Source organism: Streptomyces sp. Tu6071 (genome assembly GCF_000213055.1).
In the GTDB taxonomy this organism is placed as follows: Bacteria; Actinomycetota; Actinomycetes; order Streptomycetales; family Streptomycetaceae; genus Streptomyces; species Streptomyces evansiae.
In genome coordinates this window covers 5,834,447-5,889,907 of record NZ_CM001165.1, presented here as the reverse complement: position 1 = coordinate 5,889,907, position 55,461 = coordinate 5,834,447, and the positions used below count along the sequence as shown (strand labels likewise).

At 70.8% G+C, this 55,461-nt stretch carries 55 protein-coding genes and 4 pseudogenes (1 of these 59 running past the window's edge); 32 read left to right on the top strand and 27 right to left on the bottom strand.

Annotated elements, in window-relative coordinates; all coding sequences use genetic code 11:
- Positions 1–35: the 3' portion of a hypothetical protein gene (locus tag STTU_RS24900; RefSeq protein ID WP_007827950.1), read on the top strand. Its footprint begins 580 nt before the window's first position; the window shows 35 of its 615 coding nt (coding positions 581–615); its start codon lies off the left edge, out of view; its stop codon occupies positions 33–35.
- Between the two features lie 85 nt (positions 36–120).
- Here the strand turns inward: STTU_RS24900 and STTU_RS24895 are convergent, their stop codons facing one another.
- Positions 121–939 carry a barstar family protein gene (locus tag STTU_RS24895; RefSeq protein WP_007827947.1) on the bottom strand — a complete coding sequence of 273 codons (819 nt, stop codon included), beginning with the start codon at positions 937–939 and terminating at the stop codon, positions 121–123.
- A 107-nt stretch (positions 940–1,046) separates the two neighbouring features.
- On the opposite strand from STTU_RS24895, the gene STTU_RS24890 reads away from it, so the two are divergent.
- The 4 genes and pseudogenes from STTU_RS24890 to STTU_RS24865 all read left to right on the top strand — a co-directional run bounded on the left by STTU_RS24890 (position 1,047) and on the right by STTU_RS24865 (position 3,767).
- On the top strand, positions 1,047–1,709 hold the full coding sequence (locus tag STTU_RS24890; RefSeq protein ID WP_007827945.1) for a hypothetical protein: 663 nt from the start codon (positions 1,047–1,049) through the stop codon (positions 1,707–1,709).
- 247 nt (positions 1,710–1,956) lie between these two features.
- Positions 1,957–2,721 (top strand): annotated as a pseudogene (locus STTU_RS33485) (IS5 family transposase).
- Between the two features lie 469 nt (positions 2,722–3,190).
- The gene (locus tag STTU_RS24870; RefSeq protein WP_007827940.1) at positions 3,191–3,406 is read left to right on the top strand and encodes a hypothetical protein; all 216 of its coding nucleotides are present in this window, start codon (positions 3,191–3,193) and stop codon (positions 3,404–3,406) included.
- Positions 3,407–3,560: 154 nt separating this feature from the next.
- Positions 3,561–3,767 (top strand): hypothetical protein, encoded by a 207-nt coding sequence (locus STTU_RS24865; RefSeq protein ID WP_007827939.1) that lies wholly within the window; start codon positions 3,561–3,563, stop codon positions 3,765–3,767.
- A 91-nt stretch (positions 3,768–3,858) separates the two neighbouring features.
- Here STTU_RS24865 and STTU_RS24860 read toward each other — a convergent pair whose 3' ends face one another.
- The 9 genes from STTU_RS24860 to STTU_RS24820 all read right to left on the bottom strand — a co-directional run bounded on the left by STTU_RS24860 (position 3,859) and on the right by STTU_RS24820 (position 10,682).
- Entirely contained in the window at positions 3,859–4,254 is a 396-nt protein-coding gene (locus STTU_RS24860; RefSeq protein WP_007827938.1) for a hypothetical protein, read from the bottom strand.
- 61 nt (positions 4,255–4,315) lie between these two features.
- The gene (locus STTU_RS24855; RefSeq protein ID WP_007827937.1) at positions 4,316–5,980 is read right to left on the bottom strand and encodes a relaxase/mobilization nuclease domain-containing protein; all 1,665 of its coding nucleotides are present in this window, start codon (positions 5,978–5,980) and stop codon (positions 4,316–4,318) included.
- Positions 5,977–6,597, bottom strand: a complete 621-nt coding sequence (locus tag STTU_RS35675) for a MobC family plasmid mobilization relaxosome protein (protein ID WP_043256255.1) — start codon at positions 6,595–6,597, stop codon at positions 5,977–5,979. Before STTU_RS35675 ends, STTU_RS24855 begins: the two co-directional genes overlap by 4 nt.
- Positions 6,594–6,818, bottom strand: a complete 225-nt coding sequence (locus tag STTU_RS24845; RefSeq protein WP_007827935.1) for a hypothetical protein — start codon at positions 6,816–6,818, stop codon at positions 6,594–6,596. The genes STTU_RS35675 and STTU_RS24845 overlap by 4 nt, the downstream gene beginning before the upstream one ends.
- 185 nt (positions 6,819–7,003) lie before the next feature.
- Positions 7,004–8,101: a DUF2637 domain-containing protein gene (locus tag STTU_RS24840; RefSeq protein ID WP_043256253.1), complete on the bottom strand. Its 1,098-nt coding sequence runs from the start codon at positions 8,099–8,101 to the stop codon at positions 7,004–7,006.
- Entirely contained in the window at positions 8,098–8,622 is a 525-nt protein-coding gene (locus tag STTU_RS24835; protein ID WP_007827933.1) for a WhiB family transcriptional regulator, read from the bottom strand. Before STTU_RS24835 ends, STTU_RS24840 begins: the two co-directional genes overlap by 4 nt.
- 68 nt (positions 8,623–8,690) lie before the next feature.
- Complete coding sequence (locus STTU_RS24830; RefSeq protein WP_043256250.1) at positions 8,691–9,377, bottom strand: ATP-binding protein; 687 nt, start codon at positions 9,375–9,377, stop codon at positions 8,691–8,693.
- Complete coding sequence (locus STTU_RS24825; RefSeq protein ID WP_043256248.1) at positions 9,374–10,357, bottom strand: hypothetical protein; 984 nt, start codon at positions 10,355–10,357, stop codon at positions 9,374–9,376. The genes STTU_RS24830 and STTU_RS24825 overlap by 4 nt, the downstream gene beginning before the upstream one ends.
- A 1-nt stretch (position 10,358) precedes the next feature.
- Positions 10,359–10,682: a hypothetical protein gene (locus STTU_RS24820; protein WP_007827930.1), complete on the bottom strand. Its 324-nt coding sequence runs from the start codon at positions 10,680–10,682 to the stop codon at positions 10,359–10,361.
- A gap of 424 nt (positions 10,683–11,106) precedes the next feature.
- On the opposite strand from STTU_RS24820, the gene STTU_RS24815 reads away from it, so the two are divergent.
- A complete protein-coding gene (locus STTU_RS24815) occupies positions 11,107–11,553 on the top strand; it encodes a helix-turn-helix transcriptional regulator (protein ID WP_007827929.1) in 447 nt (148 codons plus the stop codon).
- Positions 11,554–11,565: 12 nt separating this feature from the next.
- Here STTU_RS24815 and STTU_RS32290 read toward each other — a convergent pair whose 3' ends face one another.
- Complete coding sequence (locus STTU_RS32290) at positions 11,566–12,411, bottom strand: helix-turn-helix transcriptional regulator (RefSeq protein ID WP_007827927.1); 846 nt, start codon at positions 12,409–12,411, stop codon at positions 11,566–11,568.
- A gap of 341 nt (positions 12,412–12,752) precedes the next feature.
- Here STTU_RS32290 and STTU_RS24805 point away from each other — a divergent pair, with 341 nt between their 5' ends.
- From STTU_RS24805 to STTU_RS24795, 3 genes are read left to right on the top strand one after another with little or no spacing between them, the layout of a single operon-like run.
- On the top strand, positions 12,753–13,292 hold the full coding sequence (locus tag STTU_RS24805; protein ID WP_052862420.1) for a hypothetical protein: 540 nt from the start codon (positions 12,753–12,755) through the stop codon (positions 13,290–13,292).
- A complete protein-coding gene (locus STTU_RS24800) occupies positions 13,292–14,512 on the top strand; it encodes an MAB_1171c family putative transporter (protein WP_052862542.1) in 1,221 nt (406 codons plus the stop codon). The genes STTU_RS24805 and STTU_RS24800 overlap by 1 nt, the downstream gene beginning before the upstream one ends.
- Before the next feature lie 4 nt (positions 14,513–14,516).
- Positions 14,517–15,719, top strand: coding sequence for a cytochrome P450 family protein (locus STTU_RS24795; RefSeq protein WP_052862419.1), 1,203 nt, complete (start codon positions 14,517–14,519; stop codon positions 15,717–15,719).
- A gap of 29 nt (positions 15,720–15,748) precedes the next feature.
- Here STTU_RS24795 and STTU_RS24790 read toward each other — a convergent pair whose 3' ends face one another.
- From STTU_RS24790 to STTU_RS24760, 7 genes are all read right to left on the bottom strand, one after another.
- Entirely contained in the window at positions 15,749–16,102 is a 354-nt protein-coding gene (locus tag STTU_RS24790; RefSeq protein WP_007827920.1) for a hypothetical protein, read from the bottom strand.
- A gap of 49 nt (positions 16,103–16,151) precedes the next feature.
- Positions 16,152–17,315 (bottom strand): hypothetical protein, encoded by a 1,164-nt coding sequence (locus tag STTU_RS24785; RefSeq protein WP_007827919.1) that lies wholly within the window; start codon positions 17,313–17,315, stop codon positions 16,152–16,154.
- A 48-nt stretch (positions 17,316–17,363) separates the two neighbouring features.
- Positions 17,364–18,719: a UDP-N-acetylmuramoyl-L-alanine--D-glutamate ligase gene (murD, locus tag STTU_RS24780; protein ID WP_007827917.1), complete on the bottom strand. Its 1,356-nt coding sequence runs from the start codon at positions 18,717–18,719 to the stop codon at positions 17,364–17,366.
- Between the two features lie 66 nt (positions 18,720–18,785).
- Complete coding sequence (locus tag STTU_RS24775) at positions 18,786–20,249, bottom strand: UDP-N-acetylmuramoyl-L-alanyl-D-glutamate--2,6-diaminopimelate ligase (protein WP_007827915.1); 1,464 nt, start codon at positions 20,247–20,249, stop codon at positions 18,786–18,788.
- 31 nt (positions 20,250–20,280) lie between these two features.
- A complete protein-coding gene (locus STTU_RS24770) occupies positions 20,281–21,744 on the bottom strand; it encodes a UDP-N-acetylmuramate--L-alanine ligase (RefSeq protein WP_052862418.1) in 1,464 nt (487 codons plus the stop codon).
- Positions 21,745–21,858: 114 nt separating this feature from the next.
- Positions 21,859–23,094 (bottom strand): M20 family metallopeptidase, encoded by a 1,236-nt coding sequence (locus STTU_RS24765; protein WP_043256244.1) that lies wholly within the window; start codon positions 23,092–23,094, stop codon positions 21,859–21,861.
- Positions 23,091–23,888 carry a helix-turn-helix domain-containing protein gene (locus STTU_RS24760; protein WP_007827909.1) on the bottom strand — a complete coding sequence of 266 codons (798 nt, stop codon included), beginning with the start codon at positions 23,886–23,888 and terminating at the stop codon, positions 23,091–23,093. The genes STTU_RS24765 and STTU_RS24760 overlap by 4 nt, the downstream gene beginning before the upstream one ends.
- 389 nt (positions 23,889–24,277) lie before the next feature.
- On the opposite strand from STTU_RS24760, the gene STTU_RS24755 reads away from it, so the two are divergent.
- Positions 24,278–25,066, top strand: a complete 789-nt coding sequence (locus STTU_RS24755) for a class I SAM-dependent methyltransferase (RefSeq protein WP_043256242.1) — start codon at positions 24,278–24,280, stop codon at positions 25,064–25,066.
- Between the two features lie 11 nt (positions 25,067–25,077).
- Positions 25,078–25,380: pseudogene (locus STTU_RS36240) on the top strand (IS701 family transposase); the annotation flags it as partial.
- Positions 25,381–25,445: 65 nt separating this feature from the next.
- On the opposite strand, the pseudogene STTU_RS33465 reads toward STTU_RS36240, so the two are convergent.
- The 3 genes and pseudogenes from STTU_RS33465 to STTU_RS24730 form a co-directional block, all read right to left on the bottom strand.
- Positions 25,446–26,278: pseudogene (locus tag STTU_RS33465) on the bottom strand (IS5 family transposase).
- A gap of 195 nt (positions 26,279–26,473) precedes the next feature.
- Entirely contained in the window at positions 26,474–26,695 is a 222-nt protein-coding gene (locus STTU_RS24735) for a DUF397 domain-containing protein (RefSeq protein WP_043257730.1), read from the bottom strand.
- The gene (locus STTU_RS24730; protein ID WP_007827901.1) at positions 26,692–27,588 is read right to left on the bottom strand and encodes a helix-turn-helix domain-containing protein; all 897 of its coding nucleotides are present in this window, start codon (positions 27,586–27,588) and stop codon (positions 26,692–26,694) included. The genes STTU_RS24735 and STTU_RS24730 overlap by 4 nt, the downstream gene beginning before the upstream one ends.
- Before the next feature lie 1,189 nt (positions 27,589–28,777).
- On the opposite strand from STTU_RS24730, the gene STTU_RS34745 reads away from it, so the two are divergent.
- The 10 genes from STTU_RS34745 to STTU_RS36235 all read left to right on the top strand — a co-directional run bounded on the left by STTU_RS34745 (position 28,778) and on the right by STTU_RS36235 (position 35,816).
- Positions 28,778–28,954, top strand: coding sequence for a hypothetical protein (locus STTU_RS34745; RefSeq protein ID WP_007827896.1), 177 nt, complete (start codon positions 28,778–28,780; stop codon positions 28,952–28,954).
- A gap of 115 nt (positions 28,955–29,069) precedes the next feature.
- Positions 29,070–29,219: a hypothetical protein gene (locus STTU_RS34740; RefSeq protein WP_158678808.1), complete on the top strand. Its 150-nt coding sequence runs from the start codon at positions 29,070–29,072 to the stop codon at positions 29,217–29,219.
- A 9-nt stretch (positions 29,220–29,228) separates the two neighbouring features.
- Positions 29,229–29,576 (top strand): DUF6082 family protein, encoded by a 348-nt coding sequence (locus STTU_RS24720; RefSeq protein ID WP_324607909.1) that lies wholly within the window; start codon positions 29,229–29,231, stop codon positions 29,574–29,576.
- Positions 29,577–29,715: 139 nt separating this feature from the next.
- Positions 29,716–31,599, top strand: a complete 1,884-nt coding sequence (locus tag STTU_RS24715; RefSeq protein WP_007827893.1) for a glycoside hydrolase family 15 protein — start codon at positions 29,716–29,718, stop codon at positions 31,597–31,599.
- A 2-nt stretch (positions 31,600–31,601) separates the two neighbouring features.
- A complete protein-coding gene (locus STTU_RS24710) occupies positions 31,602–32,720 on the top strand; it encodes an ATP-binding protein (protein ID WP_007827891.1) in 1,119 nt (372 codons plus the stop codon).
- Positions 32,717–33,607: a helix-turn-helix transcriptional regulator gene (locus tag STTU_RS35955; protein ID WP_267881235.1), complete on the top strand. Its 891-nt coding sequence runs from the start codon at positions 32,717–32,719 to the stop codon at positions 33,605–33,607. Before STTU_RS24710 ends, STTU_RS35955 begins: the two co-directional genes overlap by 4 nt.
- 4 nt (positions 33,608–33,611) lie before the next feature.
- Positions 33,612–34,823 carry a hypothetical protein gene (locus tag STTU_RS24700; RefSeq protein ID WP_007827887.1) on the top strand — a complete coding sequence of 404 codons (1,212 nt, stop codon included), beginning with the start codon at positions 33,612–33,614 and terminating at the stop codon, positions 34,821–34,823.
- A complete protein-coding gene (locus STTU_RS34735) occupies positions 34,820–35,143 on the top strand; it encodes a hypothetical protein (protein WP_158678806.1) in 324 nt (107 codons plus the stop codon). Before STTU_RS24700 ends, STTU_RS34735 begins: the two co-directional genes overlap by 4 nt.
- A gap of 62 nt (positions 35,144–35,205) precedes the next feature.
- Positions 35,206–35,358 carry a hypothetical protein gene (locus STTU_RS34730; protein WP_007827885.1) on the top strand — a complete coding sequence of 51 codons (153 nt, stop codon included), beginning with the start codon at positions 35,206–35,208 and terminating at the stop codon, positions 35,356–35,358.
- A gap of 140 nt (positions 35,359–35,498) precedes the next feature.
- Entirely contained in the window at positions 35,499–35,816 is a 318-nt protein-coding gene (locus tag STTU_RS36235) for a helix-turn-helix domain-containing protein (RefSeq protein WP_008746498.1), read from the top strand.
- On the opposite strand, the gene STTU_RS24695 is transcribed toward STTU_RS36235, so the two are convergent.
- Complete coding sequence (locus STTU_RS24695) at positions 35,768–35,971, bottom strand: hypothetical protein (protein WP_037871387.1); 204 nt, start codon at positions 35,969–35,971, stop codon at positions 35,768–35,770. The two genes, STTU_RS36235 and STTU_RS24695, sit on opposite strands and share 49 nt — an antisense overlap.
- A 114-nt stretch (positions 35,972–36,085) precedes the next feature.
- Here STTU_RS24695 and STTU_RS24690 point away from each other — a divergent pair, with 114 nt between their 5' ends.
- Entirely contained in the window at positions 36,086–36,745 is a 660-nt protein-coding gene (locus tag STTU_RS24690; protein WP_043256232.1) for a helix-turn-helix domain-containing protein, read from the top strand.
- A 187-nt stretch (positions 36,746–36,932) separates the two neighbouring features.
- On the opposite strand, the pseudogene STTU_RS24685 reads toward STTU_RS24690, so the two are convergent.
- Positions 36,933–37,362: pseudogene (locus STTU_RS24685) on the bottom strand (acyl-CoA dehydrogenase family protein); the annotation flags it as partial.
- 295 nt (positions 37,363–37,657) lie between these two features.
- Positions 37,658–37,861 (bottom strand): helix-turn-helix transcriptional regulator, encoded by a 204-nt coding sequence (locus STTU_RS33460; protein WP_078519040.1) that lies wholly within the window; start codon positions 37,859–37,861, stop codon positions 37,658–37,660.
- 434 nt (positions 37,862–38,295) lie between these two features.
- Between STTU_RS33460 and STTU_RS24680 the strand changes: the two genes are divergently transcribed.
- The 3 genes from STTU_RS24680 (at position 38,296) to STTU_RS24670 (ending at position 44,231) form a co-directional block, all read left to right on the top strand.
- Positions 38,296–39,573: a tyrosine-type recombinase/integrase gene (locus STTU_RS24680; protein ID WP_007827877.1), complete on the top strand. Its 1,278-nt coding sequence runs from the start codon at positions 38,296–38,298 to the stop codon at positions 39,571–39,573.
- Positions 39,574–39,832: 259 nt separating this feature from the next.
- Complete coding sequence (locus STTU_RS24675) at positions 39,833–43,606, top strand: ATP-binding protein (RefSeq protein WP_234019313.1); 3,774 nt, start codon at positions 39,833–39,835, stop codon at positions 43,604–43,606.
- Between the two features lie 118 nt (positions 43,607–43,724).
- Positions 43,725–44,231 (top strand): ATP-binding protein, encoded by a 507-nt coding sequence (locus STTU_RS24670; RefSeq protein ID WP_234019312.1) that lies wholly within the window; start codon positions 43,725–43,727, stop codon positions 44,229–44,231.
- 7 nt (positions 44,232–44,238) lie between these two features.
- Here the strand turns inward: STTU_RS24670 and STTU_RS24665 are convergent, their stop codons facing one another.
- Complete coding sequence (locus STTU_RS24665; RefSeq protein WP_007827872.1) at positions 44,239–44,616, bottom strand: STAS domain-containing protein; 378 nt, start codon at positions 44,614–44,616, stop codon at positions 44,239–44,241.
- A gap of 87 nt (positions 44,617–44,703) precedes the next feature.
- Positions 44,704–45,027 (bottom strand): hypothetical protein, encoded by a 324-nt coding sequence (locus STTU_RS35665; RefSeq protein ID WP_078519039.1) that lies wholly within the window; start codon positions 45,025–45,027, stop codon positions 44,704–44,706.
- Between the two features lie 493 nt (positions 45,028–45,520).
- Between STTU_RS35665 and STTU_RS24655 the strand changes: the two genes are divergently transcribed.
- Entirely contained in the window at positions 45,521–46,924 is a 1,404-nt protein-coding gene (locus STTU_RS24655) for a DUF1254 domain-containing protein (RefSeq protein WP_007827869.1), read from the top strand.
- Positions 46,925–46,958: 34 nt separating this feature from the next.
- On the opposite strand, the gene STTU_RS24650 is transcribed toward STTU_RS24655, so the two are convergent.
- A complete protein-coding gene (locus tag STTU_RS24650; protein WP_010287811.1) occupies positions 46,959–47,273 on the bottom strand; it encodes a hypothetical protein in 315 nt (104 codons plus the stop codon).
- A 346-nt stretch (positions 47,274–47,619) separates the two neighbouring features.
- Between STTU_RS24650 and glnII the strand changes: the two genes are divergently transcribed.
- The 6 genes from glnII to STTU_RS24620 all read left to right on the top strand — a co-directional run bounded on the left by glnII (position 47,620) and on the right by STTU_RS24620 (position 55,331).
- A complete protein-coding gene (glnII, locus tag STTU_RS24645) occupies positions 47,620–48,639 on the top strand; it encodes a glutamine synthetase (RefSeq protein WP_043256226.1) in 1,020 nt (339 codons plus the stop codon).
- A gap of 421 nt (positions 48,640–49,060) precedes the next feature.
- Positions 49,061–49,648, top strand: a complete 588-nt coding sequence (locus STTU_RS24640) for a winged helix-turn-helix domain-containing protein (RefSeq protein ID WP_043256223.1) — start codon at positions 49,061–49,063, stop codon at positions 49,646–49,648.
- 132 nt (positions 49,649–49,780) lie between these two features.
- Positions 49,781–50,824: an NAD-dependent epimerase/dehydratase family protein gene (locus STTU_RS24635; protein WP_007827857.1), complete on the top strand. Its 1,044-nt coding sequence runs from the start codon at positions 49,781–49,783 to the stop codon at positions 50,822–50,824.
- Positions 50,825–51,235: 411 nt separating this feature from the next.
- On the top strand, positions 51,236–52,609 hold the full coding sequence (locus tag STTU_RS24630) for a sensor histidine kinase (protein WP_043256221.1): 1,374 nt from the start codon (positions 51,236–51,238) through the stop codon (positions 52,607–52,609).
- Complete coding sequence (locus tag STTU_RS24625) at positions 52,594–53,250, top strand: response regulator transcription factor (protein ID WP_009064602.1); 657 nt, start codon at positions 52,594–52,596, stop codon at positions 53,248–53,250. Before STTU_RS24630 ends, STTU_RS24625 begins: the two co-directional genes overlap by 16 nt.
- 83 nt (positions 53,251–53,333) lie before the next feature.
- Complete coding sequence (locus STTU_RS24620; protein ID WP_007827854.1) at positions 53,334–55,331, top strand: hypothetical protein; 1,998 nt, start codon at positions 53,334–53,336, stop codon at positions 55,329–55,331.
- The last annotated feature ends 130 nt before the right edge of the window (positions 55,332–55,461 follow it).

The following is a 55,461-nucleotide window of genomic DNA, read 5'->3' as shown; positions in this document are numbered from 1 at the left end:
TTCATCGTCCTGCCGCCGCCAGGCCCGCGGGATGATGTCGCTGGCTCACCTCCTCCCTGGTGCACATATCTCCGTACTTGGTGGAGCACGCACAGGAGTACGCCGACAAGCAACGAGCTGTCACCGAAGGATGACGCTCACACCCCGTTCCTCGAAGATCTCCAGGAAAAGGTCGAACAGCACAAGCTCGCGATCACCGGCGGGCACGCGTTCCGCCAACCGCGTCCGAGCCTCGGCAGAGAAGTCCCAGCGCAAGGTGAACGGAGTGGTCGCGCCCCAGCCGCCTCTCAGACAGTCGTCCAGAGCGTCCAGGTTCCAGCCGAAGTATCCACCGGGTCCGTTGATGGCCTCACCGATCGCGCAGTAGAAGGTGTCCCGGTCAGCGATGTGTCGACCATCCAAGGTGAACACCTGGCCTGCAGGCGCATCGGGCTTCCCCTGGCGTTGGTACTCCCGGGACCATAGGGCCACCGACAGCCATGCGTGTCGGTCCTCGGGTGCGAGTTCGTGCCACATTCCGGTGTGGTTCAGGCGACCGGTGCGGACCAGCTCCCACGGTCGTTCAGCTCCAGGCAGGGCGTTCTCGCACCAGAGCGTCACCGTGAGGTCGACGAGGCCGGCACCACTGGCGGAGGGCTTGACGTCGATGACGGTGACCTCGTTGACGAAGTAGGACCCCATGGTGGCACCGTCACCATCGAGGAGCTCGAACCAGGCGTTCCCCGCCACGGCACGACGACTGCCGACATGGTCGACGCACCTCAGTAGGCCACCCTGCGGGAGGCAACCCGCCAGGTGCACTCGGCGCGCTCCTTCTTCATCCGCCAGGGGCGTGAACAACCCCTCCGCTTCCTGAGCGAAGCCCCAGAAGTCGCTGTCGTCCTCGCCCGAGGTCAGCGAGTACTTCTGCCCATCGTCGCCCCGCCCAGATGTTTGCATCGCACCCCCATTGAGAGCGCTGATCTTACCGACGCGTGGGGATCTGCCCTGCGGTCGCCGGCGCCGCTCCCACCCCTGACCCCCATCCCATCCATCTCGGAGGCCCTTTGACGAATCACATACCCGCCTTCACCCATGAGGGTGAAGTGCAGAGAAGTACCGGCGAATACAAAATAAAGCCGATCAAGAAGAAGGTGCGGGAACTTCTCGGATATCCGTATCCGCAGCGCATTCCTGCCTCGGTATTCGTGGAGCAGTGGGTGGGGATCTCCACCGATGAATTTCATCGCGCCAAGGATGCCGATGTCCGGTACATGCACAACCGGCATCCCCTGATCGACCTCGACTGGTCGCGCGAGGACTGCCTGCGTTACCTCACGGCGATCGGTTTGGGCGGAACTCCGAAGAGTTCCTGCCTCGGGTGCCCGTTTCACGGCAACCGCCAGTGGCGCCGCATCCGCGCCTCTCCGGCCGAGTGGGACGACGTCGTCGCCTTTGACGCCGAGATCCGCAAGGGAGCCGCGCACGCGACCGCGTCCGGCCACCCCCTGCTCGGCGAAGCCTTCCTCCACCGGTCCCGCATCCCCCTCGCACAGGCACCCATCGACCACGTCACTGGCGCCGAGCGCGCTCAGCTCAACCAGCAGCTGACCCTGGACGGTGCGGACGAGGGGGACCTGGAGACCGGCGCGGAGGAGGGCTGCTCGCCGTGGGCCTGCCGCGGCTCCGCCGACACGCCGGGCCCTGACGAGTTCGGCCTGGCATCCTGATCCGGTAATAAGTCTTGCCCGCCCGCGCCGTCGGCCTTTCAGGCCGACGGCGCGGGCTTTTGATGCCTCCGGCTTTCTGTCCGCTTATTCCGCTCCAGAAGACGCGGGTAGCGGAAATGGACTACGCAAACACCCGGCACGCATGTCAACCTACGAGCTCGTAACACGATCTTGCTGAATCGTCCTGGTAGGACGTTACCGGTGTGATGATTCGGCCGTTCGTGAGGGCGTGGGTACTCGACCGTGGATCGTGGACGATGGGCTGTGGGCGTTGATCGAGCCGTTGCCGCCACCGTGGCCGGAGCGGTCTCCGGGGCCGAGGCCGGTGTCGGACCGGCTCTGCCTCCAGGGCATCCTGTTCGTCCTCTACAACGACATAGCCTAACAACTCCTGCCCCTGGAGCTGGGGTTCGGGTCGGGGCAGACCTGCTGGCGCCGACTGGACCGGTGGCAGCAGGCAGGTGTCTTCGACCAGTTGCACCGGGGCCTGCTCGCGGAGCTGAACGCGGCCGGTGAACTCGACTGGTCCCGTGCTTGTGTGGACGGTCCCCATATCCGCGCGAAAAAGGGGGCGCCGACACCGGTCCGTCGCCGGTCGACCGGCGGAAGACTGGCAGCAACCACCACCTGATCTGCGATGAGCGCGGCACCCCGCTCAAACATCACAACCGCGGCCAACGTCAACGACGTCACCCAGACCCTCGCCCTGGTCGACGGCATCCCACCCGTCGCAGGCCGCCCCGGCCGGCCCCGCAGACGACCCGACGCCCTGCTCGGCGACAAAGGCTACGACTCGAACCCCCACCGCGACGAGCTCCGTCGCGTCGCCGACGAGTCCCGTCCCGTCCCGCCCGTCATCTCCCGCAAAGGATCACCGAACATCGGTGGAGTGGAGCAGGTCGAAGGTCTGTTCGACGACGTAGCGGAGCTTGCCGATGAACTCCACGACGCCTTCGTCTCCCTCGCCTGCAGCCTCATCTGCTACCGGCGCCTCAAGAAGACCCGACCATGATCGTGTTACGAGCTCTACGGACATTCGTCAACCCTCGACTTGAAAGGCGAATCGAAATGCCATCTTCCCTCCCTGTACTCGCCCCCGACTACGAAGCGGGTCCGCTTCTAGACCTCCTCACGGTGCGTCGCGGACGCTCGTGGAAACGCGCCCTGCCGATGTCCACGCGACGTCGCCGGACGGACGGCTCTACATCGGGTGGCTCCCCGAGGACCCCGGCGCCTGGGCGCGAGGCATCCACGTACGCGTCACCGCGCCCTCTGCCGGCCATGAGCCCTGAACGCAGGAGTTCGGCATCGGCACCCCCCTCACCGCCGTCACCGCCGTCACCGCCGTCACCGCCGTCACCGCCGTCACCGCCGTCACCGCCCTTGTGGACTGAACACCCACCGGCCACACCCCGCTCGACGTCCGATCACGCCGAGGACTCCCTGTCCTCCGGCTTCAGCTCCCACACGAGAGGACCTCCATGTGCCCGACGACTACACCGTCGACGACCTCATCGCCGTCGCTCCGACAGGTTCCCGGATACCTCCGGGTCCGCCTGGCTATCCAGCCCGACTTCCCCTTCGCGCACACCCTGTACCCCTCGATAGTCGTCAGCGGGGGCGTCGCGTACATCGCCGAGGCCGGGCAGGACGGCCACCTGCCACCCGCCGCGACGCGGGCCCTCGCGTGGGGCTGACCAGAATGGAGCCCATCCTGTACCTGCACCAGCACGCCACCCGCCGCGTACCGGACGGAAGTGACGGAGCCCTCGTCCTCAGCGCTCCCGCTCCCATGACAGTCCCATCCGTATCGCGTGGCGCTCTCGGGGAGTCCCCCTGCTCCCCGGCCAGATGAGTCTCCTGTGGGAGCCGGGCGCCGACTCCGGATGGGACGTCCAGGCACACCTGGGTCTCGCCAAGGACTCGGTGCTCTTGGCCTCCTGGCCGTCCGTCCCCGATCACTGGCCGGAGGTCGTCCGCCCCACGCTCTGCGAGGTGCGTGGCCTCTTCTCCGCCTTCCGCCTCACGAAGAAGGCACTCACGCTCGCGCTCTCCTGACCGACGACAGGGCCGCTCCGCACATGTGCGGAGCGGCCCTGTCGTTTCTTCCCTGGGCTGCTTGTCCAGCGAGGCAGCGTGGGCGAACCGTCTACGTGAAGTACAGGCCCCGGAAGGTGCCATCACGCCCGAGGGCGTGGAGCGCCTGCTTGACCGTCGGGTAGGTGGTCCCGCCGGAGCGGTAGAGGGCGTCGATGTCGTGGCGGCCCATCTCCGGCTCGTACCAGACCGTGCCGCATCGGCAGGCGATCCACACGTTCCGCCCCTGGCCGATGAAGGCCCAGTCTCGGCGGGCGCCGCACTCGGCGCACCACACGGGCATGCCGCGCAGGTCGTACTGGCCAGCGTGCTCCACGATGCGGACCGCCTCGGGTCCTGTGTCACTTCCCGGCTCGTGGCGCGGTTCCGGGTCCGGCGAAGGGGCGGGGAGGGGCCGGTGGCTGATGGTCTCGGTGGTATCGGCCGTGGGCTCGGTGGCGGTTCTCACGGAGGCTCCGTTCTGCTCGGTTCTCTGGCTTAGCAGGGGTTTTGGCGCGGTGTCGAGGGCTTTACCGCGTCGGGTTGGGGCGGCTGGCCGCCTGCTCCTTTGCTGTGCGCGGGCGGTTCGCGGCCCGGCCCGCGTCGTCGTTTGGGCCGTCAGGAGAGGGGAGGCGGGCGAGACGGCGTATGCGCCACACGAGGACGTCTTCGACGCTCACGGCAGTACGCAGTTCACGCGCGTCGGACGCCTCCCGCAGCAGGGTCTCGGGGTCGTAGCCAGCCTCCTGCGCCTCGGCGAGGGTGGCGGTGAGGGCGTCCATCGGCGGCGTGGAGCGCGTTCCATGTCCGGTGCCCGCCGGTGTGGTGGCGACGACAGCGTCGAGGCGGGCGCGTTGCTCGGCGGGAAGGTGGGCCGCGCGGCCCCGGAGGGTGGCCATGGGGGAAGCGGCGGCCATGCGGTAGGCGGAGCGCAGGTGTTGGGCTGTCGAGCGGGCGGCGGCGGCCTGCTGGGCATGCCCGCGCGCCGCGTGCCACCGCGCGGCGGCGGCGACGGTGAGGAGGAGGGCGGTGAGGATTGCTGCTGCGGCGGCTCCGTCGTCGCGGCGGGGGGTTCCGGCGTGGATGATCTCTCGGGCTGCGGCGCGCAGCGCGCGCAGGTCGGCGTTCTCGGCGCGGACGTGGCTTCGTGTTGCTCGCTCGAACGCCCTTGCTGCCTGGAGTATTTCGGTGCGGGTCGGATCGTTCGCGGTGGCGGCGAGTGCGTCGAGGACTGCTCCGGTCCCGGCGAGGTCGTCCGCGGCGTCGTCTGCGCCGCGTGCAAGGGCGTGCTGAGCGCGGTCGAGGCGGGAGGTTGCGTGCCTGCGGGCTGCCTCTGGGCGGCTGGCGCGGGCTGCCTGGACGCTCAGAGGGGCGGTGGTGTCCGGGAGGGCCTGGCGGATCTTGGGGAGGGAGAGGTCGGGGGCGAGGGTGCTGCCCGCGTACCAGATCGGGGTGTCGTCGTCGGGGAGGGCGACGGAGTAGCCGAGGACGTCGCCGCTGGGCCCCTTCTTGTGCCTGACGAGGATGCGGGCGGCGGCGAGGCGGTCGAAGAAGTCCTCTTCGGTGCCCGCGGCGGCGAGGGCCTGGCGTACGGCGGTGCGGAGGGTGTCGCTGGGGAGTGCGGGCAGGTTCAGGCGCTCGGCCTTGCGCCGCTCCCCCGTGCTCGCGCGCTTCGCCGCCGTGCGGTCTCCGGGGTTGAGGCGGCGCAGGCCGAGTTCGGCTTCGAGTTTGCGGCAGGCGGCCTGGGCCTTGGGGTAGTCGTCGCGGGGGTAGACCTTGCGCAGGTCGCCGCGTACGAGGGTGGCGGCGATGTGGATGTGGTCTCGGGCGTGGCGGACGGCTACCCATCGGCAGCCGTCGTCGTCTCCTTCGCTGCTGACGCCGACGGCGTGAAGGACTCGGCGGGCGATCATGTCCCATTCTTTATCGGTGAGTTCGCGATCCTCGGGTGCGGCGCGGACCGAGCAGTGCCACACGTGGCGCTTGTGCAGGGCGTCGCCGAGCTGGGAGGGGCGCAGGTCGAGGGTGTTCGCGAGGTGCTTGAGGGTGGCGTTGGGGTTGCAGCCGGGGTCGGGGGCGAAGCCGTCCCAGGAGCCGACGAGGTGGGGGTCGGTGTGTTCGTTGTGGCGGCCGGGCCCGTAGAGGTAGGCGAGGAGGCCGTGGATGCGGCTGCCCCGGGTGATGTTCGGGTTCATGCCGACCTGCGCTTCGCGAGAGCGGTCGCCGCGTCGTCGATCGAGGCGAGGACGCGGCGGAGGCGGTCGAGGGTGTGCGCGAGGTCGTCCGGGTGCGGCGCGATGCCGAGGTGCGTGGCGCGCGTGAGCTGGTTGAGGTTGTTGCCGACGCGGGCGAGCTGGGCGCGCGTGAGCGCCAGCTCGTCGATGACCGTGTCGCGCTTCTCGTGGGGTTCGAGGGCGGTGGTGCCTCGCGCGGCGGCGAGTCCGGCGGCGGCGAGGAAGCGCGCGGTGGTTACGGCGCGGCGGCGTGCGGCGGCGAGGATCTCTTCGTGCTCGGTCTCGGCGAGGCGGGTGGTGACTTTGCGGGTGCGCTGGCGCGGGGCGTGGTTGCGGGGGCGGCGGCGCGGAGCGCGCGGGGGCGTGGCGGGCTTGTCCGTTTCCGGGACCGGCGCCCCCTGGTGCCGGTCCCTGTCCGTCGGGTTCCCGGGCGCCCTCGTCCGGGAACCCGACGGGCCGCCCCCGCCCTCCTGGGCGGGGGCTCCGTTCGTCCGGCCGTAGGACGGTCGTACGGTATAGCTTGCTCGGCCGGTGGCCGTGTCCTGTCCGGTGGCGGCTTCGCCGTCGGGGGAGGTCACTTCGCGCGGTTCTGACCGTCGGCGTCGCTGCCGCGCAGCACGGCGGCGATCCAGTCCATGGCGAGCACCGGGTGGTGCAGAGTCCAGGGGAGGCTGTCCGGTCGTTCGCGGACGGTCCAGGTGCCGTCCTCGTGCGCCTCGACCGCGTGGACGTGACCGGCACGGTGGAGGACGGTGAGCCAGACGTCGGCCTCGGTGACCGTTGCTCGGGTGGTGCGCATCGCTCTTCTCCCTTTCCTGGGTCGGCCGGACAGCGCGGCTGTCCGGCCTCCTCTCGGTGTCCTCCGCCCGGACAGCCGGGCAGAAGAGAGGTGTCGGCAAGTGACCGGACCGGCCGGGGTGACCGGGGCGGCGGTCTGCACAGGGAGGGTGACCGGCCGGACTGTCCGGCCGGTCACCCGGGTTCTCACCCCGGACGGTGTCCGCTGCGGGACTGTCCGGGCTGGTTCTTCAGGGCGTGCACCAGCTCGGTCAAGCGATCGTTGGACAGCGTGAGGTCGCGTCCGCGGATCGCTTCCGCGACGACCTTCCGGGTGAGGCGGCCTTCGGCCCGCACCGCTTCGCGCGCGATCTGCAGCAGTCGCTCGGTATGGTCCGGGTCCTGATTGGGCCTCTGGCCTGGGCGGACAGGGGCTCCCGCGCGGGGCGCCGTCCGGGTGGGCGTGGGGCGCGGGCTGTCCTCCGCCGCCGTGGACGGCCCCTGCGGAGCGTCCGCCGCAGCAGCCCCCTTGATCAGGCGCGGCCCCGTCTCCGTACCGGGGGCCACTCCGGTTGTCGGCCCCGCGTTCGTAGCGGTCAGGCCGGGCAGGACCGGCTGTCCGCCCTCGTGCGAATCGACCGGCCTGTCGCTCCGGATGCTGTCCTCCCCCTTGGCGGCCACGGTGTCGTGCGGAGCGTCCGCATTCTGCTGCTCCACCGGCTCGGACACCCGACTGGCCATCAGAGCTTCGCGGTGCCCACGCTCGTCGACCGGGGCGGCGGACACCTCGGGTGCCCGGTCCACAGAGCGGGCGTCCACGACCGTTTCAGGGCGCTGGCGGTCGAGGGTGGCCTTCTTGGCAGCGGAGCGGGCCTTGTCCGTCCCCCGGTCGATGAGGATGTAGAGGTGAGTCGCCCCGGCGAGGGCGAGCGGTGCGATGGTGGACAGTACGGCGACCACCTTGTCGCCCAGATGCAGGCCCTGGGTGGCCGTCGCGACCTCGTTGAGGCGGACGGCGTGGATGCCGTTCGCCCAGATGCTCGTGGCCGTCGCGGCGCCGAAGAGCCCCCAGAGGTACGCGCGGGCACGCAGCGGGGCGTCCTGGAGGACGAGGAGAGCGCGGACGCCGTAGGCGATGAAGCCGTCGATCACGAGCGGGAAAAGGTAGGTGAGGGCGCCTCGGACGTGGACGGACACGGCCATCTGCTGCAGGGAGTCGTAGGAGAGTGCGCAGGCGGCGCCGCCGAGGGCGACGACGACGGCCCGGTCCCACCAGGTCGCGGAGCTGCGCTTCGAGTCGCTCACGCGGCCGTCCCGAAGTCGTCCTGTTCGCCGCCCTGGGCGTTCGCGCGATGTTCTTCCGCACGGCGGGCGGCGCGCATCATCTTCTGCGCGTGGCCGGGTGTGATCTTCAGGATCCGGGCCAGCTTTTCCTTCGAGTAGCCCTGGCGGTGCGCCCCGGCGGCGACCGCTTTGCGCTCGGCCGCGCTCAGGTGGATGTCCCGGCCGTCGAGGGCCTCGGCGACGCGGCTGCGGTCGAGACGGTCGGCGAGGCCCTCGTGGAGGGTCGCGCGCTCTTCCTCGGTCACGCCACCCCGGATCCCCCAGGTGTCGCGGGTTTCGAGGGCGGCATCGAGGCAGGCCCGGCGTACGGGGCACTGGGCGCAGAGGCTCTTGGCGGCGGCGATGCGCTCGGCGTCGTCGGGGACCGGGAAGAAGATCTCCGGATCGACCTGGTGGTACGGGGTGCTGTGGCACACGGCGTCGGCCTGCCAGGTCTGGTCGCCGAGAAGCCGGTGGACGTAGCGGGTGGGGTCGAGGCTCATGGGTATTCCGATCCGCCCCCGCGCGAGTGGGCGTCGCGGGGGCGTGGGCGCGGTAGGGATCCGGGAGTTCAGGCGGCGGAGCGGCGTCTGCGGTCGGCGCCGTCGAGCACGACGCGGTCCGTCATCTCCGCGAGACGGCTCGCGATGCGGTCGCCGAGGGTGGCGCGCAGGTCCCGGATGGGCAGGTTGGTGGTGATGAGCGTCGGCAGCTCGTGGTTGTACCTGCGGTTGATGAGGCGGTACGTGATCTCCTCGACCCACTCGCTACTCCGGGCGGCCCCGAGGTCGTCGAGGAGCAGGAGCGGGACACGGGACACCCTGGCGAGGACACGCTCCGGGTCGCTCCCCGGCTGCGGCCTCAGCTCCGCGTAGAGGTCGGCGGCGGTGGTCGCCTCCCAGCGGACGGCGAGGCCCGCGTCGGCGAGCGCGCGGACCGCGCCGTACGCCTCGTGCGTCTTCCCCACGCCGGTCGGCCCCGCCAGCAGGAGGCTCGGCCCGGTGGTCACCGCCGCGCGGGCACCGGGATTCGGGCGCTCGGCGGCGGCGACGACCTGGTCGGCCCAGACGCGGACCGCCGGGTGGCCGAGGGCCGCGCCCCGGTAGCGCGGGGGAATCCGCGCCTCGTACCGTCGTGCGAGGTCCGGCTCGGGGCCGGTCTCGGGCAGAGCGCGCGGGTCCAGGCCCCTGGCCCGGAGGATTCGCTGGACCGCGCGCAGCGGGCCATCGCCGATGCGCACGGGCTCGCTCGTGCTCACAGTTCCTCCTCGTAGGCGGAAGCGGCATCGGTGGGGTTCGTCCAGGCGCTGTGGGCCCCTGCGAGCGGGCGGTTCATGGCGTCGTTCACCAGGCTCGGCAGCCGCGAGGGATGGCCCTGGATCTCGCTGTACCGGCCGAGACCGGCCCGTACGTGGACCGGGTCGATGCCCTCGGCCAGGAGCTGCTTGATGACGCGTCCGAGGTGGCCGAGGACGCCCTGGGGCGGACGCCGGGGGCAGGAGCGGATGTACTCCGCGAGCAGAGAGTCGGCCTTGGGACCGGCCTCTGGCGCCTCGCGCCCCGTAGGGGAAGAAGATCCAGGATCCAAGATCCTAGATCCAGACGCCGAGGGCTCGTCGAGCCCTCGTGGAGCCCTCGACGAATCCGCCAGAACCCCCCTCTGACCTGCGCCTTCCGCAGAGACAGCGGCCTTGCTCTCTTCTGGCGTCTCCGTCGTGCCGGGCGCGGCCGAGGAGAGACTTTCGAGCCCGACCCGAGACGTCGCGCGGGCCTCGCGAGGGCTCGGCGAGGGCTCGGCGACGGGTGCGCGAGGGCTCGGCGAGGACTCACCGAGGGCTTCGCGAGGGGTCGTGGAGACGCAGGGGCCCTTGCACCTGCCGCACCGGTCCTCGTGCTGGTGCTCGGGGCAGACCGGCGTACGCGACTGACTGGGCCGGTCGATCTTCTGGTGCTCCCGCCAGCCGGTGATGTGCAGGTAGGAGCGGCCGTCGCAGCCCGTGTACCGGCAGATGAGCCCGGCTTCGGCGAGCTGGGTGAGGTCGTCCTCGACGTGCACGGGGGTGTGCTCGGCACGCAGGGGCCACAGCACCCCGGCGATGATCGCCGCGTTGTCCCTGTGGCGGCCGAAGTCGTCGGCCTGAGTGAAGAGACCGATGTAGGTGAGGACGCTCGGCGGCGAGCAGGTCGCCACGCGCTCGTTGGTCCAGAGTTCGGGCTTCACCGTGCGGATACGTGCCACGTCAGCCCACCCGCCCGACGATCTCGTCGCTCCGGGTCAGGGTGGCAGTGGCGAGGACGAGGGTGTTGGCCTCGCTCCAGTCGGCCTCCGGCCAGGCCCGCATGATCCAGCGAGCGGCGATGTGGGCCGTCGTGCGGCGCACGGTCAGCGTCGTCCCGTTTTCGTCCTTGACGATCGTGTACGGGTGGGGCCACGTCCGGCCCGGGTCGGTGAGGCTGACGCGGATCGTGGCCGCACCCGGGATCATGTCTGCGAGCTGCGCAGCGAGCCGCTGATGGCGGTCGGCGTCCGGGCACGACGAGGTTCCGCTCGGCGTGGCGAGCATGCGATACTCCGATGCTTGTAGCGCGGTCCGGCGGTTCTCGTCCAAAAGCCCCGCCGCCCGCGAGCTTGATTCGGCCCCCTCTTCGGGGGCCGGCCCCGGCGCTTGGGAGTTGGTAGCTCCCGGGCGCCGGTCACATTTCTTCTGCGGGCTCGCGGCCCGCGCACGCGCTTCCCCTTTCGCCCCGCGTCGCCTCGGTCGGCGATCTGCCGGTACGGGGATCACGACCATAGGCCGAGCCCTCCGTGCAAGTCCACCCCTTCACACCCGCTCTGATCAGGCACGCGACACTGCAATGGACGAAGCAACACCAGCGAGCACACCGCAGTGCTGCGCAGTTGTCCACTGTGGTGGGTACAAACCCTGCCTCGACCTGCATGATCGCCACTGGAATGGATAGGCTGGTCGCCGTGACGAAGGGCTGTAGATGACGGAGACGAACGCCGCGCGGTCGTTCGCGGAGCTGCTGGACTACCTGTTCCGCGAAGTGCACCCCAAGGGGCGCGGCCCGTACACATACGCAGAGGTCTCACAACGCATCCGTGAGTCCTCCGACATCGCCATCTCCGCAAGCGCGATCCAGCAGCTTCGCACCGGGATCAACACCAACCCGAAGATGCAGACCATCCGTTCGTTGGCCAGCTTCTTCGGTGTGAGCCCCGCGTATTTCTTCGATGAGGAGGAGGCGGAGCGGCAGCGTGCCGAGATCCAGGTCCTGGCCGCCATGCGTGACCGGGATGTGCGGAACGTCGCCCTGCGAGCAAACGGGCTGAGCGCGTCGAGCCTGCAGATGCTCGCCACCGTCATTGACCAGGCGCGCAAACTGGAGGGAATGCCCGAGGACGTCGAGAACCCCGGACTTCTCGACGACTAGGGGGGCGTCTCCTCAGGGTTGGCCCTCCACGCCGGGTTGACCCTCCTGCATCAGCACGATCACGCGGAGCAGATCGGTGCGCATGGGACGGAAGCTGATGATGCGAACAGCGATTTCGCGGCCTTGGTGATAGGGCAATCGGAGCCGGGCCAGTTTCCCGTCCGTGTGCTCGACCAGCTCGCCCTGCTCCCAGATTGCCCGCACGAAAGGCGATCCAGCGCGGACCTCGCGCTCCAGTTGCGACAGACTTTCGTCACGGGGGTACCGAGCCCGCTCGTAGCGAATCTGCCCGAGGTACGAGTGCGCCCAGGTCTCCTCCCAGTCCACGAGCTGCTCGCGCGCCTCGGGGTCGAGAAGGGCCCACCGCATGAGATTGGCCCGATGCGCGGCCCACGGGAACCATCGCGTGAGGGGGGCGTTCACCCCGATGATGTTCCACGCGAGGTCTGTGACGTAGGCGGGATTGGGGGCCTGATTGTCCAGGAACCGCTGCAGCGCTTCGTCCATCTCAACCGCCGCCCGCGCGTCCGCTGCCGCCGGAGGCGCCGGCGGATGACCCACCGTCTTCATGTACAGCGCGTTGCGCTCGGGACGGCTCAGTCGCAGCACGGTGGCCAGTCGGTCGAGGACCTCGGCGGAGTACCCCGCCTGCCTACCACGCTCCAGGGTTCCGTACCAGCGCTCACTCACGCCGACCAGCCGTGCCACATCGCGCTGCGTCAAGCCCGAGGCCCTGCGCCCGGCGGCCCGCAACCCCGGGAAAGCGCGAGGGCTGAGGCGCCGCCGCCACGATCGCAGCAGTTCAGGAAGCGATTCCGCGTCGAGCGCCTTCGCGCCTTGCTCGTGCCCCGCATCCATCCCGCGAGAGTAGCCCGGCCGGATAGGTGACTTGCGTCACAACACGCGCACCCACTTCGCGTACGACACTCCACATAGTCACCGCGAGTGATTGGACATAACGGATAGTCGCCTGTTCAAATATTGCGCTCAGTCTCCAAGGCGTGCCGAAAGGCGGGCACTTGCGGAAGGCTGCCGTCCGCCCGGCGTGCCCCTCGGGCACCACTACGCTCGCGCGCCTCACCTTTGGTAACCGGAATTACAAATTCCGGAACTCCGAGTTCCCCTCTCCTCTTGGCATTCTCGCGCTCTGCCACTCGTCACCCGCAGTCGCTGCCTGCCGACGCGAGAGGAACACCTTCATGCCCATGCCAAATACTGAGATTCGTCTGCGTGCTGCCTGCGAGAAACTGGTGGACCGGCTGGCACTCCCCCATGGTTTCAGCACCCGAGAACTGTGCCAGGCGATTGCCGCCCGTCGGGGCAAGCCAATCAAGTTGCGCCCGCTTCCCGAGGCCATGACCGCCGACGCACCCTGCGGCATACGGATCGAACTCCCCGACGTGGACCTCCTCCTGTTTGAAGAGGGCACCTCGGTACACCACCGTCGGCACATCCTTACCCACGAGCTGTGCCACGTGTACTGCGATCACCCCGGGAGCGTGTCGCTCGATGCCCGCCAAGCCGGTGCCATCGGGATCAACACCACGCTGGTGGCGCGCATGTCCGGCAGGACGAGCTACACGACAGCCGACGAACGAGAGGCCGAGACGATGGCCTCCATCATCCGTCAGCGCATGTACCGACACCGCGAAATGCCCTCCCGGCACCCGGCGAGGGGCGCGGACAGTTGGGACGCGCTCTTCGCTCGTCCGCTCAAGAGGGGCGGGTCCCGCCCGTGATGGACGCTCTCTTTCTCGGCATGGGCTCCCTCCTCATAGTGGGCGCCGCCTACTGGTCCGTCGGCCGAGGAACTCCACGGCCGACCGGAACATGGGCCATGAGCGCCCTCCTGACCGCCTTCGCCCTGGCCTTCTTCTCCTACGCTCCGTCGGTCCAGAACACCGTCGAGAACGCGGTACCGCACGTGGCCCGTCTGCTGAGCAACGTGGCCTCCGTGTGTGCAGCCACCGCCGTGCTGGCCGTCATCTTCCAACTCGACCTGGAGCCGGTCGAGGCCAGAGGCAGGATTCGCCGACGCCTTCTGCTCCTCGCCGCCTCGGTCGCGGCGATGACCGCACTCTTCGCGGCGGAGGAGGCGTTGGATCGGCCGCGACTCCGCGCGCTCTACCTCCTCGTATTCGTTTCTCACCTCGGCTTCGCCGCCATGGACTTCCTCCTCCAAGCGGTGCGCCAGTCGCAATCAGCCCGTCGCGCGAGCGTCCGCGTCGGACTCCGGATCGCCGCCGTAGGTTGCCTGTTCGCGCTGGTATACGTCGCGTACAAGATCGTGAGGCTCGTCTCCACGGCCGTCGGCGTCGGTCTCGTCCACCACACCGAATGTTCCTCGCCCGTGAGCGGTACCTGCGCCTTCAGCGTCACCGCTCCCGCGCTCGCCGTACTCCTGATCGGCGTCGGCCTCACCCTGCCCGCTATCGCGTACCCGATCAGTCACACGCGGAGAATCCGTTGGGAGACGCGGTCTCTGGCCGCACTCGAACCCTTGTGGCATGACATGACGGCCGTGATGCCGCACATCGTCCTGGACGACTCCGCCTTCGCAGACGCCTCCGCCTTCGCAGACGCCTCCGCCTTCGCAGACGCCTCCGCCTTCGCGGACGACTCCGACTACCTTCTTCACCGGCGTGTCGTCGAGATAAGCGACGGCATTCTCGCCCTGCGCCCCTACCGGTCTCGCGCGGTACGGGAGAGCGCGGAGCGCATCTACACAGCCGACACGGACGAGAGCGCCGCGGCCGTAGAAGCAGCGCTCGTCAGGGCAGCCCTGGCCGCATTCAACGCCGAACTGCCGCCCGTCGAACTAGCCCCGCCGTCGCCCCGAGCCCTCGCCCAGACCGACCTGCGTGGAGAGGCGAAGTGGCTCGTTCTCGTTGCCCGCGCCTACAACCGCCAGACCGGCCCCGTCGCCGACGACGGTGAGCCTCGACCCGTAGGAGCCTGAGTCCATGACCGAACCCACAGCCCACGGCCCGTACTCCGCCTACACAGCAGCCCGCTCCGCCTGCCCCGTGCAATTCGTCTCCTCCGGGCCGACCGGCAGAAGCAGTTACCTGGTCACCGGCTACTCCGAGGCCCGGCAGGCCCTCGGTGACGCCCGGCTGTCAAAGGACACGGCCGCCTTCTTCGCGGGCAAGGGATCAAGCCGCGCCCTTCACCCGGCCCTGGCGCACCACATGCTCGCCAGCGATCCACCCGAGCACACCAGGCTGCGCAAACTCGTGACCGGGGCGTTCACCACCGGAGCCGCCGCCGAACTCCGTCCGGCGATCACCCGGATCACCAACGAGCTGCTCGACCGCTGGACGCCCGACGAGCCCTTCGACTTCGTCGCCGGCCTCGCGGGCCCCCTGCCCGTCACCGTGATCTGCGAGCTGCTCGGCGTCCCGGACGAGGACCGGCCCAGCATCCGGCGTTGGTCCGCCGAACTCTTCGCGGCAGCCGCGCCCGACGTCATCGACGCGGCCTCGCACTCCCTCGCGACGTACATGACCGAACTCGTCGCGTCGAAACGCGCACACCCCGGTACCGCCCTGCTGGACCGCCTCATCGCCGCCCACGACGGGCACGACGCACTGACCGAGGACGAACTCGTCTCCCTCGCCGTGCTGCTTCTCGTCGCAGGCCACGAGACGTCCACCAACTTCCTCGGCAACGCCCTCTTGGCGCTCCTCCTTCACCCAGTGGCGAAGGAGCACCTTCGCGAGCACCCCGACCGAATCCCGTCCGCGCTCGACGAACTGCTCCGCTTCGACTCCCCGGTAAGCACCGCCACGTTCCGCTTCACCACCGAGCCCGTCACGCTCGGCGGCACGGAGATCCCCGCGGGCCGCCCCGTCCACATCGCACTTGGCGCCGCCAACCGCGACCCCGCCCGCTTCCCGGCCCCGGACACCCTCGACCTCGACCGCGACGCCGCGGGACACCTCGCCTTCGGCCACGGCATCCACCGCTGCCTCGGCGCCCCACTCGCGAAAGCGGAGGCCGAAATCGCCCTGGGGGCGGTACTGCGCCGCTTCCCCGCCATCCGCCTCGCCGTCCCCCCCGAGCACGTCCGCTGGCGCCGGACCCGCCTCGTCCGCGGCCCGGAGTCGCTTCCGGTCCTGCACAGCGGATCGGAGGGCGTGGCGCGCCCTCGTCCCTGCGATTGACGTGGCGGGCTGAAGGGCGGACGGCGGTATCAGGGTCCGCGCGGCGGGACGGACGCCGGCCAGGCCGCGACCGGGTCCGAGGACACCGCGATGAGGACAAGACCGGAGAGCCCGGTCACCGTCCGGATCGAGTCCGCGAAGACCTCGGTCGTCCAGGCCGCCACGTCGGTGGTCCACTCCCGTACGTCGCACTGGAAGGCGAGTGCCAGGCGTAGGCGCTCGGCCTGCACCATCCCCGCGAGCGGTCGGGTGAGCCCAGGCATCGCGGCTGCGGTGGCGGGCTTGCGGCTGGCCACCCGCATGTTGCCGTACGTACGGGCGAGCGCCGCTTCCCGGATCCCGTCGGCCCGCTCGGCGAGGCGCGCCGAGGGAAGCGCGGACACCGTGACCGTCAGCTTGGTCGCGTCGGCACAGTTGCACCTGCTCGAACTTCTAGATGTCGCGGTTGTCCGGGATCATCAACGGGACGCTGCCGGTGACCTTCCCGGTCCAGTAGTGATCACTCGCGTTGGCCGCCGTCCGGACCCGTATGCGCAGGGTCTGGGCGAGGTTGTTGGCGGGGGCGGTGGGGATCGGGGCGAGGAAGGTCAGGGTCTTCGAGGCCGGGTCCCAGCTCCACCGCACCTGAGTGACGCCCAGCTTTTCGAGATGGGCGGTGATCGTGTTCTCGTTGACGGGCGGTGCTGACTCACCCCTCTCGCAGAGGGCGCGTTGGGCAGCGGGGCAGTGGTTCTGCTTCTCGCACACCGTCGAGCCGAGGATGTGGAAGCGGTCGGGCTGGTCGAGGACGTAAGAGAGGGCGCAGGTGTTGGTTTCGTAGATGGGGTAGTCGCCGTAGGTGTCGGGCAGGTGGGGGAGCATGGCGCGCATCTGCTCGGGCCAGACGGAGGAGGCGCGTTCGACGTCGTCCTTGGCGTTGTCGGCGAGTTCGGGCCACAGGCCGGTGAGGAGTTCGTGTCCGCCGGGCTTGACCTTGAGGCCGATGGCGACGCTGCACCGGGCGTACTGGGTGACGTGGTCGAGAACTCGGGTGACGGCCTCGGGGGTGGAGTTGGTGGGGAGGAACGGGCGCCAGTAGTGGATGACGGGAGTGCCGATGTGGTGCAGGGCGGGGAAGTTGGCGCGGAGCGCGTCGTGGTCGATGCCCTGTTCGACGTCGGGGCCGAGGCCGGAGTACGAGAGGTAGACGATCACCCGAAGTCCCTTGCGCTGAACGGTCTCCAGGCAGGTGAGGACTTCGGGGGTGAAGGCGCACTTGGTGATGAGGCAGACCGGGTTGGGGATGCACTCGGCGGCCAGGGCGTGGAGCAGCTTGATGAGGTGGGCGCGGTTGGGCGGGGTGGCGAGGGCGTCGGTGCAGGTGTAGAGGGCGAGGACGGCGTCGCGGTGGTAGTACGGGCTCGCGAGGAGCTGGGCGACCGTGTCCTTGGGGGTGGCCACCTCGACGGGCTTGACGAGGGTCTGGCCCCGGTCCTTGAGGTAGCAGTACCCGCAGTTCTTCGGGCAGCCCTGGCGCGGGTTGACCGCGATCCAGGACTCGTGCTGGTCGACGACCGGCTCGTAGAAGCGGGACGCGAGGGGAATGCTCTTAGGCATGGGTGTCTCCCGGATCGGTGGATGTGAGACCGCGAGGGCGCGGGGCAATCAGCTGAGGACGAGCTGCTTGAAGAGGACGCCGCGGGTGAGGTAGTCGGGGGTCATGTCCCAGGTGTGGGTGCCGGGGCTGAACAGGACCGCGTCGCCGGGCCGGGCCAGCGTGCGCGCGGTGGCGGTGGCGTCCGTGAAGTCCTCGGTGACGGTGGTGGGCAGGTCGAGGCCGCCGTCGGTGAGGGCACGGTGGATAGCTCCGGCGGTCTCGCCGAAGAGGACGAGGTGGCGGACGCGGCGCATGGTGGGGGCCGCGAGCGCGGTGAAGTCGGCGTCCTTCGTGTCCTTGCCCCCCGCGATCAGGACGAGAGGACGGTCCTCGAACGCGCTGACGGCGTGGAGCGTCGAGTACGGGTTGGTGGCCTTGGCGTCGTTGTAGAAGGCGATGCCCGAGCGCTCGGCGACGAACTCCAGGACGTGTTCCTTGCCCCGGTAGGCGCGCGCGGCTTCGGCGATGGCCCGGTCACCGACCCCCCACAGAATCACTGCGGCTGCTGCCGAGACGACGTTGGCCAGGACACCGCGGGCCGAGAGGTCGGCCACGGTGAGCAGGGCCCGTTCACGACCGTCTTCACGCGCGAGGACGTACCCGTTTTCGACGTACACGCCGTCGAGGCTTGCGGGCAGGGGGCCGAGGGCGCTCGTGTAGAGGAGGCGCCCGGGGACGGCGGTGACCAGGCCCCGGGCTGTGGGGTCGTCGTAGGAGACGACGGTGGCGCTCGCGTCGGTGTGGCGGCGCAAGATCTCCGCTTTGATGCGGTGGTAGGTCTGCCAGGAGTACAGGTTGCGGTGTTCGGGCTGGATGTTGGTGATCACCGCGACGCTCGGGGCGAAGGCGTGCACGTTTTCCAACTGTGCGGCGGAGACCTCCAGGACGAGGACATCGGCGGGTTTGGCGGTGGAGAGCGCGGGGGCGAGCGGGATGCCCATGTTCCCGGCGCGGTGGGCAGTGATGCCGCAGGCGTGGAACATGTCCGCGATGAGCGCGGTGGTCGTTCCCTTGCCGTTGGTCCCGGTGACCGCGACGATCGGGCAGGGCGTGAGCTGGTGGGCGAGTTCGATCTCGCTCCAGACCGGGACCTGGGCCTCGGCGGCGCGGCTGAGGGCCGGGTGGTGGGCAGGTATGCCGGGGCTTCGGACGACGAGGTGGTAGTCGGCGGGGTCGGGCGCGGTCACACCGAGCTGGTAGTCAACCGGGTGGGCGGACAGGCGCGCGCGGGCATCGGTGAAGGTGCCGGCCTCGCGCTGGTCGTGGACGGTGACGTGGGCTCCGCGTTCTGCGCACAGGAGGGCGGCGGATTCGCCGCTGATGCCGAGGCCCAGGATCAGGACGTGGGCGTGCTTGATCTGCATGGCGGCCCCCTTCGGGGCGAGTAGGTGGGGCGTCCTGACCGCGAGCGGGCGGACGCCCGGACCCAGTCAGGCCGCTGTGTCGGTCAGCTCCCGTACGACGGCCATGTCCTCGAAGGGGAGGGCGGCTTCGCCGATGAGCTGGTAGGTTTCCGCGCCCTTGCCCGCGACGAGGACGGTGTCGCCGGGCTCGGCGAGGGACAGGGCACGGGCGATGGCCGCGCGGCGGTCGGTGATTCGGTCGTAGGGGGTGTCGGTGGTTCGCACCCCGCGTTCGACGGCGTTGATGATGGTCTCGGGGTCCTCGGTGCGTGGGTTGTCGCTGGTGATCACGACGTGGTCGGACAGGTGGCCCGCGAGGGAGCCCATGGGGATGCGCTTGCTGGCGTCGCGGTCGCCGCCGCAGCCGAAGACTGTGAGGAGACGGCCGGAGCTGACCTCCCGCAGGGTGCGCAGGGTCTTCTCCAGGGAGTCGGCGGAGTGCGCGTAGTCGACGACGATGCTGGTGCCGTCGGCGCGGCGCAGCGTTTCCATGCGGCCCGGAATCTGCGGCAATGTCTCCAGGGCGTGAAGGGCGGCCTTGGTCTCGTAACCGAGCCGGTGGCAGACCGCGACGGCAGCCAGCGCGTTGGCGACGTTGAACCGGCCCGGGATGGGCAGGTGGGCGGGATACTCCTGGCCGTCGTGCACCAGGAGGAAGCGGGTGCCGGTGGCGGAGACCTCGAAGGCGCGTGCGGTGAAGTCTGCGGTCTTGTCCATCCCGAAGGTGGTCGCCCGCGGCATCCGCTCCAAGATCTCCTGACTGACCGGATCATCCGTGTTGACCACCGCGTCGGAGGACATCCCGGAGAAGAGCAGGAGCTTGGCCGCCTTGTAGGCGTCCATGGTGCCGTGGTCGTCGAGGTGGTCAGGGCTCAGGTTCGTGAACACGCCGATATCGGTGAAGGCGTGATCGAGCCGGTGCTGCCACAACGCGAGTGACGACGCTTCCATGACCACGGTCCCCGCGCCCTGATCGGCCATGTACCGCAGGATCGGCTGGAGTTCGACTGCCTGCGGAGTGGTCGGCGTGGTGGTTTTCAGCGGGACGGGAATCCCGTCGACGCGCGGGCCGCCCGTGCCGATCACTCCGACCGGTGCCGTACTGAGCGCGGCGATGACCGACTCCAGCATCGCGGCCGTGGACGTCTTTCCGTTGGTGCCGGTGATGGACACCACCCGCATCCGCCGACCCGGCTCCCCGTGGAGGCGCGAGGCCGCCAGGGATGCGGCCACCGGGGTGCTCTCCACGCGTGCGATGGTGAGAGCGGAGGGAAGCGGGTGCGCGGTAGTGCTCACGAGCGCGGCGACTGCGCCCTGCTCGACGGCCTGCTCCAGGTGGGCGTGCCCGTCCACGCGCCGTCCCGGCACCGCCACGAAGAGGAAGCCGGACCGTACCTGCCGCGAGTCCGTCGCGATGCCGGTGACGTCGGTGTCGGCGTCTCCCTGGAGGAGGTCGTGCGGGTGTCCGGCGAGCAGTGCGGCCAGCTTCATCGTGGAGCCCCTTGGGTTCGGTGGCAGTGCCCTATGCGGTGAAATCTTCCTCATTCCACCACCGGGAGGTCCGACGCTGCCGGTAATCGGCCGCGAGACCCGCGAGGTCCACCGGTCCGAGCGTGACCAGGATGTCGCCACTCTCCAGCCGCGCGTTCAGCAGGTCGAAGATCCGCTCCCGGTCGGGGCGGCCGTTGAGGTCCGGGACGTACACGACGTCGCGGCCCTTGGCGGCCATGTTGGCCACCAGGTCGCGGGCATGCTGCCCGAAGGTCTCAGTGTCGCGACCTGGGAAGATGTCGGTGACGATCACGTGCTCGGTCGTGGTGAAGACGCCCGCGTACTCGGCGAAGTTGTCGCGCACACGGCTGAAGGAGTTCGGGCGCAGGACGACCGTGATCCTGCCGCCCTGCGCCAGCCCGCGGACCGCTTCCATGGTCGCGGTGGCTTCGCCTGTGCTGCACGCCAGGTCGTCCCAGACCGCGATGCCGTCCGCGTTGCCCTGGTACTCCAGGCGTCGCGGGGCTCCGGTGAACCCATTGAGGGCAGGAACCGCCTTTTCGAGCGGCAGGTCCAGCTCGCTCGCCAGCGCGAAGGCGGCGGCGACGTTGAGGATGTTGTGCCTGCCTGGGAGGGCCGGGTCGAGGCGGACACGGCGCCTTCCGGGACCGCCGATGCTGAAGCTTGCCCGGCCCGCCTTCCAGACGACGTCACCGATCCGGTAGTCGGCGTCTGCGGCGAAGCCCACACTCACCCTCCGGACCGCTGCTGGTACCTCCAGAAGCCGGGCGCGCGGGCAGTCCGCTCCGACCACCACCAGGCCGCCGGGCCTGGTGCGGGCGACGAACCGCGCGAACGCCTCCTCAATGGTCCTGATCCCCTCGGTGAAGAAGTCGCCGTGATCGTGGTAGACGTTCAGCACCACGGCCGCGTCGGGCTCCAGGAATCGGAACGCTTCGTGGTATTCGCACGCCTCGGTGACGAAGGGGCCTTCCCCGAGGCGGAAGTTACCGCCGTCGGTGAAGTCGCCGGCCCGGGTGCCGACCGCGATGGTGGGGTCCAGCTCGCACGCCAGAATCATGCGGCCGACCAAGGATGTAGTGGTGGTCTTACCGCTCGTCCCGGCGATGGCGATCCGCTGTTCAGCGGCCTCCGACATCATGCCCAACAGTGCGGCTCGGTCCACGACCGATACGTCCGTCTCGCGTGCGCGAGCCAGCTCGGGGTTGCCGGGGTCGACGGCGGCGGACGTCACGACGACCAACTGGGCGTCTTGAGGGACGTTATCGGCCCGGTGTCCGATCGTCACCGTGATGCCCGCTGTGGCAACAGTCTCAGTGTTCGGCCCGGATACCCGGTCCGAGCCCGTCACGATGTGGCCTCCGTGGTGCAGCATCAAGGCGAGGCCGCTCATGGAGCAACCGCCGATGCCGACGAAGTGGATGGGCCTGGACTGGTCAAGGTGGACGCCCGGCGTGATCACGGTACTGTTCATGGCGAACTCCCGATTCACTGGTGCAGGCCACCACTTGGTGCAGTGGCCTTTCGGCGCTTTCATCACACCGCGTTCGGGCACGCTGAAGAAGGCGCGGAAGTTCTTCCTGCGTGGTCAGTTTCCTGACCTGGCATGGTCTGAAACTGGCACCTTCTCGGAGGCAGAGCGGGCCGCCATCAGGTCACGGAGTGCGTCGAGGTAGACGGCGTAGACGTCGGGCAGCTCGGCGAGGTGGGCTCGCTCGTCGATGCCGTGCAGGCCCTCATATCGGACGCCAAACCCGGCTGTCGCCGGAACGCCGCGTCCGGCAAGGAGGTTGCCGATGTTGGAGGGGCCTGCCGTCTTGGCCCGCACGCGTACCCCCCGGGTGGCGGCAGCGCGTAGCAGGGCGGCGGCGGGTTCGTCTCGGGGAGAGAGCCGGAACGGGGGCCAGCAGGCCACGCGGTGCACCTCGGTCGGCGCGGGCGCGGGAAGATCGGTGTCCAGGCGCCGCACGAGCGCCGTCACGAGCGCGGCGGCGGCCTCGCCGTCGAAGGCGGGAGTGAGGCGGACATCGACGTTCAGGTCCACGCGGTCGGGCACGACGGAGAAGCCCGCCCCGCCCGAGAACGCCGTCACGCTCGCCCGCGCGGGCAACGGGAACCGCTCATCGGGCCCGGGAAGCTGCTCAGCGTCCAGCAGCGTGACGAAATGTGCGGCGCGGGAGATGGCCCCGGTGACCTGCCTGCTGGAGCCGGAGTGCCCTGCCTGCGCGTGGATGGTCACGCGGGCCCGCCACAAGCCGCGCCCGCCCACCACGACCTCATCGAACCCCGGGTAGCCGATCATCACCCCGGCCGGGGTCTGCGCCCTTTCATCGGCCAGGAACGCGCGAGCTCCGCCGAATCGGCCAGTGTGCTCGTCCACGTCCAGGAGCACGCTCAGCCCGCCGGCCAGCTCGGCGGCTCGACCGTGGACTTCTTCCGCAAGGTGGCAGAACAAGGACGCGGCGAGCTTGCTGTCCGCCGCCCCTCTGCCGCGCAGCCACCCGTCTAGGACATCCCCGGCGGTCGGGGAGAACGTCCAGGCCGCCTCGTCGCCGAACGGGGCCGTGTCGAGACAGGCATCCAGCGTCCACCACGGCCCCGGGCGCCCGCCCGCGATCTCAACGAGCAGCCCGACATCTCCGACCTCGGTGTCATGCAGCCGTCGGCACGGCAGTCCTCGCACACGTAGCCACCCCTCCACGCAGGAGAGAACTCGCTCGTAGTCGTCGATCCCACCCCGGCTCGACAGCCGCACCAGGTCCCGCGCCAGCCCTACCACCGAGTCAATCCGCTGCCGCCCCACCCGTCCCACAACATCGCTCATAGTGCCTCTCGTTCCCCCAAGTCCGGGCCGCTTCCCGTGGGGAGACGGCGCACCTCCGCCGCCGATACCAGTGCTCGCGCGGCAGCGCACGCCTCCCGCCCGTGCTGCACCAGACCGGCGGCAGCTTCCGCCCCCAGCATGACCCCGCAGTCGAAACCGTCAAAGCCGTGAAAGGACGGCAGGGGAACAACCGCCGCCGACTCCGAAGCCACAAAATGCCGCTCCAGCACGGACGGCGAGTCAACCACCCCCACATGCAGGGTCCGGATCCCGTGTCGACGCTCGGAGGGATCACGGAGCTGAAACACGCGGTCCAAGTGCTCATGGAGCGCGCGGTGCCTCGGCGGCCCGTACAGCACCCGGTAATGCACCAGGTCTGGAAAGTGCTCCAACGTGTCCTCGATCGCCCGCAGGTAGCCGGGCTCCCGCGACCGTGAGCCGGTCACGACGAGGCGCCGCCGCGCCCCCACGACCACCTCTGTCATAGCCCTCAGCAGGTCCTCGTACCGGGTGAGAACCCGGGTTACCGCGCCGGTCCCTGCCACCTCCAACGCGGTGGTCGCCTCGTGCCGATCTTGATGAGCGAAGAGCTGCACCACCGGAACCTCGAACAACTTGCTCAGGGCCGCACGGTTACGTAAGCCGGTTCGTTTGCGCCCAGATTCCCACGCACTCAGGAGCGTTGGGGACGTCCCTCCGCCCGTGATCGCGTTGAGCCGAGCGCACACTTGCTCCTGCGTCCAGCCCTTCGCCGTACGAGCACGCCGCAACAACGACACATCTACAGCGTTCATCCGTCAACTATTAGGCGGCCAGGTGTAGTTGCACCAGCGCAACTCGATTTCTTCACCCCGGCTGCCGCCACGTTTCCATTCCTCGCTCACAGACGGTCCCGCGTCCGGCGCATCCGTAACTCGCGGAAACTGGCTTGTTGGTTGGCGGGTATCTGCGGGGGGCACCTCCTGGGCGTTCCGGCAGCTCTACGCGCGCCCGACTACGTCGAAGCGCCACCAAAATCCTGGCCTCATGCTCCTAGTACTCCAGTGTGGTTTCGTGATCACGTGCGGGTCGACTGCGCGCTCGGGCCTGCCCGAAATTCGTTGACCCGGGCTGTAGTTGGGGGCGGGCTCTGTGGGCACGCAAGGCCAGGAACCGAACTACTGCAGCACACGTCTCCCGCACCATGACCTCAAGCGAGCACCAAGATCACACGTTTTCCACCAGGCTGGTTTCCCCGTCCTCGGTGAGTGTGGATCCGTCGAAGACCAACGACTACAACAGCTTCGCCGAGGCGTACACGGCCGCGAACGAGACCAACCTGGTCAATGCCTACTACGAGCGTCCCGCGATGCTAGCCCTCGCTGGAGACGTGTCCGGCCGGCGGATCCTCGACGCTGGCTGTGGCTCGGGGGCCTTGTTTGCCGCGCTGCGTGACCATGGCGCCATGGTGAGTGGCTTCGACTCGAGTGCCGGGATGCTGGGGCTGGCTCGGGAGCGGCTCGGCGACGGTGCGGATCTGCAGGTGGCGGAGCTGGGTAGCCCGCTTCCCTACCCTGATGACACGTTCGACGATGTAGTGGCGTCGCTGGTGCTCCACTACCTGGAGGACTGGGGACCGGCGCTGGCCGAGCTGCGACGCGTACTCAGGCCCGGTGGTCGGCTGATCGCGTCTGTCGACCATCCATTTGCCGTCAACCTCATTCACCGCGAAGCCGGTCGCGAGGCCGAGTGCGACTACTTCGACACCACCAAGTGGACCGTAGAGTGGAGCATTGGAGACCAGACCACTCTGGTGAGTCGCTGGAACAGGCCGCTGCACGCGATGATCGAGGCTTTCACCGGGGCCGGATTCCGGATTACGGTCATCAGCGAGCCGGAACCTGATCCCGCCGCCCGCGAGCTGTTCCCCGAGGCCATCGCGGCCGAGCCACGCTTCCTGTGCTTCCTGTTCTTCGTGCTGCAAGCGTATTAGTACTCCGGTGCCAGGTCGGACTCGACCACTAACAGCTCAGGCACTGAACATCGTGGCATCGGCACATCACGCTCGCCATGCTCGCCCTGGCCTTCCTGACCGCCGTCGCCGCCGACGCGGCCCCCGGCCGACCCGCCGACCGGAACTTCCCGACTCGGGACAGCGCCCCGATCTCCCTGACCGTCCCCGAGATCCGCCATCTGCTCACCACGGTCTTCGCCCCGTCGGCCGCGACCGCAGCCAGGCTGCTGCACTGGTCCATCTGGCGCAGACGCCACCAGGCAACAGCTCGGCGCAGCCACTACCGTCGGCGGTCTCTCGACGACCTTCTGGATAGGCCGCGAAACCAGACTGGAGTACTAGGTTCTGTCGTCAAATGTCACGCCCACATCAGGAGTGACGCGAGCGTGACAGCTGCTTCGTAGGACTCGGCAGTCTTGTCGTACCGGGTGGCGATCCCGCGCCACTGCTTCAGACGGTTGAAGCACCGCTCCACGACGTTGCGGTGCTTGTAGACCTCGCGGTCGAAGGCCGGCGGGCGGCCTCCGCGGCTGCCCCGCCGGGCCCGGTTGCGGGCCTGGTCGGCCCGCTCGGGAATCGTGTGGGCGATGCCCTTGCGACGGAGCCAGGCGCGGATCGCCTTCGAGCTGTAGCCCTTGTCGCCTAGGACGTGATCGGGCCGGACCCGGGGACGGCCGGGTCCGATCCGGGGCACGCGGATCGCTTCCATCACGGCGGGGAACCGGGTGCAGTCGTTGGTGTTTCCACCCGTGACCACGAATGCCAGGGGTCGGCCCCGCCCGTCACAGGCCAGGTGGATTTTGCTGGTCAGACCGCCTCTTGACCGGCCGAGGGCCGGGTCGCGGAGCCCCCTTTTCGGGCCCCGGCCGCGTGCTGGTGAGCGCGGACGATCGTCGAGTCGACGGACACCAGCCAGTCGACGTCGCCCGCCGCATCCGCTTTCGCCTGGGCGGCGCGGAGCATCCGGTCGAACGTCCCGTCCGCCGCCCACCTGCGGAAACGCGTATGCAGCGTGGCCCACGGGCCATAGCGCTCGGGCACGTCCCGCCAGGCCGTCCCGGTCCGGAACTTCCACACGATCCCGTTCAGGACCCTGCGATCGTCCAACCGCTTGCGTCCCCGCAACGACTCGGGCAGCAGCGGCCGGACGAACTCCCACTCGGCATCCGACAGTTCATGGCGACGTATCACGACACCATGATCCACCAGCGGTGATCATTTGAAGACACTGCCTAGGCCCGGTCACGCTCTAGCGACGGAGGGACGGACTTCCAGGAGTTCGGCGCGCAGGCACGTTGCCAGCTAGCCAGCTTCCTGCGAATCTGTCATTTTTCGCGCTCACGCGGAGAGGGGGCGCCCGAGACCCGGGGCCCCCTCTCCGTTCCGTCAGGCGGTGTTCCCATCCTTCACCGACGTCATGAAGACGTCGAAGGCGGTGCTCGGCAGCACCAGCACCGCGCCGGCCGACTGCTTCGAGTCGCGCACTCCGACCGAGAGCGCGTGTCGGGCAATCTCGACGCAGTTGCCGCCTGTTTGATCGCTGTAGGTGGACCGGCGCCACTCGCTGTTCGAGGCGAAAGCGGCGGGCGGAGTGACGTGGTCTGTCATGTCCATAGTTCCTGTTCCAGTTGTTTCAAAAACGACGGCGTCTCGGCCGATCCTGGCGCCTCCCGCACCATGGCTTCAAACTGCCTACGGAAGGAGCCTGTGTCCGCCTCTTCCCGATAGATCGTGATCGACCTCCACCCGTCCATCTGGATCATGGGCGGCAGGCCCTCGAAGGTGAGCCTTGTGAAGGGGAAGGGGGCGCGGTAGGCGCTTGAGCGCTCCGGGATGATCTGTACCTCGACGTTCTCCATCCGGCAGAGCGACCTGATTTCGGCGTACTGGGCCCGCATCACGTCGGGGGAGCCGATGAGGGTTCGCAGCGTGCCTTCGGTGAGGATGATGTGGACCTCCCGATCCTCTACGAGGATGCTCTTGCGTTCCAATCGGGAGTAGACGCTCTTCTCTACCGCCTCGGTCGTGCGCTCCTCGACCGTTTTTGCTCGGCCCATGAGGGCGCGGGTGTACTCCTCACACTGAAGAAGACCGTGTATGACGGCGTTCTCGAATCCCTGGATCGTCTTGCTGTCCTTCTCCAGGCTCAGGTAGCGCGGCATCCCGGACGGCAGGACATTCCTGTACGTCGTCACCGGATCGGTCTTCAGGGACTCCAGGTGTAGCTCGCGCAGTGTCTGCCGATCTTCCAGGTCCGTCACGCCCAACTCGTCGAGGAGAGCCTCTAGGTCGGCGATCTTCGGGATCGGGATGTCGCCGGCCTCGATCCTGCTGAGCCGGGACCGACTCATCTTCACGCGAAGGCTGACGGCTTCGGCGGTGAACGCATCGGCTCCTGCAGCGGACTCCGCCTCAGCGCGGCTGCGTTGCTGCAACCGCAGCGTCCGCAGCTCCTTCCCCAGCATCATGCGCATCAGCGTCGGACCTTTGCGTGCGGGCATGTTTTGCCTCTCCCTCGCTCTGTACCCCTGCGTGAGCCTTCTGTCCCCGAACTCAACCGTTCTGTCCGGGAACAGTGTGCAACCGTCGGCCAACTGCTCTCAGCCGTCGGGCTCCTTGGGGGCGCTGTCTGTCCGTCCCGAGCCCCTGTGTCCTCATCCGAATGTGCCAATGTGGGCTCGCTTGTGGATTCGCTTGAATGTTAATTATCGCGCTCGGCAACATAGTTGCGGAAGCGCATAGCGACCTCAATGAGGGCGCGTCAGCGCGCGCTTCGTCCCTTCATGTGCCCCCACGCGTCCATGAGCCGAGGCCGGCATGAGCCAGAGCACCCCTCTCTCCAACACTTCGGCACGACTCCAGTCGTGCGTACTGAACGACACCGAGCGACGTCTTCTGAGCGGTCCGACGTCCCGGTGGTGGGACGCCCACCGTCTCCGGACGGAGACGTTCGCGGCCATACGGTCACGCCGTGGCGGCCGTCCGATGACGCTAGCGGTGTACGCGATCGGAGCGCGACAGCGTCTTGGATGCGGAGAGACGGAGTTGCGTCCGAAAGACACGATCGCGGCGCTGGAGAAGCACGCAGCCGCCCACGGCTTTCACACGTGCGGCGCGTGGTGGGACCCCTCGGGTCTCGCCCCAGAAGACCGTGCGGGCCTCCATACCGTCTACAACCTCGTCCGCGAGGGCAGGGCACACGGGCTGCTCACCCTTAACGAGCGAGACCTGTCGTGCGAGGCGAACGACTACTGGAGCGTCGTCGAGGCAGCGACTCGGCGCGCGTGGGTGGTGCTGCACGCGAGCCCGCTCCGGTGCCCGGCCACGGTCCACACGGCTTCGTAGTGATGACCTCACCGCACAACTGTCTGTCGTCTGCGTGTGTTCTTGGCGCTCCATCCAGTTCCAGGACCGAGGTCCTCGTTCGGCAGCGCCTCAGCCAACCAGAGCGGGTGGCCCGCGGCCATCCCCACTACGAGGAGTCTGTCGATGTTCACGAGCACGAAAAACCGCACGCGGGCGCGGGCGCGAAGCTCTCACCGACCGAAGTGGCAGAGCTGGATCGAGAGCGGGTGGACAGGCGCGTTCGTCGCCCTGGTGCTCTTCAGCCTGCCGCTCTTGTTTCTGCACCTGGCCTTGGCGTCCCGGCCTGGTGTCTGAAAGCCCCGCTGTCGCCCCGGGAGCGCGTGTTTGACCACGCGACGACTCTCCCGTCCCCGGGGCGACGGCGGGTTCCACCGCGCTCGGACACGACCCCCGCCCCTCGCCGAAGAGGTCTTCGCCGTCTACGAGCGATGGTGGTCGATCGGCAAGCCCGGTCTGCACAACTTCGAGATCACCGTCACTGCCAAGGGGATGCGGGTCTAGCTCGACACGCCCGCGAAGAGCTGGTCGCTCTGGCCTCCCACCGCTTCCCGTCATCGCCGCGTGCGATCGAAGCGGGCTCGCCCGAACGCCCGCACTCACCATCAAGGAGCACCAAGTGAAGAACCACCAATTCGCCACCCTCGTCGGCCTCGTCGGGGCCGCGCTGACTGCCGGCTACGTCGTGACCGAGCGCCGCCACGAGGAGTATCGCCAGCAGGGGAAGAAGCACCACGAGGAGTGGAAGACCATCGCGTCGACCGCGTAGCACCGGGATCTGATCGACACCTATTTGGACGACCCCGACGGCGTTCTCGTGATGGCTGGCGATGAGTCCCGTGCCGAACAGACCCGCATCGACATGGTCTGCAACAGCCAAATGAGCTTCCTCACCATGCTCTGGCGCACCGACCAAATCACGGCGGATCACCTGCGCACGGAGGCCAAGTACCTCATGAGTCTCCCCGCGTTCCACACGTACTGGGAACGCAACGGCCGCGACCACTGGGACGACACGGTCCTCCTGCGGCAGTTCAGCAAGGTCATGGAGCGCGAGTACCAGGCCGTGATTCTGGCTGCGCGCGGACCGCAACCGGTCGACGTCCCGGAGATCGCCACGAGCTGACCCTCTGCACCTGGTGCCCGTCGGGCCTCGCCCGCCGGGCACCAGCCCCGACCCGCGCAGCGCGCGCCGCACTTCCCCTCCACCAGCAAGTACCGGCCCCACACGTCTACCCCGCCCGCACACATCCACGGAGCCCGCAATGACCTCCACTTCTCTTCCGATCGACCGTTACGGCCTGATCGGCAACACCCGCACCATCGCTCTCGTCGCGGACACCGGCGAGATCGACTGGCTGTGCGCGCCCGACTTCGACAGCCCGGCCGTCTTCGCCGCGCTCCTGGGCACGCCCGAGCACGGCACTTGGCGCCTCGCCCCGGCCACCGCTCCGGAGCACGGTTCGGGGAGCGGGGAGAGGATGAGCGTGTCGCGCCGCTACGTGCGGGATTCCCTGGTCCTGGAGTCGCAGTGGCACACGGAGAGCGGGATGGTGCGAGTCACCGACTTCATGCCGTTGACGGCGGGGACGACGCAGGTCATACGGATCGTCGAGGGCCTGTTCGGTGAGGTCGCGATGGTCTCCGAGCTGCGGGCGCGGCCCGGATACGGGCGGGTGGCGCCGTGGGTGCACGAGGACGGTGGCCGCGTCGTCGCGGAGGGCGGCGGGGTGGCGGTGTGGCTGGACGGCCCGTGCCGTCAGAGCGAGAAGGATGGCGACGTCGTCGGGCGGTTCGTGGTGTCGGCCGGGCAGATCGTGGCCTTCGCGCTGAGCGTGGCCCCCGCCCATGAGGCGCCACCGCGCGTGCCCGACCCGGATGCCGCGCTCGTCGAAGCGGCCTCGTTCTGGCAGGAGTTCGCCTCCCGCTGCACGTACCGGGGCCCACACCGCGACGCGGTGGTGCGCTCGGCTCTGACCTTGAAGGCGCTGACGTACGCGCAGAGCGGGGCGGTCGTCGCCGCGCCGACGACGTCTTTGCCCGAGGAGATCGGCGGCGCGCGGAACTGGGACTACCGGTACTCGTGGGTGCGCGACAGCGCGGGCACGCTCGCCGCCCTGCTCGGGACCGGCTACCAGGAGGAGGCGGTGGCCTGGCGGCGGTGGCTGCTGCGCGCCGTGGGTTCGGGCCCGCTCCAGATCATGTACGGACTGCGCGGTGAACACGACCTGCCGGAGCGGGACTTGTACTGGCTTCCCGGCTACGCGGGTTCCGCTCCTGTGCGGGTGGGCAACGGGGCCGCACAGCAGCGACAGCTCGACGTGTACGGCGAGCTGGTCGAGACGCTCTTCCTCGCGCACGAGGCGGGCGTGGCCCGGTGCGAGGACACCGCCGCGCTGCACCGGCGGCTGATCACGCAGGTGCAGGCGTTGTGGCGGGAGCCGGATGCGGGGATCTGGGAGGGGCGGGGGCCGCTGCGGCACTACGTCCACTCGAAGGTGATGTTGTGGGTGGCCGTGGACCGCACGGCCCGTCTCGCGGAGGCCGGCGCCCTCGACGTCGACCCGGCCCCGCTGCGCGAGCTGGCCGCGCGCATCCACGAGGAGGTGTGCGAGAAGGGCTTCGACCCGGTCCGCCGCACCTTCACGCAGTCCTACGGCTCCCCCGACCTCGACGCCGCGCTGCTGCTGATCCCGGCCGTGGGGTTCCTGCCCGGGGACGATCCGCGGGTGCTCGGGACCATCGACGCCGTACGCGAGCAGCTCGCCACCCCGGACGGGTTCGTGTTCCGCTACCCGACGAAGGGCGGCGTGGTCGGTGAGGACGGGCTCGCGGGGGACGAAGGCGCTTTCCTGCTCTGTTCGTTCTGGCTCGTGGACGCCCTCGCCCTCAGCGGCCGTATCGAGGAGGCGCGCCCCTTGTTCGCGCGCCTGCTGGCGGTGCGCAACGACCTGGGGCTGGCCTCGGAGGAATACGACCCGGGCGCAGGATGTCTGCTGGGCAACTTCCCCCAGACCTACACCCACGAGGCGATCATCCGCAGCGCTCTCCTCCTCCAGCGGGTCACCGCCCGAGGCGCCCAGGACGTGGAGATCGCGGCCGTCGAGGAGATCACTCCGGCGCTCGTCCGGACGGGGGCCGGACGGTGATCATGCTCCCTGTGGTGGCCGCCTTCGCCTTGGCCGCGCTCGCTGCCGCTTACCACCTCCTCACCCGCAGACGGCACAAGCAGGCCCTCCAGCAGGTCCGCGCCGACGAGGAGAGGAAGGCCGCACAACTGCGTGCCGCCGAATCGGCGTTGGGTGACGTGGCGCGGGCCCTCGTGTCTGGTGGGCAATGGGAGGCGGAGTTCCCGCCGCAGCTTCGGGACACCTCCCTGGCGACCGCGTTGTACCGGGTGCTGTCCGGGGTGTCCACCGCCGTCTCGCTCGGCGTCGAGGCCGCACGCCGGGACGCGCGCGTGCGGGTGGAGCAGATCCGGACGGTCGCGGAGCGCGAACAGCAGGAGTACGTCCGTTCCTTGCGCGCCTGTCTCGCGGACCTCACTCACCGCGCGGGCCCCGCCCGGCCACCGGACACTCCACGCACACACGAGGACCACGACGCGGTAGCAGGCGGGCTGCCCACGCAGGACGCGGTGGCGGTACGGCTCGCCACCATCAACTACGCGATCCTGGCGGGCAGTCGGTTCGCGCCCGCCGGGCCGACGAGCCTGGCCGACCTGGTGCGGGCCTCGTGCGGGCGGGCTGGTGTCACCGAGCGGGCGCGTCTCGTCCAGATTCCCGAGGTCATGGTCCACGGGGACGCGGTCGAGGGCCTCACCCACCTTCTGGCCGCGCTGCTCGACAACGCCGGCCGGGCCTCCACCAGCGTCCAGGTGGCCTGCGACGCGCGTCCCGACAGCTCGGCCTACCTGCTCGTCGACGACGCCGGACCCGGCATGACCGCAGACCAACTCGCCACGGCACGAGGTCTGCTGAACGAGACGGGACCGGAGATGCTGCTGCGGCTCGGCGCGCGTCCGCAGCTCGGCCTGCGCACCGTCGGAGCGCTCACCCGTTACTTCGGCATCGGCACCGACCTGATCAGCCCCGCCCCCTGGGGCGGCACCCGGGTCATCCTGACCCTGCCCAGCACGCTGCTCGCCCACCCCGCCCCCGCCCGGCCCCACGAGGGCGGGGAGGCGGTGGGCGGTTCGGGCCGGCGCGGTACGGCCGAGGACTGGATCGCGGGCACCCGCCGCGCCCGCACGCAGGAGGCGCACCGGTGAACACGGCAACATGGCTTCCCCCGGCGCAGGCGCGGGTGGCGCGTCTCGTGGCGGCCGGGCTGGGCAACAGCGAGATCGCCTTCCGTACCGGCCTGCCCGCCCTCCGCGTGAACACCTTGGTGCAGCGACTACGGGAAGGGCTTCGCCTGCCGGACAGCGCCTCGCGGGCCATGCTCGTCCACCACCTCATCGCCCAGCGCTACATCCCCGTCCCCGCCCGCGACACGCGACCGGCCCTGATCCCCACGGAGGCGCGCCTCGTGCGCGCGTGGGGCGAACATGCCACCCGCCTTGCCGTCGCCGAGGCACTCGCCATGCCCCCCGTCGAGGTCGATTTGTGGACCCAGACCCTGCTGCGCAAAATCCACGCGCGCAGCACGGCCCACCTCGTCGCGCTCGGGCATGCCCTCGGCGCCTTCGCCAGCACCCCCCTCGACGCAAACGCGCCCCTCCCCCTTCGGCCCGGCCTCCTGCCGCCCGCCCGCGCCACCGCCCTCGGCCTCGCGGCCCGCGGCATGGGCAAAGAAGAGATCGCCTCGCGCCTCCACGTGAGCCCCGACACGGTCACCAGCCACCTCAAAGCCGCCCGAGCCGCCCTGGGGTGCCCGCCCCGCACCGCCCTCCACGTCCTGGTGCACACCCTCTTCGCCACCGGCGCGGCCACCCCGCCCTCCCTCGCCGTCCCGTCCCCGCCCGTGACCGCCGCTCAACTCCACCTGTGGAAGGCGATCACCACGAACTCGCTGCTCTCGGACATCGCCAACGCCGTCGGCACCACACCGCAGGCTGTCCGGCCCGCCGTCCGCCACCTCACCGCGCACGCGGGCACCGACAGCGCCCTCGGCCTCGTCGTACGCGGCCACGCCTGGAACTGGAACGAGGGGTAACCACATGAACACCGGCCTCTTCCGGCTGAGGCCGCCGAGCCCCCTCAGCCACCTCGTGCTCCAACTCGACCGCTCCTACTCCTGGTGCACCTACCAGATCGCGGGCACCACCGACGGCGGCAGGCCCATCGAGGTCCTGACCATGCGCGGCGGAAGCGACCGCAACGTGGTCGTCCTCGCCGGAGCCCACCCCGACGAGGACACCGCCCACTCGCTGTTCGAACTTACGCTCCGCCTCGCCGCGCACCCCACTCTCCGCTCCGGCGTCACCTGGCACCTTGTACTCGACGCCGACCCCGACGGCTCCGCCCTCAACCACCCCCATGCCGGTCGCTCGCTGAGCATCGCAAACCACTTCGACCACCGCGCCTTCTACCGGCCCCCCACCGAGCGCCAGCCGTTGTGGGGCTTCGCACTCCAGGACCCGCCGCGCTTCGCCGAGTCGAAGACCACCCTCGTCCTGCGCGCCCTCCTCGACGAAACCAGCCCCGACCTGCTGGGCGACTTCCACCGCTGCCTCTCCGGCGGCGCCTACACCCTCACCACCCGTTCCCACCCACCGACCAACGCCTTGACACCGGACATCGCCGCACAGGCCGGTGTCCCCCTCGCGCTGAGCGGCGATGAAGGCGGCGATCCCCTCACCGACCGGCTGGCCCACGGTGTCTGGCTCGCCGCCCACGACACGGGGTTTGGCCCCGAGTGCCGCACGAGCGCCTGGCACTACGCGGCCCACCACCACGACACCCTCGGCCTCGTCGTCGAAGCCCCCAACTGGATCATTGAGCCCACCCGCGAGAACGGCTCCATGAGCGCTCGCCGCCTCCACGATGCTCACGCACGGCTGACCACGTGCGCCGAGAACCTGCCCGACCTCGCCCTGACCGTGCACGGTGAGGCCGCCCGCTCACGCCTCGGTCTTCTCGCCCCCCTGGCCGAACAGGAGGCCACCCGCCAGCGGTCCATCGGCCCCGTCACCGACTGGGCACTCCTGCGCGTGAGCACAGCCCTCGCCGCCCATGCGATCGCGACCGCCGGGACGGACACCGCCGTCGAGGCCGCCGTCGACCTCCATCACACCCTGCTGGCCTCCACGACCGAGCGCCTGCGCTACCGCGCCGTCTCACCCACCACCACGGCCGCCTTCCACACCGGCGCCCTCATCGCCGCCGTGCACGGCGCACCCGGTCTCCAAGCCCTCTGGAGGCGCCAGTGAACCCTTCTTCCGGACCGCGCCGTTGGGTCTCCCTGGGCGGGATCATCGGCGCGCCGCCACCCCTGCGCTACCCGCGAGACGGCTCCTTCCACACCGCCCCACAGACCCAGCCCGAGACCAGGACTCCGGAGCAAGAGGCTGCCGACCGCACGGCACGGGCCGCCGGATACATCCCGCTGGAGACCGTGCCCAAGGACAAGTACGCCGGGTGGCGCTGCAAGTGCGCGACGTGCGGGGCACTTCGCCGTCCCTCCCTCGCCGCGATCGAGCGCGGCACCCGCTGTCGCCACTCGAACGGCGGACGCCCACCGGCACCCTGACAAGGCAGTCGGTCGGAGGCCCGGAGCATGAGCCTGATCCCTACCCCTGGAAGGAGTACGCAATGCCGTGCCCGATCCCGGAAGGCGGGGCCTGCCCAGGCTGTGAGCAGTGCGATCCCGCGCTGTTCCTGCCCGCGCAAATCCCGTACTTCGGCGAGGGCGAGCCGGGCGGAGACCTGGACCCCACCGAACAGCCCGAAGGCCACCCGCACTAGCGCTGGGCTCGAACTCCTCATGCCCCTGAAAAACGGCGGCTCCTGCGGGTCACCGGGCTCCGGCGCTCCGCGACCGCGGGCGCGGAGCGTCCACAGCAACGTCTCGAACTGACAACTCCAAACGAGATCATCCGAGGAAAGTGGAAAACATCGTGCCGCAACGGACAGCGAAGCAGAGGACGCTGCCCCGCTTCCCGAAGGGCAAGCGGCTGACAGAAGAGGAAGCCGCCGACCTCACCCGAGCAGCGCTCGCCGTCTACCCGACCATGACCATCCGCGACATAGCCACGGAGACAGGCCGCTCCTACGGATCCATCCAGGGCCTCCTGAAAGCCAGTGGTGTCACCATGGCTCATGGCGGCAATCGACAGGACGCTGCCGGCGCCGGGCCAACCTCCGCGCCCGCAGCTCAGTTGACGCCGAGCAACTCGATCAGCTCCGCCGTGACGACCCGGTAGGAACGCCCCAGCCGCAGCACCCTGACCGGGTATGCCCCCTTCTTCGCGAGGGCATACCCGGTGGAGCGCCCGATCGCAAGGACAGCGTTCGCCTCCTCGATGCTGATCACGGCGGGCAGAGCCAGCAGATCCTTAGCGCCAACACCCTTATCCATCACGGCTCCTTTGGTGCCCTCGTCGCACCCGAGCGCGACTTCGACGGTAACGAGCAGGGCGTACATGTAGCACAGAACTTGCGGCCGCACTTTCCCAGATCATAAAGTGCCGACATGGCACCTACCTTGTGGGCCTCGCAACTGACCGCGCGCATCGCATCCGCCTTGCGCTCCGCACGCACGACGGCAGGCATGACGATGGCCGACGTCGCAGCCGCTTGCGCGGAACGGGGACACGAGGAGATGACCGCACAGACGATCAAGAACCTGGAGACCGGACGGAAGACGTCCCTCTCCGTCGCCGACCTCCTCGTCCTGGCCGATGTCGTGGGCGTACCCCCTGTGCTGCTCCTCTTCCAGCTCGACGGCACCGAGGAGGAGGTCGAAGTTCTTCCTCATCGCACCGCCTCCCCGTGGGACGGTCTCGCCTGGTTCACCGGCGAGGGGCGACACTCCGCCGCCCCCTCCGGTGAGCACCAGGAGGTTCTCGACCTGTACCGGGCGCACGACGACGTGCTCGCGGCGGTGGAAGCCTCCATCGCCATGGCCACTGCCCGCCGCCGCGCCGCCGAGACCGCCCTCGACCCCACGCTCGTACCGGGCTTGCAGGAACGCGCCCGGTCCTACGAGGCGCTCTCGCTTGAGGACCGCAAAGATCTGCGCGCGCATCGCGACCGCATGCGCGCTCGCGGCCTGACCCCCCCGCCACTGCCTGCGGACCTCCAGCACGTCGACGAGGCCACGCTCGCGAAGGACCAGGAGGCCACTGCGTGAAGCTCAAGCGAGGAACCGTCTCCCGTGCTCTCGCCTCGACGCCGAACACCACCAGCATCGCGAGCCGGCATCAGCGGTCACGCCGCGCAGGAGGCCATGACGGCATCCGGCCGGGTGAGGACCGCGTCGAGCTTGGCGAGAGCCCGCACCCTGCCCTCGCGACATCGTCCCTGCCCGGCCCTCGGCGTTACGGCAGGTTGCGGGCCATGACGATGCGCTGGACCTGGTTGGTGCCCTCGTAGATCTGGGTGATCTTCGCGTCGCGCATCATGCGCTCGACCGGGTAGTCGCGCGTGTAGCCGTAGCCGCCCAGGAGCTGGACGGCGTCGGACGTGACCTCCATCGCGACGTCCGAGGCGAAGCACTTGGCGGCGGCGCCCTGGTAGGTGAGGTCGGCGTCGCCGCGCTCGGAGGCGGCGGCCTGGTACGTGAGGGCGCGCGCGGCGGAGATCTTCATGGCCATGTCGGCGAGCATGAACTGAATGCCCTGGAAGTCGGCGATGGCCTTACCGAACTGCTTGCGCTCCTGGACGTAGCCCTTGGCGTAGTCGAGGGCGCCCTGCGCGATGCCCAGGGCCTGCGCGGCGATGATGATACGTGTGGTCGAGCGTCTTCATCACCGCTCCACCCTTTGTGATGCGTCACGGGGGCTCATCGGGTTGCAGCAGACAGACCGTAAAACTTCTTATCAATACGGGGATTTTTAGACGCGCCTGCCACGCACCCATGGAAGTAATTGCAGCGGGTGGGGACTGCACGGGCCACGAAATATCACTCCACGATCACCTCCCTCACAACTTCCCGGCGAGCACACCGGGAAGCAGGAGAAAACCTCCGATAGAGCCACTAACAAGTCCGGCAGGTCATTTTCCCGTAAGCCGGAAAAAGATGACACATCCCAAGCGATCCCTTTCACTCATCCAGCCACGCGTCCACCTCACCCCACCGATACCTCAGGTGGCGACCAACCTTATGGACAGTGGGGCCGGTACGACGATGACGCCACTGGTAGAGCGTCTTCACGGGCACACCCAGGTAAGCCGCTACTTCCTCTGGGGTGGCCAGCGGCAACAAGCCAGCACCACTGGCAGTCGCGGGACGAGGCGTTCGAGGCACTGCGAACTCCTTCACAGAAGCGATGGGCGAACAAAGCAGCGAGGGCAGGGTTACCGCCCTGGGAGGCATTGTGCAGAGATTCCTCGGCCGCTCCAAACATGACGCCTTGCCCCCAGACCGACCACCAACATGGGCATTGAATCCGCAGCACCCCGGCCGGACCTACAGAAGAGCCGAGCCGCCTGAAATGAAACGAGGCACAATAACACGACCCCTCCGCATCACTGAATACCCCGATTCAGCACCCTGAGGCGGCCTGATCGCGGTTCCACAGATATGCCTTGCAACACTCACCGGATTCGAGCTACATCTATCTGCCATGGTGAACGAACCCGGAGCAATAGCACCGACCGCAATCAAGACCTATCCCTCTACCGCCCGCCCCTTCAGTCTTTCGCCGGGTCTTCCGCTCCCGCACACCGTGGCGGGGTGCCATGTCTGAGCCGTATGACCGCTGGCACAAGAAGCGACCCGGAGCCAAAGAAGAGACCTGTACCTCTCATAAGAAGGTTCCGTCCCGCGAGCATGGTCGCGGCAAGCGGTGGCTGGCTCGATGGCGCGACCCGGAGGGGCAGCAGCAGAGCGAGAGCTTCGACCGGTACGAGGACGCTCGGCTGCACCTCACGAGGATGCAGGGCAGTGTCGACGACGGCACGTACATCGACCCTCGAAGGGGCGAAGCTCAGCTCAAGGCAGTGGCCGAGCAGTGGCTGGCGAACCAGACTTTCGCCAACCCCAGGACTAACGCCCAGTACGAATCTCGCGTCAGGAATCACATCATCGGACCTCTTGGCTCGCTCAAGCTTCGCCAGATCAAAGCGTCCACCGTGCAGACCTGGATCAAGCGTCGGATGCAGGTTCTCGACGAGACCACGGTCGGGCTGGTCTTCACGCACCTCTCGTCCATCCTGGCCATGGCCGTGGACGATGACCTGATCGCCAAAAACCCCTGCGAGACCGGCTCGGTGAAGCGCGTGAAACCCCGTCGGTCCAAGAAGGCGGCCAAGGATGTACCCCTGTCGTGGGAGCAGACGGATGCCCTACAGGCGCACCTGCCCAAGCCCTACCAGGCCACGGTCGACTGCGGTCGAGGTCTCGGCATGAGGCAGGGCGAGGTCTTCGCGTTCAGCCCCACCGACGTCAACTGGCTGCACAAGAACAAGGTCGTCCACATCCGCCGGCAAATCAGTCACGATCGAGGCACTCTGGTCTTCGCACCACCGAAAGGCGGCACGGAGGAAGACCCGAGGGACCGCTTCGTGCCGATCGGCGATCCGCTGGCCGGGCTGCTCATCGAGCACATGCGCGAGCACCCGCCGGTGGAGGTCACCTTGCCCTGGATGACCAAAGACGGCGAGCCAGTAACGGTGCTCCTGATGTTCACCACCCGGGAGCGCAAGCCGTTGAACAAGAACTACTTCAACTACCTCTGGAAGAGCGCCCTGGAGGCGATCGGCGTGATCAAGACCCTCAACGACAAGCCTGTCGGAAGGGGGCGCAAGTGGGAGAAGTGTCGCGACAAAATGATGCACGCCCTCCGGCACCTCTACGCGTCTGAGGCGATCAACGAAGGCGTTGACGTATACACCCTCGCCGATCTCCTCGGTCACGAGGATCCCGCCTTTACCCTTCGCCGCTACGTCCACCGAGTGACCGGAGCTGTCGAGCGGGCACGCAGGGCGATCGGCCAGCGGTACCGGCCCGCAGCATGAAGCAGGACCACCGAGTCGCTCTCAGAGCCCGCTGGTGCACCCTTTGTGCACCGCCTGTCCTCCAGACATACGTCTTTCCTGGTCACAGGGCTTTCACACCTGTACTTCGACATCTAGGAAGGCCCGGGGTCGCACACCCCGAACCGGCCGTACTCGGGCCGTGGGCCGCGTCTCCCCTTCGGGGGAGGTGCGGCCCACGGCCCGTTCCCGTGCCCGCTTCTGGTCTAGATTCTCCGCAGCGAGCGAAGTGAGGTACGGGGTGAGCGAGGGCGACAGCCACAACTCCATGGACGGCACCGTGGTGGGGAACGTCTTCCAGGCGAGAAATCTGTACCTGCAAGCACCGCCGGAGGCTCCGGTTCCCCCCGGAACGTCCGAGGACGAGGCGGAGCCGGACGCATGGGTGCGCGCGGCGGGCGCCTCGGCGATATGGGACCTTGTGCCGCCGGAACGGGAGACGCGGGAGCACCGGTCGCTCGTGGCCGCGGTCGTGGGCCGGCTGGCCGCGTCGCGGCGGGAGCCGGGAACGGATCCGTGGCACGACGCCGAGGTACCTCTGCGGTTCCTGGAGCACATCGAGCGGCTGACGGAGCCGGACGGGCTCGATCTGTTTCCCGCCGAGGCGGCGCTTCTGGTCCTGCTGCCGTTCCTGCACCGTACGCACTACCTGCGCCGCGCCGCCGAGGTGGCCGGAGTGGAGCCGTGGTCGCTCGCGGTACGGGCCCGGGCGGAACCCGTACGGCGGCGGTTCGAGGTGTTCGCCGAGGGCCACGAGGCGCTGGTGCGCCGGGCGCGGCGGAACGCGGCGGCCGAGCCGGTCGTGGGCTGGTGGCTCTTCCACCGCTGGCTCGCGCGGGACCAGGAGTTCGCCGAGCCGGAGTCCGTGGCCGGGATGCTCGCGGAACTGGGTGAGTGCGTGCGCCCGCTCGGCGGCGTGCTGGACGCCGAGCGGCTGGCGACGCTGCTGCACGGGCTGCGCCGCGGTCCCGACGTCTGCCATCCCGAGCACCTGCACCAACTGCCCGAGGAGGACCGGGTGCGCAGCGGGAGCGGGCCGCAGCGCATCCGCTTCCGTCGGCTCGCCCTTCTGGCCACGCTCGCGCACGGGATGGCTGTCGAGGCGGCCGGGCTGCCCGACATCGTCGCCGAGCACGTCGCGATCCCGTACCCCGTGGACATGGCCGGGCTGCGCCGTACGCTCGCCGGGGCGACGTGGGGCGGGACGGCCGAACTCCCCGTCCTGCGGGCCGAGTGCCATCACGAGGCAGTGGTCGAGGCCCTGCGCGCGTACACCGCGCGACTCGACACGGTGCTGCACGCCGTGCGCGCCACGGGCATCGTCCCCCTTGCGCTGCCCGCACGCCTGAGTTCCTCCGGAGTGGTCCCGGGGCGAGGCGTCTTCGAGGGGTATGCGCGGTTCCGCAGCGACGACCGGCGCTTCCTGAGCCTCGCGGTCGGCGTCGAGCTGTACAAGGACCGGGATCTCGCGGTCCGCGAGCTCTACCAGAACGCGCTGGACGCCTGCCGCTACCGTCGCGCGCGGAGCCAGTACCTGGACCGCACGGGTGCACTGCCGAACGCCTACGAGGGACGGATCCGCTTCACGCAGGACGTGGACGAGGACGGGCGCAGGTACGTGGAGTGCGAGGACAACGGCGTCGGGATGGGCGAGGCGGAGCTGCGCGGCGTCTTCTCGCACGCGGGCGCCCGCTTCGCCGAGCAGGCCGAGTTCCGCCTGGAGCGGGCGCGGTGGGAGGCGCTCGACCCGCCGGTCCGGCTGTACCCCAACAGCCGTTTCGGCATCGGGGTGTTGAGCTATTTCATGCTGGCCGAGGAGATCCGGGTCACGACGTGCCGGATGAGCCCGGAAGGCGTGCCGGGGCCCGTGCTGCGGGCCTCGGTGTGCGGCCCCGAGCACCTGTTCCGCATCGTGCGGGAGGCGGACAGAGGGGCACCGGGGACGAAGGTGCGGCTGTACCTGCGAGAGGGGGTGGTGGCAAAGGAGTGGTCGTGCGTGAACGTGCTGAAGCGGGTGCTCGGGGTGGCGGAGTTCGGGACGGTGGCGGAGGACGGGACGCTGTGGGCGACGTGGGAGGCGGGGCGACTGCGGACGCGAGACATCGAGTACCGCTTCCGGGAACCCCCCGGTATCAACGCGAGTGGCTGGTCCCTCGCCTGGACCCGCGAGCCGGAGGGGGCCCAGGTCTTCTGGTGCCAGGAAGGGGGCGGACTGCTCGTGGACGGACTCGTGGTGTCGCCCTTGCACCCGAGCGGGGTACTCGCACGGACCGACGCCGGGCTGGCCGGGGCCGTGGTCAATCTGCGCGGCCCCGACGCGCCCGAGCGGCTCTCCGTCGACCGGCAGCACGTCGTCGATGACGCCGGACCCGCGATCGGCGCGTTGCTCGAGCGGGCCGCGGCCGTGTTCGCGGACGTGCCCGCGGACTTCCCGCTCAGCGAGTGGTTCCGTTCCGTGATGAACGGCAGCGCCGCGCTGGCGGACCTCGTCGGTGATGCCTTCGCCCGCCAGGGGCGCGAGATCACGCACCGGGGAGTTCCTCTCTGCTCTCCCCTCACGGGGACGTTTCCCGCGGACGTCTCCTTGCTCCTGCCGGAGCAGTCCCGCGGGATGAACAGCTGGGTGGTACGGCCGGAGGGTTACGCGCCCGACCACATCTACGTATGGCGTGTCCTCGCCCACGGACGGCGGGACGCGCTCAGCTCGCTGGCCGAGCTGTGTCCGGAGGTGCTGTCGCGGCGACCGCTGCGCACAGCGCGCGCCTCGGACCAGTGGCTCCTGGTCCGAGCGCGCGAAACCTCGCAGGGCCACTGGCCGGGGCGACGTCTGCCGAGGACGAACATCGACTCGCACGCGTACGGGCGCCCCGCGAGGGCTCTCGCCGCCCAGCTCATGGACCTCGGATACCCCCACGAGGGAGAAGCCTCTGCGCATCGTCCCCTCCACACGCCCCTTCACCGTCGCACCGCCGCTCACGACCCGGCTCGCCACGCCCGTCCGGAACCCCTGGGAACGGCCGAGTACGAGCGGTGGCGCCGCACGGCCGAGACGGAGCCCCTGCTCCGTCTCTCCGCGCCCGGCAGTTCCACGGGCCTGCGGTTCCTCGGTCCCGGCGGCGACGTTCCCCCGGGGCACATCGCCGCCCTGGCCCTCGCCCTGGATCTCCCGACCGGCGAGGTGTGCCGCCGGCTCTCCGCTCTCGGCCTCGGCCTGCGCGTCGACAGCTCGGGGCTTCCCGGCCGCCCGGACCACGAACTGCTGCGGCTCCTGAGCCGGTCGGCGGACGGCGAATACCCGTGGCTGGAGCGGCAGGAGCCCGTGACACCGAGGATGATCGTCACTCACGCCGAGGCGCTGGGGCTTCCGCCCCTCGTGGTCCGGGACAGGCTGGGGGCACTCGGCTTCACCGTCCCCGCCCTCTTCCCGGAGGACGCGGACGCCGGGGATTTCCCCTCGCTCCCGCTGTGGAAGCCCCAGGACTTCATGCCGCCGGGCCCGCTGCCCTACGCGTACCTCTTCGCGGACGGGGGTGACCCGGAAGCCTTGCGGAAAAGGATCGCTCGCCTGCGCGCGTACGGCTTCGACCTGCCGTTGGAAGTCCCCGCACGGCCTGGGCCGTTCGACGCGGAGATCCTGTCGGCCGCCGGTGCGTGGAGAGAACTGACCAGCGCCGACGTCATTCCCTTCCACTTCGTGCTGCCCCTCGCACGCGATCTCAACATCCCTCCCGCCGACGTCGTCCGCGTCCTCACCTCGTACCGCATACGCGTGTCACGGGCCGACATGCCGGACGGCATGTCGTTCAAGGAAGCCGTCGCGCTCGCCGATGTCGATGCGAGGCACCGCTCGCTCTCCCGGCACGAGGGCTTCCCCCTGCACTTTCTCCACCACACCGCCCTCCTCCGTGACACCACCATCCGCCGGGTGGTCGCCGAGCTCCGCGACCTCGGCTTCACCGTCCCCGACCCCGCCGACACCCTCCGTGCCGCCCTCGCCCGCGTTCCGAGCGCCTGAGCCTGAGCCCGCCACAGCCTCTCCCCACAAAACAGGTGCGTCGCGCCCCGCTCGGGGCACCCGGTGCACAGGGGCGGGTGAGACCGGACGCGGAGCGAGTGCGGGCAGGTGAGTGGTGGTGTCGGACGAGGACGGGCATGCCGGAGGGCACGGCATCGAGGGCGAGAACAAGGGCGAGGGGCTCGGGGGCCGGGGCGGGGGCGGGCTGCGCCCCGGAGAGGCGAGGGAGCGGGTGTACGACGCCCTGCTGGCGGTTCGGCCGCCCGTGGACGTGCTCGTGCTCGCCGATGCCGTGCTCGTCGCCTCGGAGCTGGTGAGCAACGCCGTGCGGCACGCGGGCGGCGTCACCGGGTTCCGGGTGAGCATCGGGGACGGCGAGGTGGAGATCAGCGTCTCGGACGGGTCGGACGCGATGCCGGTCGAGCGGACGCCGCGCCCGCTCGTGCGCGAGGGCGGGTACGGGTGGGGGCTCGTGCGGCGGCTCGCGCGCGTGGAGGTGATGGAGGAACCGGGTTCCGGCAAGACGGTGCGGGCTCGGCTGCCGCTGACGTCCTCCCACAGCACGTACGAGCACCCCGGCTTCGTGCCCGCGCAGCGCAAGCCGCCGCGGTCCGGGGAGCGGTGACGGGTCCTCAGCCCGCGTCGATCGCCTCGCCGATCGTGTCGTACACGTCGAGGACCGTGTCCGTGCCCGTCAGCGCGAAGAGCTGGCGCAGCGGCTCGGTGGGCGCTACCAGGCGCAGCCGGGTCGTGGCGCGGACGCGGATGAGGAGGTTGAGGAAGCTGGAGTCGCCGAAGTCGACGCGGCTCAGGTCGAGTATGACGACCGGGTAGCGCGCGGCGGCCTCCTCCAGCTCCTCGCGAAGCGCTCCCACGGTGTCGAGATCCAGCTCACCGGAGGCCCGGACGAGCCACATCGCCGCGGCGTCGGCGGGCAGGGCGCGTCTCTCGGGGTCGGCGGAGGTCTCGTCCGCCGGTTCCGGCTCGGGCGACTCTGCGGGTTCGGGCATATGCGCATCCTGCCTCAAGCGCCACGGGCGCCCCGACGCACCCCCTCCCTCCGCGTTCACGGGTTCCTCACAGCCGTTCAGCACCCCTCACGAGGACAGCGAGTCGCGGCACGAGCAGTGCGCGGGATCGTGCGCGCGGCCCCGCGTCTCCCAGGCCCGCAGGCAGCAGAGCGCCTCGAAGACCTGCCAGTCGGCGACGGGCCGCGGGGGCGGGACGGGCGCGGGGCGCGGGACGTGCTCCTCGGCGCACTCGTGCTCGCGCAGGATCGCGGTGACGAGGAGCGCGGAGCCGGCGACGAAGGCGAGGGTCGTCCACCAGGCGCCGTTCCGCGCGCTCGCCGTGGCGCAGTGCCCGAGCCAGACCACTCCGGCGAGGTGCGCGGCGCCCAGCGCGAGCGAGAGGCGGCTCACCGCGCGCCCCCGGGACGCGAGGGGACGGGGCGCGGGGATGCGGGGCGTGCGGGAGCGGGAGCCGCGGATGCGGGGTGCGCGGGGGCGGTCGCGGGAGCTGCGGATGCGGCGGGTGCGGGGGCGGGGTGTGCGGGGACGGGGTGTGCGGGGACGGGGTGTGCGGGCGGCTGGGGCATGCGGCGGCGTCCTCTCGTACGGGCTGTCCGGTACGTACATGTTCGGGCGGTTCCACCCGGGCACGCACGCGCCGTTCGTCACGTATGGCGATCACTTGCTCACGCAAGGCGATCTGTCCGGCCAACGAGCCAGGCGCGCGGGCGCTGCGCCGGTTCACCCTTGCGGCCCTCGCGAGCGCGCCTGTCCGATTCCGCGTCGGTCCGTGTGGGGGACGCGCGCCACCCGGCGAGGGGACGGGCCGCAATCGCGTACGACTCGGGATGCGGGACGACGGGGGGCGTGTGACCTTGAGACGAGGCAGGCAGGAGGAGGCGGGATGGGCCACGAGACCCGGGCGGCTTCGCTCGCCGCCGAGGCGTACGTCTACGGCGCGCCGCTCGTGCGGGGCCTGGAGACCGTCGGGCTGCTCACGCAGGACGGGCTCGGCTCGCTCCCGGCGACGGCCTTCAACCACTTCGCGCACGCCGATCCCGCCACGGGCTGGCCCGGAGACGAGGGCACCCTGTGCTCGCTCGCCCATCTCGACCTCTCCGAGGGGCCGCTCGTCCTCCAGGTCCCGCCGAGCGGTCCGCGCTACGCCGTGTACCAGTTCGTGGACGCGTGGACCAACGACTTCGCGTACGCGGGGCTGCGCGCGGGCGGCGCGGACGGCGGCAGCTGGCTGCTCGCGCCGCCCGGCTGGGAGGGGCAGGTGCCGGGGAGTGTGCGCGAGGTGATCGAGGCGCCGACGGCGGTCGCGACGCTCGTGGTGCGGTACGCGTGCGCGCTCGCGGACGCGGAGGACGTCGCGGCGGTACGGGAGCTGCGGGGCGGCCTCGCGCTGCACCCGCTCACCGCGCCGGGCCTGGGGCGCGGCGGGCTCCCCGGCGGCGATCCGCTCGCCGAGCCCGCCTTGCGGTTCTGGGAGCGGCTGCGGGTGTGGGCGGGTGATTTCCCGCCCTCGGGGGCCGATCGCGCCTACCAGGAGCGGTTCCAGTCGCTGGGCCTCCTGGAGGAGGGCGCGACGCCGTACGCGGAACCGGCTGCGGAGCTGCGGTGGGCGCTGGAGGAGGGCGAGGCGGCGGGGCGCGCGCAGGTCGAGGCGGCGGCGTGGCGGTGGAGCCGGGACGGGGGCTCGGTGGCCGGAGGCGGGGCTCCCGCCGAGGACGACGGCGCACCGGCGGGTGGCGTCGCGGCGGGCGGTGACCCCCCGAAGGCGGGCGGGTGCTCCGGCGGCTGGGAGGGGGCGGCGCATCTCTTCGACTTCAACCTCGACCACCTCGGCCCCGGCACGCTCGACGCGGAGCTGTGGCGCGTCGGGGACCGCTCCGAGGCGTATCTGCGGCGCGCGGTCGCCGCCCGGGTCGGACTGTGGGGGCCGCACGGGTACGAGGCGACGACGACGCAGACGTACCGGGACGCGGCCGGGGAGCGGCTCGACGGGGCGTACGCCTACACGTTGCGCCTGCCGCCCCCGCCGCCCGCCTACGGCTGGGCGCTGAGCGCGCACGAGGTGCCGCGCAGCCCGGGTCCCGAGCCGCGCGCGGTGAGCGACCGCACGCCCGGCCTCGTCCGCGAGCCGGACGGCGCCGTGTTCCTGCGCCTGGCGGCGCGACCGCCGCGCGCGGCCGCGGCGAACTGGGTGCCGGTTCCCGCGGGGCCCTTCCGGGCGGTGCTGCGGCTGTACGTGCCGGAGGCGGGCTACCGGGTGCCGGGGCTCGTACGGGAGGAGCCGGAGTGACCCCGTCGCCGTACGAGCCTTCGCGGGCCCCTCGTCAGCGGCTGTAGCGCATCAGCGCGCGGACCATGTGGCACGTCACGGGGGACGGCGGGTGGATGCCGACGCGCTCGGCGGCGAGCCGGATGGTGCGGTCGGGGGCCTGCTCGGGGCGCCAGACGCCCGCGTCGAGGAGCACGATCGCGAGCCGCATCGCCTTGAGGCGGCGGTTGTGCGCGATGTACCACTCGCGGGGGCGGCCCGCGGGCAGCGCCCTCTTCTCGACGGGCATGTAGGGGAGGTCGAAGAGCGGGGTCGTGGAAGCGGTCGCGGGGGCGGTCGGGTCGAGGGTCGCTGCTCGGGCCACGGGCATCCTCCTGAGCCGTCGGACGGGGTGAGACCGGTCACTCGTGGGGCCGGTCCCGGCACCCCGTCCACGTTCGAACACTGCCCCCATTCTACTGCCGGGCACTGACAAAAGCCGCTGGTGGCAGGGGATTTGAGGTGTTCGAACGCGGGGGCGCCACAGGGGTGCGACGGCGCCTCCTCGGCCCCTTCGGACCCGCCCGTGAGCGGCCCGGGGGCGGCGGCGCGTCCGGGTAACACGCGGTTCACACCGGGGCAACGGCCGGGCAACCGCCCCTTGCCATTCTGCGGGCGTCCCCGCACCCGCCCCCCGCGCCCCGAGGGCGCGTCGTGCTGTGAAGGAAGTAACCGCTGTGAGCTTCAAGGCCGAGTACATCTGGATCGACGGCACCCAGCCGACCGCCAAGCTCCGGTCGAAGACGAAGATCGTCGCGGACGGCGCGGAGCCGGGCGTGTGGGGCTTCGACGGCTCCTCCACGAACCAGGCCGAGGGCCACTCCTCGGACTGCGTGCTCCAGCCGGTCCTCACGTGTCCCGACCCGATCCGGGGCGGCGCCGACGTCCTCGTCCTGTGCGAGGTCCTCGACACCGACCTCACCCCGCACCCGAGCAACACGCGCGCCGAACTGCGGGCCGTGGCCGAGAAGTTCGCCGCCCAGGAGCCGATCTTCGGGATCGAGCAGGAGTACACCTTCTTCAAGGGCAGCCGCCCGCTCGGCTTCCCCGAGAACGGTTTCCCCGCCGCGCAGGGCGGTTACTACTGCGGCGTCGGTGCGGACGAGATCTTCGGCCGCGAGATCGTCGAGGCCCACCTCGCCAACTGCCTCGCCGCCGGGCTCGGCATCTCCGGCATCAACGCCGAGGTCATGCCGGGGCAGTGGGAGTTCCAGGTCGGCCCGCTCTCGCCGCTGGACGTCTCGGACCAGCTGTGGGTCGCGCGCTGGCTGCTCTACCGCACTGCCGAGGACTTCGGCGTCTCGGCGACGCTCGACCCGAAGCCGGTGAAGGGCGACTGGAACGGCGCGGGCGCGCACACCAACTTCTCGACGAAGGCGATGCGCGAGGGCTACGAGGCGATCGTCACCGCCTGCGAATCGCTCGGCGAGGGCTCCAAGCCGCTCGACCACGTGAAGAACTACGGCGCGGGCATCGACGACCGCCTCACCGGGCTCCACGAGACGGCCCCGTGGAACGAGTACAGCTACGGGGTCTCCGACCGGGGCGCCTCGGTGCGGATTCCGTGGCAGGTCGAGAAGGACGGCAAGGGGTACATCGAGGACCGCCGCCCGAACGCGAACGTGGACCCGTACGTGGTGACGCGGCTCATCACGGAGACGTGCTGCGCCTCGCTGGAGAAGGCCGGGCAGGTCTGAGGCCCGGGAGGGTCTTTCGGGCCGGGTGACCGGCCCGGCGGCCGGGCGCGCGCGGCGAGGCGCGCGGGCCCGGGGGCGTTCACCATGACGGGGTGAACGCCCTTTTCGTTGTCGGCTTTTTGCTCCGGCTTCGGCCGAAACCCTCTCCCTGCCTCTCAGGTCATCTGCTTCAATGGACGCATGGACAGCTTCCGGAACCTCGTGACGGGTCGTGTCGACCTCGAACCGTTCTGGCCGTCCCGTCAGCACCACGATTTCGACCGGGTGTGTCAGCCCCCGCGGAACGCTCGGGCCCTCTAACACCCTCCCCGCCCCTCCGGCCGGGCTCAGGTCTTCGGTCCGCGCGACGACGAATGTCCCCTCCGTGGCATCCCCGGCACCGTCTCGGTGCCGCTTCGTGCGAAAAGAGCTGACACCTCCCATGGCGAACCACCCTTCCCTCTCCGCCGCCCCGCTCACCCGGCCCGTGAGCCCGGCGAGCCCCCCGCGGCACCGGCTGCGGGCCGTCGAGGCGGGCGAGCCCGCGCCCGCCCCCGAGGTCGCGCTGCCCGCCGGGGCGACCTGGCTCCCCGTGCCGCCGCACACGCTGCCCGCGCTGCCGGGCAACCCGCCGATGGTCGGGTACCTCGTGCTCGTACCGGCCGATCAGCAGCCGCCGTTCGCGGAGGCCGCCGCGCCCGCCGTGAGCGCCGTGCCGGAGCCCGCGCCCGCGCCCCGCGCCGAGGCCGTACGGGTCGACGCGCACCGCAGGACCGCCGAGGTCGACGGCCGCCCGCTGGACCTCACGTACCTGGAGTTCGAACTCCTCGCGCACCTCGTCGCACACCCCCACCGGGTGCACACGCGCGACCAGTTGGTGACGACGGTGTGGGGCTACGGGCACGTCGGCGACGGGCGGACCGTGGACGTGCACATCGCGCGGCTGCGCCGCAAGCTCGGCAGCGCGTACCGGCACAGCATCCAGACGGTGCGGCGGGTCGGCTACAAGTACACGCCGCCGCTGGGCTGAGCGGGGGCGCCGGCCCGCCGCGCCAGGTGCGGGAAGGTTCCCGTACACGCCGGGGTTCGGCCGACAGCGCACAAGATCCCCCGAGAGCGAAATACGGTCCCCGGTCCCGTCCGGAGCGGGCACGCTCGTGTCATGACAGCGAACACATCAGCGAACGCGTCGGCGACACGGCTGCTCGTCCTGGGCGGGACCGAGTTCGTCGGGCGCGCGACGGTCGAGGCGGGGCTCGCGCGCGGCTGGGACGTGACCGTGCTCAACCGGGGCACGAAGCCCGTGCCGGAGGGCGCCCGCGCGCTCGTCGGCGACCGCACGGCGCCGGGCGGCCTCGCGGCGCTCGAAGGCGGCGAGTGGGACCTCGTCGTGGACACGTGGTCGCACGGGCCGCGGGCGGTGCGGGACGCGGCCGAGGCGCTCAAGGAGCGGGCCGGGCGGTACGTCTACGTGTCGACGTGCTCCGTGTACACGTGGCCGCGCGCGGCGGGGACGGGCGTCGGGGCGCCGCTCGTCGAGGGCGACCCGGACGCGGAGGCGCGCGACTACCCGAGCGACAAGCGGGGCGGTGAACTCGCCGTCGCGCGCGCCTTCGGCGAGGAGCGCGCGCTCTTCGCGCGGGCGGGGCTCATCCTCGGCCCGTACGAGAACGTGGGGCGGCTGCCGTGGTGGCTGCTGCGGATGCGGCGCGGCGGCGAGGTGCTCGCCCCGGGGCCGCGCGAGCTGCCGCTCGCGTACATCGACGCGCGGGACCTCGCGGCGTGGCTCCTCGACGCGGGCGCGGCGGGGCACGCGGGGGCCTTCGACCTGGTCAGTCCCTCGGGACACACGACGATGGGCGAGTTCCTGGAGACCTGCCGCGCGGTGACCGGCTCGGACGCGGTGCTGCGCTGGGCGGCCCCGGAGCAGGTGGAGGCGGCGGGGATCGAGCCGTGGACGGAGCTGCCGGTGTGGTGCCCGCCCGGCGAGATGCACGGGGCGATGCACACGGCGGACGTGACCCCGACGCTTGAGGCGGGACTGCGGTGCAGGCCGGTGGCGGAGACGGTCGCGGACACGTGGGCGTGGGTGTCGGGCGAGGGCGGGGAGACGATGCCGCCGCGGACGAACCCGCGATCGGCGCTGGGGCTGGACGCGGCGAAGGAGGCGGAGGCGCTGGCGGGACTGGGGGCGGTACGGGGCTGAGCGCGCGGGCCGCCTGGGAGGGGCCCCGCGGCCGGAGGGGCGGGAACGCGGGGCTTTCGGCTCCGGCCTCCGGCTCCCCGCAGCGGGCGCGAGGGCCCGGCCTCGGCTCGCCACACCGGCTGCGAGGGCCCGGCCCCCGCCTTTCCTAGCTAGCCGTAAGGGCCCGGCCCCCGCTTTCCGAGCCAGCCACGAGGGCCAGGCCCCCGCTCCCCGCGCCAGCCGTCAGGGCCAGGCCCCCCCCGACACCGAGGGCAAGACCTCCGCTCCCCGCTCCGAGGGTGTACCCAGGTACACCCCCACCACGGGGGTAAGACGGCTGCCCCCGCGCCGCGGCGATCCGCAGAATTGGGGGTGTCGGGCCGCCGGGGCCCGATCGGGCCGGTGGGTCCGTGGTGGGCGAAGAGGTTGATCATGGGTGGGCTGACGGCGGGCGGGGAAGAGGGCGGGCGGCGGGTGTACGAGCGCCTGCGCGCCGGTGAACGGGCGGCCGGGCGGCTCCTGGCGGCGGACGACGACGGGCGCCGGGACGAGGGGGGCGGGGTCCTGCGGACCTTCCGCGCCGCGGGGCGGGGGGCGGCGCTCGCGGGTGTCTCGCTCGCCGTGTCGTGCGGGCTGTTCTGCCTCGTCCTGGTCTCCCTCTGCCTGATCCCGCTCGGCGTCGGGCTCATCACGACGCCGCCGGTCCTCGCCGTGATCCGCGAGTACGCGCTGGGCCGCCGCCTGCGGGCCCGCGAGTGGGGCGGGGTGCGGATCGGGGTCGCGTACCGGCCGCTGCCGCCGCTCGCGCCCGGCTTCGCGGGCGAGGCGGGCCTGTGCCTCGCGCTGCTGCGGGACCCGGCCACGTGGCGGGACATCGGGTGGCTGTTCCTCGACTGCACGGCGGGCGTGATCCTGTCGGTCCTCGCGCCGCTCGTGCTGCTCTACCCGGTGTGGGGCGCGGTGCTCGCCGCCGGGGGCTGGCGGATCTTCGAGGACAGCCCGGAGTGGTACCTGTTCGTCCCGGTGGACAGCCAGGCGACGGGCCTCCTCGCTCTGGCGCTCGGCGTGGTGATCGGGCTCACGGCGCGCTGGTCGGCCCCGGCGTTCGTCCAGGCGTACTTCCGGCTGACGCGCGCGGTGCTCGCGCCGAGCCGTGAGCAGGAGATGGCCGCGCGGATCAACCGGCTCACGGCCACCCGGGAGGACGCGGTCGACACCTCGGCGGCCGAACTGCGCCGCATCGAGCGGGACCTGCACGACGGGGCGCAGGCGCGGCTCGTCGCGGTGGGGATGGACCTCGGACTGATCGAGTCGCTCGTGGAACGCGACCCGGCGAAGGCCAAGGAACTGCTCGGCAAGGCGCGGCAGTCCTCGGCGGAGGCGCTCGGCGAGCTGCGGGACCTCGTGCGCGGCATCCACCCCCCGGTGCTCGCCGAGCGCGGGCTCGTGGACGCGGTGCGGGCGCTGGCGCTGCGGCTGCCCGTCGAGGCGGAGGTCGTCGCGGACGTGCCGGGGCGCGCCGAGGCGCCGGTCGAGGCGGCGGCGTACTTCGCGACGAGCGAGCTGCTCGCCAACGCGGTCAAGCACGCGGGCGCCGACCGGACCTGGATCGACCTCGGGTACCGCGAGGGACGGCTGCGGATCAGCGTCGGGGACAACGGCGGGGGCGGGGCGACGGCCGCGAAGGGGACGGGGCTCGCCGGGGTCGAGCGCCGGCTCGGTACCTTCGACGGTGTCCTGGCCGTCAGCTCTCCCCCCGGCGGCCCCACTCTGGCCACCGTGGAGCTGCCGTGCGTGTTGTCCTAGCCGAGGACCTGTTTCTGCTGCGGGACGGTCTCGTGCGGCTGCTCGAAGCGTACGACTGCGAGATCGTCGCCGCGGTGGAGAGCGGGCCCGAGCTGAGCCGGGCGCTCGCCGAGGAGCGCCCGGACGTCGCGGTCGTAGACGTACGGCTGCCGCCCTCGTACACCGACGAGGGCCTGCAGTGCGCGCTCGCGGCACGGCGCGCCCGGCCGGGGCTCCCGGTGCTCGTGCTCTCGCAGCACGTCGAGCAGTTGTACGCGCGGGAGTTGCTCGCGGACGGCAACGGCGGGGTCGGGTACCTGCTCAAGGACCGGGTGTTCGACGCCGAGCAGTTCGTGGCGGCGGTGCGGCAGGTCGCCGCGGGCGGCACGGCGATGGACCCGCAGGTGATCTCGCAGTTGCTGCGCCGTCCCGCCGCCGAGCGGCCACTGGCCCGGCTCACGGCGCGCGAGCGCGAGGTGCTCGAACTGATGGCGCAGGGCCGCTCGAACGCGGCGATCGCCGAGCGGCTCGTGGTGACCGAGCGGGCGGTCGCGAAGCACACGTCGAACATCTTCGCCCGCCTGGGTCTTGAGATCTCCGACGACGACAACCGCCGGGTCCTCGCGGTGCTCGCCTTCCTCGACGGGAAGCAGCCGGGCTAGAGCACGGCCTCGACGTCCCGTGCGGACACGCCCTGGGGGGCGGCGGCAGGTGACCTCGGGGGGTGTGTCTCGTTGCGCTGGACGTGGATTCTGCGAAGCTCGCCCCCCGAAGCTCCCGCCGGTCGCGTTCCGGCACCGCCCCCTCGTCCCCCGGCCCGGCGCCGGTCGGATTCGCCCAGGCGGAGGCGGCGCTCGTCGAGCACTACCCGCGGCTCGTGCGCCTCGCGCACGTCGTCCTGCCCGCCTCGCTCGGCCGCGCCCGCCGCGTCCTCGCGGCGCACGCGCTGACCCAGCGGGCCCTGCCGAGGCCCAGGGAACTCGCGGGCGCGCGGGTGCCGGGACCGCGCGGGGCGGGGGCCGCGGGCGGTACGGGGCGCGGCGGTGCCGGGGGCTCGGCGCGGGACGCGGGGTACGCCTGCGTGCGGGCGCGGGTGCTGCGCGAGACGCTGCGGGCCTGCGGCGACGGGGGCCCGGGGAAGGCGCGGGTGCCGTCCGGGCTGCCGCGGGTGTGGGGGCTGAGGCTCTTCCCGCGCGCGGGCGGCACCGAGGAACTCGCCCTCGACCAGGCGCTGTCGCGGCTGAGCGGGGCGGGCCGTGCCGCGTACGCGCTGGTCCACCTGGAGGGGCTCGACGCGGAGGCGGCACGGGCGCTGCTGACGGAGGCGGGCGCGGCGGACGCGGGGGCCGCGCTCGGCGAGGCGGCCGGGGTCGAGCTCCCGGCGGGGGCGCACGCGGCGGCGCTCCTCGCCTCGCCGGAGTTCGACGCCTGCTCGCTCCAGGCCCGGCCCACCGACCTCGTCCGGCGCCGCCAGGGCGTGCGCGCGTTCGGCGCGGGCGCGGCGGTGCTCCTCGTGTGCGGGGCGGCGTTCACGGGGTGGTCGCTCACGCGGAGCGAGGAGCCCGCGTACGTGCCGAGCGCGACGGAGCGCGAGGCGCTCGACCCGGCGCGCCTGACGACGGTGGCGCCTGACGCGTGGGAGACGGCGACGCGCCGGGACTTCTCGGTGTGGCCCGCGCGCGGCGGGCTCGTCTCGGACCGGGCCCTGCTCGGCCGGGCCCTGCGCGCCTGGGGCCACCCCGGACCCCGTACGCACGTCTCGGCGACGCCCGGCACCCCGCTCGGCGGCCCGGCGGGACCGCCGCGGCTGCTGTGGGCGGGGCACACGGCGGGAGCGGACATCGTGCTCTTCTACGACGGGCTGCGCCTCGTGCGGTACGCGGAGGCGGCGGGCGACGGCTTCGGCGATCCGGCGCTCGATCTCGTCCGGGCCGACGGGATCGACGAGGCGGGCGCCGCCGTGGTCGCGGTGGCGCGTACCGACGGCAACGTGCGGTACCTGACCGCGCCGTGGGTGAAGTCCGTGGCGCAGCGGGATCTGCGCGTCCCGCAGCGCGCGTCCACGCCGTTCACGACGGAGCGGGACGGGACGGTGTGGCCCTTCCAGCAGCCGGGGCGCACGCCCGCCCCCGACGGCGGCTGCACGACGTGGAACACGGTGCAGGTCACCGGGGTCGACGGGCACGCGCGGCTGTACTCCGACCTCGGCGACCTCCTGCCCGCGCACCTCACGACCGGCTCGCCGACCGCGCCGGGGGAGGTCGACGACCTCGCGAGCCGGACGGCGTGGGCGCCCTCGGCGTGCTCGCTCGTGGCGGGCCAGGGGCGCGGGGTGCGGGCGGTCAACTCCTGGTCGTACGCGAGTCAGCCGCTGCCCGAGGGGGCGGGGACGGCGCGGTGGGCGTGCACGCGGATGGACACGTGGCGCGGGGGCGGGACGCTGACGCTCGCCGAGTACCGCGCGCCCGGCCACCCGCTCGGGGCCGTCGCCGCGCAGGCGGCCGACTCGGCCTCGTGCGGCCCGCGGCAGCCGGACGTCCTCGCGGGCGCCATGTGGAAGGCACCCTCGGGTACGTGGTACGTCCTCGCGGCGGGCTCCGGGGGCGTCGCCTCGATCACGGCGCGCGACGGCATCCGCGGCGCCTCGCCGACCCGCCTCTTCGCCCTCCCGGCCCCGAAGGGCTCGACGGCGACGCTGAGCGCCATGCTCGTGAGCGGCGGCACGCTCGACGGACTGGGCTGAGGCGCGCGGAGGCGGCGCGGCGGGGGCCGGAACGGCGGCCGGGCGGGCACGGACCGGCGGGACCGGGCGGGCAGGCTCCGGCGGCGGGAACGGGCGGTGGGCTCCGGCGGCGGGAACGGGCGGGCCCGTG

Coding starts and splice junctions, on each gene's coding strand:
- STTU_RS24845 (WP_007827935.1), bottom strand. CDS start 6,818: ATGCGCACCACCCGAGCAACGGTCACCGAGGCCGACGTCTGGCTCACC.
- STTU_RS24680 (WP_007827877.1), top strand. CDS start 38,296: ATGTCTGAGCCGTATGACCGCTGGCACAAGAAGCGACCCGGAGCCAAA.
- STTU_RS24895 (WP_007827947.1), bottom strand. CDS start 939: ATGCAAACATCTGGGCGGGGCGACGATGGGCAGAAGTACTCGCTGACC.
- STTU_RS24795 (WP_052862419.1), top strand. CDS start 14,517: ATGACCGAACCCACAGCCCACGGCCCGTACTCCGCCTACACAGCAGCC.
- STTU_RS24870 (WP_007827940.1), top strand. CDS start 3,191: ATGTGCCCGACGACTACACCGTCGACGACCTCATCGCCGTCGCTCCGA.
- STTU_RS24855 (WP_007827937.1), bottom strand. CDS start 5,980: ATGAACCCGAACATCACCCGGGGCAGCCGCATCCACGGCCTCCTCGCC.
- STTU_RS24805 (WP_052862420.1), top strand. CDS start 12,753: ATGCCCATGCCAAATACTGAGATTCGTCTGCGTGCTGCCTGCGAGAAA.
- STTU_RS24785 (WP_007827919.1), bottom strand. CDS start 17,315: ATGCCTAAGAGCATTCCCCTCGCGTCCCGCTTCTACGAGCCGGTCGTC.
- STTU_RS24710 (WP_007827891.1), top strand. CDS start 31,602: ATGCTCCCTGTGGTGGCCGCCTTCGCCTTGGCCGCGCTCGCTGCCGCT.
- STTU_RS24735 (WP_043257730.1), bottom strand. CDS start 26,695: ATGACAGACCACGTCACTCCGCCCGCCGCTTTCGCCTCGAACAGCGAG.
- STTU_RS24700 (WP_007827887.1), top strand. CDS start 33,612: ATGAACACCGGCCTCTTCCGGCTGAGGCCGCCGAGCCCCCTCAGCCAC.
- STTU_RS34730 (WP_007827885.1), top strand. CDS start 35,206: ATGCCGTGCCCGATCCCGGAAGGCGGGGCCTGCCCAGGCTGTGAGCAG.
- STTU_RS24640 (WP_043256223.1), top strand. CDS start 49,061: ATGGCGAACCACCCTTCCCTCTCCGCCGCCCCGCTCACCCGGCCCGTG.
- STTU_RS24820 (WP_007827930.1), bottom strand. CDS start 10,682: ATGCTCGCCACGCCGAGCGGAACCTCGTCGTGCCCGGACGCCGACCGC.
- STTU_RS32290 (WP_007827927.1), bottom strand. CDS start 12,411: ATGGATGCGGGGCACGAGCAAGGCGCGAAGGCGCTCGACGCGGAATCG.
- STTU_RS24655 (WP_007827869.1), top strand. CDS start 45,521: ATGGGCCACGAGACCCGGGCGGCTTCGCTCGCCGCCGAGGCGTACGTC.
- STTU_RS24755 (WP_043256242.1), top strand. CDS start 24,278: ATGACCTCAAGCGAGCACCAAGATCACACGTTTTCCACCAGGCTGGTT.
- STTU_RS24765 (WP_043256244.1), bottom strand. CDS start 23,094: ATGAGCGATGTTGTGGGACGGGTGGGGCGGCAGCGGATTGACTCGGTG.
- STTU_RS24715 (WP_007827893.1), top strand. CDS start 29,716: ATGACCTCCACTTCTCTTCCGATCGACCGTTACGGCCTGATCGGCAAC.
- STTU_RS24865 (WP_007827939.1), top strand. CDS start 3,561: ATGAGTCTCCTGTGGGAGCCGGGCGCCGACTCCGGATGGGACGTCCAG.
- STTU_RS24630 (WP_043256221.1), top strand. CDS start 51,236: ATGGGTGGGCTGACGGCGGGCGGGGAAGAGGGCGGGCGGCGGGTGTAC.
- STTU_RS24695 (WP_037871387.1), bottom strand. CDS start 35,971: ATGGATAAGGGTGTTGGCGCTAAGGATCTGCTGGCTCTGCCCGCCGTG.
- STTU_RS24835 (WP_007827933.1), bottom strand. CDS start 8,622: ATGAGCCTCGACCCCACCCGCTACGTCCACCGGCTTCTCGGCGACCAG.
- STTU_RS24730 (WP_007827901.1), bottom strand. CDS start 27,588: ATGCCCGCACGCAAAGGTCCGACGCTGATGCGCATGATGCTGGGGAAG.
- STTU_RS24690 (WP_043256232.1), top strand. CDS start 36,086: ATGGCACCTACCTTGTGGGCCTCGCAACTGACCGCGCGCATCGCATCC.
- STTU_RS24650 (WP_010287811.1), bottom strand. CDS start 47,273: ATGCCCGTGGCCCGAGCAGCGACCCTCGACCCGACCGCCCCCGCGACC.
- STTU_RS24665 (WP_007827872.1), bottom strand. CDS start 44,616: ATGCCCGAACCCGCAGAGTCGCCCGAGCCGGAACCGGCGGACGAGACC.
- STTU_RS24635 (WP_007827857.1), top strand. CDS start 49,781: ATGACAGCGAACACATCAGCGAACGCGTCGGCGACACGGCTGCTCGTC.
- STTU_RS24800 (WP_052862542.1), top strand. CDS start 13,292: ATGGACGCTCTCTTTCTCGGCATGGGCTCCCTCCTCATAGTGGGCGCC.
- STTU_RS24760 (WP_007827909.1), bottom strand. CDS start 23,888: ATGAACGCTGTAGATGTGTCGTTGTTGCGGCGTGCTCGTACGGCGAAG.
- STTU_RS24770 (WP_052862418.1), bottom strand. CDS start 21,744: ATGAACAGTACCGTGATCACGCCGGGCGTCCACCTTGACCAGTCCAGG.
- STTU_RS24775 (WP_007827915.1), bottom strand. CDS start 20,249: ATGAAGCTGGCCGCACTGCTCGCCGGACACCCGCACGACCTCCTCCAG.
- STTU_RS24815 (WP_007827929.1), top strand. CDS start 11,107: ATGACGGAGACGAACGCCGCGCGGTCGTTCGCGGAGCTGCTGGACTAC.
- murD (WP_007827917.1), bottom strand. CDS start 18,719: ATGCAGATCAAGCACGCCCACGTCCTGATCCTGGGCCTCGGCATCAGC.